Source organism: Prevotella heparinolytica (assembly GCF_004342845.1).
GTDB lineage: Bacteria > Bacteroidota > Bacteroidia > Bacteroidales > Bacteroidaceae > Bacteroides > Bacteroides heparinolyticus.
Window position 1 is genome coordinate 1 of sequence record NZ_SLXB01000014.1, and the last position, 57,671, is coordinate 57,671.

The window sequence follows — 57,671 nt, forward strand, 5'->3', positions numbered from 1 at the left end:
AAGCCAATAAAACAGGTAATTAAGAAAATGTATTAGCTTGATAATCAGGTATTATCGAAATACGAAAGACTTGTATAAGGTCAGGCCTCCGCAACCAAAAAGCCGTTCAAAAACTGAACGGCTTTTTCTTTTCCTGTCATCTACGTGGCTGTTTCGGGGCTGTATGAAAGTTTCGGGTTGAGTTTCGTTATTCCGTAGGCTTCGGTTTGTCTGTCAGTTCTATTTTGCCTCCAGACTCCAGTTTTACATTCAAAGCTGCTTCTTTGGCCAATGGTGTCCATAGCATTTGCCTGCACTCGTTTTTCTGCAATGTGCAGTATGCGCTACGGCTACCGCTCAGGTACTCCGTATCAATGTGGAAGGAATCCGTATTTACTGTCCAATTTCCGATGTAATCCAAGTTCAGATGCATTGTCTCTGCCGAGCCGCTTTTGAAATGCCAGTTGTTTCCGCTTTGGATATGTATGGAGCGGAAATGGCTGTTCTCTATCACGACCGGACCATAAATATGCCTGAAAGAAAGACTCAGACTGTCGCGCTCAAAGCCTCTGATCGTGCTCTTCTGGTCGTACATGTTAGATACGATGCTCTGTACGCCGGGGGGGACTGACAGGGTCATGCCGGTTTTGGAGTTCACGCTCAACCAAAATGTGCGAGCGAACTTTTTGTCTAATTTCTCCAATGGAAAGGCAAACGACACGGTCACTGTGTCTTCGGCGGATGTTATGGAAACAAAGGGCTCTAAGTCGGCGGCGAAAGAGATGCTGCCCGAAGCAGACGAGTCGGTAGGACATATCTCTAAAGGGATTTCTATGAAAGATGCCTCTTTGATTCTTTCTGCATCGCCGTTTCGGTTGCGGTCCGCACGCGGAGCAAGCAGTTTCAATACTTTGCATTCCGGAAGTGGAAAAGTTTTGGGTGCCTCGGTGAAATATAGTTCATAGTCGTCCCTGTTCAGTCCATGCTTTGACATGTAGAATATCGTGCCGCTCATCAGCAACAGTCCGCCGAGCAGCACTCCCAATATGATATAACTTGTTCGTTTCATTATCTGTCTTTATTTTTTCTGTTTCTTACCATATGCCCGATACATGGCCATGAGTTCTTCTTCGGTCACGCCGAGCATGTATATTTGCTTGAAGAAGTAATCGGCTTCTTCTGTCAGGAAGGATTCTTTCCGTAGGAAATGAATCAGTTCGCGCGCACCGACTGTCACGAAGTAACCGATGCCCCGCTTGATATGGATGATGCCTTGCGTCTGCAAGTAGTCGTACGAGCGCATCACGGTATTGGCGTTGACCTCCACCACAGCCGCATACTCACGCACCGAAGGAATGCGCTCTTCCTCCCGATACTGTCCGAGGAGTATCTCGTCGCAGAGGCGGTCTGCTATTTGCAGGTAGATGGCCTTACTTTCTTTGAAATTCATACTTTATCACCAACGGTTAATGATTTCTGACTCTTTGAAACGGAAATAGGCAAGCACCCAGTTGAATAGGGTGGCGAGCGAACATAAGATGCTTCCCCAGAAGGCGGCTTGCTCGTCCGTGAAAAACTTATTTTCCATATAATTATCGGGGAATAGCACTTTTACTAACCCTGCGCCAATCAACAAGTAGACTATGACGATGACAACTCCGGCGGCAAACGTCTTGAGGAAAGCATTCTTGGCCCAAATGGAGCTGCCCAGTACGAAGCAGGATTGCAAGAGGAAATAGAAACTTACGCCAAACATAAATTTGTCACAATTATTGAAAGCTGTCCAATGTTCTGCCGGGCCTACGAGATAGACGGAAAGCGGCACGGAGGCTATCCGGCTCGCTTCGGGGTATTTTACCGTAAAATACAGCACGCGGGTCCAGTCTGCCAGTTTGAAGGACACCAAGAAAACGATGAGGAAGCCGAACGTGAAAACCAGCCAGCGCGAGAGGAATTTCTCGAACATCGTGGCCGGTGTCAGCAGCATGGCTGTACGGCCGGTCTTTGTCTTCATTCGTTCCATGATGAACGATGCGCTCAGGCAGCCCATGAGGACAATGCACCAGATAAATGTTATCGCGTGAAAAGGCCATGCCGGGTCATTAGTCACTCCTTCCCAATTGCGATCGGTATATTCAATATATCCGTTCCATATAAAGATTATCGCAATCATGCCGTACATCAACACCATGCGCAGCACATTGGCTTTCCAGTTTTCCACCATATCCTTGCGGCACAGGTTCACAAAACGGGGCATACTAAAAAAGGTATCACGTATCATCATTCTTATTTGTTAGAGTGAAACATATTTGCTATTTTCCCGGGAGAGGAGAGCACCGCTCCAAACAACAGCTCGAGGTTTATCTCCGATTCCTCACCATCCGCATTGGGCAGCATCAGGTAATTGCCTTGCACGGAAGGCAGTGCATACAATGCTTTCTGCGCCAATTCCCGGTTGTCACTTTCCACAAAGAGAAGCTTGCGGCAAATGTCGGTCGTGGATGCGTCGAGCATCACATGCTTGTTGTCCATGATGAGCACGTGGTCCAGAATCTTGTCGATATCCCTCACTTGATGGGTAGAAACGACAATCGTCTTGTCGTCCGACATTCCGGAAGCAATGAACTTGCGAAACTGACTCTTGCCGGGGATATCAAGTCCATTGGTGGGTTCGTCCATCAGCAGCAACGAAGTGTTGGTGGCCAAGGCAAAGCTCATGAACACTTTTTTCTTCTGTCCCATAGAAAGAGCGCCCAGATTGATGTCCTGCTCCATCTCGAAAAAATGCAGATACCTCATCATGTCTTCTTTGCTGAAACGCGGATAGAACGGGCTGTTCAGCTCCACATAGCTGACAAGGGAGATAGCCGGAAGCTCAAACTCTTCGGGCACCAGAAACATGTCCTGCAACGTGATGGGCAACCGGCGGCGTACATCGACATCGTGATATATCACTTTCCCATGCTTGGGGGTGAGCAAACCGCTCATCAAATAAAGCAAAGTGGACTTGCCGGCTCCGTTCTTGCCCAGTAATCCATAAACCCTGCCTTTCTCCAATGAGAGGGAAAAATCGTCCAGCACATCTTTCTTGCCTCGACGATAACTGAATGAAATGTTTTCTACTTGTAGCATATACTTAAATGATTGTGGGTTTTTGTGTATTAGTAAAATAGTACACTGCAAAAGTATGTATTCTTTTGGGAATAGCAAATTATTAATCGGATTTTTTTTAATAATTCTTTCGGGCAACACGAAACGGAACGAAAAAAATAGATGAAAGGTGCATCATACGTTTTCAACCTTGAATTTGCGAAAGGTGGAAAATTGTTTACTTTTTATAAGAATGTACGTCTGCCGGCGCTTGCTGTATAGATGTTCTTTACGGGAAATATAGATGCAGTGCGCTCGGAATATAGATGCAGCATGGTGGAAATATATCTCCACCGAATCCTGCCTACAGGTATCTCTCGAAAGGGGAGGCTCCTTGAGATGTCTTTGTGTTAATTATTGACAAAGCAATGTCCTTATGGAACATCATGCCGAAAAACTAAGCGTCATAAATGTAACATTTAAGGCTTAAAATGTAACATTTGGTACACATAGCATAGCACAGCATAGCATAGTATAGCATACCCCCTCCTCAAGAGTTCCCCCGAAACCGGGGGCACCGAGGGCTCGGCCGTTCCGTCCGCGGAGGAGGAATATCGCCGGAAGATGAATGGCGGCTCATATCTTTTGAAAACATTGCATTTTCTTATCGTGGTTATTCCAAAGATTTTCCGTAAGTTTGCGGGTCTTAAATAAGAGTGGATGATGGTTAGATTGGCTTTGATATCTGTGCTTTGGGGATTCGTTTTGGCTGTTTCGGCTCAAAACGACCCGGTGCTCATGCGTATTGACGGAAAGGAGGTTTTTCGTTCTGAGTTCGAGCGTTTCTGTGATAAAAAAGGCATGAATGCAGGTGTAGGGCGAAAAGAACTGAATGAGTATGTCGATTCTTTTGTGAGCTTTAAGTTGAAAGTTGCTGCGGCCAAAGCTGCGGGATTGGATACGGCCACCGTTTTTCTGAAAGAACGAGAACGTTATCGTAACCGGTTGGTCAGGGCTTACCTGACGGATATGGAAACTGCCGGTAAGGAGGCACGTGACTTTTACGATAAGATGAAATCCGGGCATCGCGCAGGGCAAGTGCTGGTGAAGCATGTTTTTAAATACCTTCCTCAAAATATTTCCGGCCATGCGATGCGGGAGGTAGAACACAAAATGGATTCTGTCTTCAGGCAGTTGGAGAAAGCGAATGCGGCAACGGATTTCGATGTTTGTGTCAATCTTTTTTCTGATGACAAAAGCTCTTTCTGGGTTAGTCGGACGCAAATGCCGATAGAGTTTGAAGACGTTGTGTTTGGCTTGAAGGTAGGAGAGTTCTCCCGTCCGTTCTTCACTCCGCAGGGCATTCACATTGCGAAAGTTCTTGAACGAAAGGAGTTTGATGAAGTGAAGGATGAAGTCATCCATCGTCAGACCTTTCGGTATGGAGATAATAAGATTACCCGAACTTTTGTGGAGAAACTGAAGAAGGAGTATCGCTATACGCCCGACAAAGCTGGCATAGACGAACTTCTGTCGGCAGGCAGTACGCGTCGGACACTCTTTACGTTGGATGGAAAATCGTACACCGGAGAGGGCTTTTCCCGTTTCGCAGCTGCGCATCCGGCCGGGGTTCGCAAACAGTTAGAGGAGTTTGTCATGAAGACCGTGCTGGATTATGAGAACAGTCGTTTGGAGCGGAAACACCCGGAGTTCAGGATGCTGCTGCAAGAGCATTGCGACAGTGTATTGCTTGCCGAAATTATTCATCGTGAAATCGGAGAAGAGAAAGTGGGGAATGAAGCGGAATTAAAGGGATATTTTGAAACGCACCGTTCGGATTTTCATTGGGGGGAGGCACGTTATAAAGGGATGGTGTTGCATTGCGTCACCAAACGGGTGGCCAAGCAAGCGAGGAAGCTCCTGAAGAAACTGCCTGAAACCGAATGGAAAGATGCCATTCGGTTGACTTTTAATGCCGAAGGGAAGCAGCAGATACAGGCAGAGCAAGGAACATATGCTCCCGGCGATAATGGGTATGTGGATCAGTTGGTTTTTGGAAAGAGAGAAATGGCTCCGGTTTTGTCATACCCTTTTACAATAGTGCTCGGCAAGAAGCAAAAAGGACCGGATAGTTGGGAGGAAGTACATGAATCCGTAACCATGGCCTATCAAAATCATCTGGAAGCACTTTGGACCGCAAAGTTGCGTTCTGCTGCTAAGGTTGAATTTGAACAAGAGGTTTTAAAAACCGTTAATAATCACTGATGCAACCGATTAAAACATTATCTTCGTACTTTAAAATGAGTAAATATCAGTTGGCGATGCGAACAACCGGCTTTGGACTTTTGATTCTCTTCCTCTGCATGTCATGCAATGACCGGCACGATCATGAAGGGCGGACACCTTTGGTGGAGCTGGATGGTTATTTTCTCTATAAGGAAGATTTGCAATCGGTGCAGCCCGTAGGTTTGTCAAAAGACGACAGTTTGTTGTTTGCCGAACATTATGTACGTAATTGGGCGGAAGATGTGTTGCTGTATGATAAAGCAATGGATAATATTCCCAATAATGGTGAAATAGAGAAACTTGTGGAGAACTATCGTAAGGCTTTGATAGTACATACCTACCAGCAGGCTTTAATACATCAACAGCTCTCGGATGAGATTTCCGAGCAGGACTTGACAGACTATTACGAGAAGAATCAGGCTCTTTTTAAGGTGGAACGCCCGTTGATCAAAGGTTTGTTCATTAAAGTTCCTTTGTCGGCTCCGCAGTTGTCCAATGTCCGCCGCTGGTATAGGACGGAGGCGCGCGAAGCTGTGGAGAAGCTGGAAAAATATAGCTTGCAAAATGCCGTGAAGTATGAATACTTTTATGACAAATGGGTGCCGGCGTCGGATATTCTGGCGATGATGCCGTTGAAAGTAGCCAATCTGGAAGGCTATCTCGGCGAACATCGGCAAATTGAATTGAAAGATACGGCTTTTTATTATTTTCTTAATGTGAGCGATCTTCGCTCGGCAGGTGAGCAGGCACCCTATGAGTTTGCACATGCTCAGGTGAAAGACATGCTGCTGAATATGAAGCAAGTGGATTTTATGAAAAAGGTGAAAGACGACCTGTATCAGAGTGCAGTGAAAAAAGACAAGATTAAATATTATTTAGAATAAGATACCAAGAATGAAAAAGTGTATGAACTTTAAGTTTGTAGTTTTATTAGCCTTGACACTATGGTTCGGTCCTACCGTTTACGGGCAAGACAACGTGATTGATGAGGTGGTATGGGTTGTAGGCGACGAGGCCATCTTGAAGTCCGAAGTGGAGGAGGCGCGCATGAGTGCACTGTATGAAGGACGAAAATTCGATCGTGACCCTTACTGTGTGATACCCGAAGAGATAGCCGTGCAAAAGCTATACCTCCATCAGGCGGCACTTGATAGTATCGAGGTTTCCGAAAATGAAGTTGTGCAACGTGTGGACTATATGACGAATATGTACATCGCCAATATCGGCTCGCGCGAGAAAATGGAAGAATACTTCAATAAGACCTCCAGCCAGATTCGTGAAACATTGCGCGAGAATGCACGCGAAGGGTTGAAAGTACAGAAGATGCAGCAGAAATTAGTCGGAGAAGTAAAGGTGACTCCGGCCGAGGTACGCCGTTATTTTAAGGATTTGCCGCAGGACAGTATTCCTTATATCCCGACTCAGGTGGAAGTGCAGATTATTACCCAGCAGCCCAAAATTCCTTTGGAAGAGATTGAAGATGTAAAAAGACGTTTGCGGGAATACACCGAGCGCATCAATAAAGGCGAAAGCTTCTCCATGCTGGCCCGTCTCTATTCTGACGATCGCGCGTCGGCAATCAATGGCGGCGAAATGCCGTTTACCGGACGCGGATATTTAGACCCGGCTTTTGCCAATGTGGCTTTCAACCTGCAAGATCCGAACAAGGTTTCCAAAATAGTGGAGTCGGAATATGGTTTCCATATCATTCAGCTGATGGAAAAACGTGGCGACCGCATCAAAGTGCGTCATCTTCTTTTGAAACCTCATATTCCGGAAGCGGCTTTGACAGCCGGATGTGTACGTTTGGACTCCATTGCCGACGACATCCGTAATGGCAAGTTCTCGTTCGAGGAGGCTGCCGCCGTGCTTTCGCAGGACAAGGATACGCGTAATAACCACGGTCTGCTGCCCAATCCCAACTCGAATACATCCAAGTTTGAGATGCAGGAACTTCCTCCTGAAATAGCCAAAGTGGTAGACAAGATGAAGGTGGGTGAAATTTCCGAGGCATTCACCATGATTCCGCAAAAGACGGGAAAAGAAGAGTGCGTGATCGTGAAGTTGAAGAGCCGTACGGCAGGACATAAAGCAACGATTGCCGACGACTATCAGAACCTGAAGGAAATAGTACTTGAGAAACATCGCAGCCAAGTATTGGATAAGTGGATTCGCGAGAAGCAGAAGCATACTTATGTCCGCATTAAGGATAGTTGGAAGAATAACTGTACGTTCAAGTATCCGGGCTGGATTAAAAATTGACCCGTAGGGATTTACATAAATTTGTATGCAAAGAAAGTATATAAGAACTCATTTTCTGAACAAGCATAGATACCTTTTGATAGGTATTCTATGCTTGTTTGGCATCTGTCTGTTAAGCGCCCAAGATAAAAAGACGAAGACCGCTACTTCCAAGAATAAAGTGGTGGCAACAGACAAGCAACAAGCGCCGGCAGCCGGAAAGCAGAAAACCCGTGTGGATTTGCTCTATGCCGATGAAGCGCAAGCCGATAAACTTTCGCGTCCCGATGTGCAGATACTTGTCGGTTCGGTAAGGCTGAAGCACGACAGCATGTACATGTTCTGCGACAGTGCCTTGATCTTCGAGAAGATAAACTCGGTTGAGGCGTTTGGCAACGTTCGTATGGAACAGGGGGACACCTTATTTATTTACGGTGATTACCTTTACTACGACGGGATGTCGCAGTTGGCCATATTGCGCGAAAATGTGCGCATGATTAATCGTAAAACAGAGTTGACCACCGACAGCCTGAACTATGACCGTTTGTATAACTTAGGTTACTATTTTGAAGGCGGGACGCTGACCGATGAAGAAAATGTACTTACTTCCGAATGGGGAGAATATAGTCCGACTACTAAGTTGGCTGTTTTCAACCATGATGTGAAACTGGTCAATCCGAAATTCGTGCTGACATCAGACACACTGAAATATAGTACGGAAACTAAAGTAGCCACCATCTTGGGACCTTCCGATATTGTAAGTGAGCAGAACCATATCTATTCCGAGCGCGGTGTGTACAACACAATTACCGAACAGGCAGAGTTGCTCGACCGTTCCATTCTGACCAACGAAGGCAAGAAATTGACCGGTGACAGTCTTTTCTACGATCGCAAGCTGGGCTATGGCGAAGCTTTTGACAATGTGCAGATGAATGATACGGTGAACCGGAACATGCTTACCGGCGACTATTGTTTCTATAATGAACTTACCGGTAATGCCGTAGCCACCCAGCGTGCAATGGCTGTTGATTATTCGCAAGGCGACAGTCTGTTTATGCACGCCGACACTTTGCGGTTGATTACTTATCATCTGAATACCGACTCCATGTACCGGGAGATGCGTGCCTATCACAAGGTTCGGGCCTATCGCACGGATGTGCAAGCGGTGTGCGACTCTTTGGTCTACAACTCAAAAGACTCCTGCATGACAATGTATACCGACCCTATTCTGTGGCATGGAGAACAGCAGTTGCTGGGCGAAGAAATCAAAGTTTATATGAACGACAGCACCATCGACTGGGCGCATATCATTCGTCAGGCTCTAACGGTAGAAAAGATGGACAGTATCCATTATAATCAAGTGTCCGGCAAGGAAATGAAAGCCTTCTTCATTGACGGTGATATGCGTAGGGTCGAAGTCAACGGCAATGTGCTGGTGGTCTACTATCCGGTAGAAGAAAAAGACAGCTCGTTGATTATGATGAACTATTCCGAAGGAGGATTGTTGAAAATTTATCTGAAGGACAGGAAGATGGAACGCGGGGTCTTTGTAGGGAAAACCACCGGTACAGCCTATCCTCTGGATCAGATTCCCGCAGAAAAGAGCAAACTGCCTTCTTTTGTGTGGTTCGACTATATCCGCCCGAAAAACAAGGAGGATATCTTTGAGTGGAGAGGTAAGAAAGCGGGCGAAGCGTTGAAGAAAAGCGACCGGAAACCTGTGATTTCGCCAAGGAACATGCATATCAAACGAAATAAAAAGTAACGCTATGGGAATGTTTACGATGCGGAAGCCCCGTGGCTTCAATCATCCATATATCTATGTGGACGAGCGGAAAGAGAAGTTGGCGAAAATGGAAGAGAACGCCAAACGCGATTTGGGTATGCTGCCGGAGAAAGAGTTCTCTCCTGAAGATATCCGAGGTAAATTCATTGAGGGAACCACCCACTTGAAGCGTCGGAAAGAGAGCGGACGCAAACCGGTGCATTTGGGAATCATTCTGGTGGTCATTGCCCTGCTGATTTACCTGTGGTATGCCATCAGTAGCGGGATTATATAGAAGTTGTTGCCGAATGTCATTCGGCTTCTTCCTTTTCTTAACGTATACTTGCTAAATTGTAGTTATTTATGAGCGATATTATTCATTTGCTGCCCGATTCGGTTGCTAATCAGATAGCAGCCGGAGAGGTGATTCAGCGTCCGGCATCTGTGGTGAAAGAACTGGTGGAAAATGCGATTGATGCCGAAGCCCGTGAAATACATGTGTTGATTACTGATGCAGGCAAGACCTGTATTCAAGTGATCGATGACGGGAAGGGAATGTCCGAAACCGATGCTCGCCTCTCTTTTGAGCGGCATGCCACTTCAAAGATACGCGAGGCAGCCGATTTATTCGCTTTGCGCACCATGGGGTTTCGCGGCGAAGCGCTGGCTTCCATTGCCGCTGTGGCAGAGGTGGAGTTGAAAACACGACTGGAGAATGAAGAACTGGGAACACGCTTGTTGATTGCCGGCTCTAAGGTTGAGAGCCAGGAAACTGTATCTTGCCCTAAGGGAAGCAATTTCTCTATCAAAAATCTGTTCTTTAATGTTCCTGCCCGACGCAAATTCCTGAAAGCTAATTCCACAGAGTTGAGCAATATCCTTACGGAGTTTGAACGTATTGCATTGGTGCATCCCGAGGTGGCTTTCTATTTGTATAGCAACGATAGTGAGTTGTTCAATTTGCCGGTGGTGTCCCTACGGCAACGCATTCTGGCCATATTCGGCAAGAAGCTGAACCAGCAGTTGCTAACCATGGAGGTGGACACGACAATGATTAAGATTTCCGGTTTTGTTGCCAAGCCCGAGACGTCGCGTAAGAAAGGGGCACATCAATATTTCTTTGTGAACGGACGTTACATGCGGCACCCTTATTTCCACAAGGCAGTGATGGATGCTTACGAACAACTGATTCCGGCCGGTGAGCAAATCTCCTATTTTATTTATCTGGAGGTCGATCCGGCAAATATTGATGTGAACATCCATCCCACAAAGACAGAAATCAAGTTCGAGAACGAGCAAGCCATTTGGCAGATTCTGTCGGCGGCAGTCAAGGAAGCTTTGGGGAGATTCAGCGCTGTTCCTACCATTGATTTTGATACGGAAGACATGCCCGATATCCCGGCATTCGAGCAAACGCGGCCGATTGAGCCTCCGAAAGTGCACTATAATGCCGACTTCAATCCTTTTAAAACGTCCTCTTCTTCCTCTTCTTCTTATGGGGGAGGCGGAAACTATTCGCGGCCGAAAGTGGAGTGGGAGGGACTCTATTCCGGTCTGGAGAAAGGCAGTAGGATGAACAATTCGATGGGGGAACAATTTTTTGCCGAAGAGGGAGAAGGGAGAGGTTTCGTAGTCTCCGGAGAGGAACCGGACGTGTCATATCGTTCGGGCGCCACTCCTGTCGGTGCAACATCGGCTTCCTTCTGCGGAAGTGAAGTCTCCATAGAAAAAGGAGCTCAACATTTTCAGTTCAAGGGGCGTTTCATTCTGACTTCCGTAAAGTCCGGTTTGATGTTGATAGACCAACATCGTGCGCATGTTCGGGTACTGTTCGACCGTTATATGAGCCAGATCAATCAGAAACAAGGGGTGTCGCAAGGGGTACTTTTCCCGGAGATAATCCATTTGCCGGTTTCCGAAGCAGCTGTACTCGAAAGTATCATGGACGATTTGTCGGCGGTAGGTTTCGACTTGAGTCCGTTGGGTGGTGGCAGCTATGCCATCAATGGCATACCTTCGGGCATCGAAGGACTGAGCCCGGTGGAATTGATCGGGAATATGGTGCATACTGCCATGGAGAAAGGAAGCGATGTGAAAGAAGAGGTACAGACTATTCTTGCATCCACATTGGCTCGTGCCGCAGCCATTGTTTATGGTCAGGTATTGAGCAATGATGAGATGGCGAACCTCGTGGATAGCCTGTTTGCCTGTCCTGCTCCTAACTATACTCCTGACGGGCGGGTAGTGCTGGCAACCATCAAGGAGGAAGAAATAGAAAAGCTTTTCAATAAATGAAATAGTGGGTTGATTCCTTTTGCTTTGACGACCTCAAAACCAAAGTGACCTCAGAAGACCGGATGATTCGTGAGCCATATCCGGTTTCTTGAGGTCACTTTGGTTTTGAAATATTTCAGAATGGAGTTCGGCAAAGATTACTCTTCGCTGAACTTCTTCACTTGTTCGGCAATTAGTTCTGCGTCATCGAAATAGTTTATCTTCATGGCTTTGCGCACGTCGTCCAGAGTGGCGGCAGCCGTTTCCCTGGCTGTATCGCAACCTTTTTTCAGCATTTCGTAGATGGAAGGAATGTCTTTCTCGAACTCTTTGCGACGATTGCGAATCGGCTCTAACGTTTCCTGCATGATGGCATTGAGAAATTTCTTGACCTTCATGTCACCAAGACCGCCACGTTGGTAGTGGGCTTTCAATTCATCCAGATTGGGATATTCGGGTAGATAGAGACCGAAGTGTTCGGGGCGGCAGAAAGCATCGAGATAGGTGAATACCGTGTTGCCTTCAAGCTTTCCGGGGTCGGAAACGCGCAAGTGGTCGGGGTCGGTGTACATGCTTTTCACCTTCTTTTCCACGTCTTCGGCGGTGTCGGACAGGTAGATGCAGTTGCCGAGCGACTTGCTCATCTTGGCTTTGCCGTCGGTTCCCGGCAGGCGCAGGCAAGCTGCATTGTCGGGCAGGAGGATTTCAGGTTCAACGAGTGTTTCACCATATATATAATTGAAGCGTCGCACGATTTCGCGTGCCTGTTCCAGCATGGGTTCCTGATCTTCGCCTACGGGCACGGTGGTGGCGCGGAAGGCTGTAATGTCGGCCGCTTGGCTGATGGGGTAAGTGAAGAAACCTACGGGGATGCTTGTCTCAAAGTTGCGCATCTGTATCTCGGTCTTTACTGTCGGGTTGCGTTGCAGGCGGCTGACAGTGACCAGATTCATGTAGTAGAAAGAAAGTTCGCAAAGCTCCGGAATCTGAGACTGGATGAAAATGGTGCTTTTCGTTGGGTCCAGACCGCATGCCAGATAGTCGAGGGCTACTTCGATGACGTTCTGACGTACTTTTTCCGGATTCTCCATGTTGTCGGTCAGTGCTTGCGCATCGGCGATGAAGACGAACGTCTTGTCGTATAAACCGGAATTTTGCAATTCCACTCTTCTTCTCAATGAGCCTACATAGTGTCCTATGTGCAGCCGTCCCGTGGGGCGGTCGCCCGTAAGGATGATTTTTTCTTTTGACATATAATGTGTTTTTAGTTCCTATATAATGATGTAAGGGCATTGCTGTCCGTAATGCCTGCAAAGATACCGATAATTATCCAAAAATCAAGGGATAGCGATTTCTCTTATATGTAATCCTCTTGCCGGAATTGCCGTCCTGCTTAAAATATTAGACGGATTCATTTGTTCTTTTCGCAAATAAGTAGTTTCTTTGCACAAATTTTGAAACAACAATGCAGCCGCAGGAAATGAGAAACAAATACAATCCCTATTCGAGTGATTATCATTCGGTAGTCGTTGGTTTCTCTTTTTTCCACGATGATATTTTTTATTTTCTTGAAGAAATGCGTTCATCTTTTATAGTGGACGCATTTTTTTTTAGGCTGGTTTATGTTTTGCGCGGCTTTTATGCCAAGATGTGAGAAGGAAACCTAATTGACAACAATAAGAGAATATGGAAAAGAATTTAAAGAAAGTGCTCGTCTTGGGCTCTGGTGCACTCAAGATCGGTCAGGCCGGAGAATTTGATTATTCGGGGTCGCAGGCTTTGAAGGCATTGCGCGAAGAAGGTGTAGCTTCTGTTTTGGTGAATCCCAACATTGCCACCATTCAAACATCGGAAGGTATTGCGGACAAAGTGTATTTTTTGCCGGTAACTCCTTACTTCGTGGAGGAAATCATCAAGAAAGAACGTCCCGATGGCATTCTGCTGGCGTTTGGCGGGCAGACAGCCTTGAATTGCGGTACCGAATTGTATCTGAACGGTGTGCTTGAGAAATATGGTGTACGTGTGCTGGGCACTTCGGTAGAAGCCATCATGTACACTGAAGACCGCGACCTCTTTGTGAAGAAGCTCGACGAGATTCCGATGAAGACACCCCAAAGCCGTGCGGTAGAAAGTATGGCAGATGCGCTGAAGGCAGCCCGTGAAATCGGCTATCCGGTGATGGTGCGTTCGGCTTATGCTCTGGGCGGTTTGGGTAGCGGCATCTGTCCGGACGAGGAAGCTTTCGTGAAGCTGGCCGAAAGTTCTTTTACCTTCTCTAAGCAAATTCTGGTAGAAGAGTCGCTGAAAGGTTGGAAAGAAATAGAGTTCGAGGTTATCCGCGATGCGAACGACCACTGTTTCACGGTGGCAAGCATGGAGAATTTCGACCCGTTGGGCATTCATACGGGTGAGTCTATCGTGGTGGCTCCCACTTGTTCGCTGACCGATGAGCAGGTGAAGATGTTGCAGGAACTCTCCACGAAATGCATCCGTCATCTGGGCATCGTGGGCGAGTGCAACATTCAGTATGCGTTCAATGCCGAGACGAACGACTATCGCGTCATCGAGGTGAATGCCCGTCTGTCCCGTTCTTCGGCATTGGCATCGAAAGCCACCGGTTATCCGCTGGCGTTTGTGGCTGCCAAGATTGCGTTGGGCTACACGCTCGACCAAATCGGCGAGATGGGAACTCCCAATTCGGCTTATGCCGCTCCGCAGCTGGATTACTTGATTTGCAAGATTCCCCGTTGGGACTTGACCAAGTTCGTAGGTGTGAGCCGTGAAATCGGTTCAAGCATGAAGTCGGTGGGCGAAATCATGTCCATCGGACGCTCTTTCGAGGAAATCATACAGAAAGGCCTGCGCATGATCGGTCAGGGCATGCACGGCTTTGTGGGCAACGAAGGGCTGGAGTTCGGCGATTTGGACTATGAATTGTCGCATCCCACAGACCTGCGTATCTTTGCCATTGCCGCAGCTTTGGAGAAGGGCTATACCATCGACCGCATCTTCGAACTGACGAAAATCGACCCGTGGTTCCTTGGCAAGCTGAAGAACATTGTGGACTACAAGCAAAAGCTCTCCCTATATAATAAGGTGGAAGATGTTCCGGCCGACGTGCTGCGCGGTGCAAAGGTGCTGGGCTTCTCCGACTTCCAGATTGCGCGCTTTGTGCTCAATCCGCAGGGAAACATGGAGAAGGAGAACCTTGCCGTGCGTGCCCGCCGTAAGGAACTGGGCATCCTGCCTGCCGTGAAGCGCATCAATACGGTGGCTTCCGAACAGCCCGAACTGACGAACTACCTCTACATGACCTACGCCGTTGAGGGGTACGACGTGAATTATTATAAGAACGAGAAGTCGGTAGTGGTGCTTGGTTCCGGTGCATACCGCATCGGCTCGTCCGTAGAGTTCGACTGGTGCTCGGTGAATGCCGTGCAGACAGCCCGTAAACTGGGTTACAAGTCCATCATGATTAACTATAACCCCGAAACCGTTTCCACGGACTACGACATGTGCGACCGCTTGTACTTCGACGAGCTCTCCTTCGAGCGTGTGCTCGACGTAATCGACCTCGAGCAGCCGCGCGGAGTTATCGTGTCGGTGGGCGGACAGATTCCGAACAATCTGGCCATGAAACTCCATCGCCAGTCCGTTCCTATTTTGGGCACATCGCCGGTATCCATCGACCGTGCCGAAAACCGCAACAAGTTCTCGGCCATGCTCGACCAGTTGGGCATCGACCAACCCGCTTGGCAGGAACTCACCAGCTTGGAAGACGTGAAGGGATTTGTGGAGAAAGTGGGCTATCCGGTGCTGGTGCGTCCCTCGTACGTGCTTTCGGGTGCGGCAATGAATGTGTGCTACGATGAAGAAGAGTTGGAGAACTTCCTGAAGATGGCGGCCGAGGTGTCGAAGGAATATCCGGTTGTCGTATCGCAGTTCTTGCAGAATACCAAAGAGATAGAGTTCGACGCGGTGGCTCAGAACGGCGAAGTGGTGGAATATGCCATTTCCGAACACGTGGAGTTTGCCGGTGTGCATTCGGGCGACGCCACGCTGGTGTTCCCCGCACAGAAGATTTACTTTGCAACGGCACGCCGCATCAAGAAAATCAGCCGTCAGATTGCGAAGGAACTCAATATCTCCGGGCCTTTCAACATTCAGTTCCTTGCGCGCAACAACGAGGTGAAGGTGATTGAGTGCAACCTGCGTGCTTCGCGCAGTTTCCCGTTCGTGTCCAAAGTGCTGAAACGTAACTTCATCGAGACGGCCACCCGCATCATGCTGGATGCTCCTTACACCCGGCCGGACAAGTCGGCGTTCGACATCGACCGCATCGGCGTAAAGGCTTCGCAATTCTCCTTCTCGCGCCTGCACAAGGCCGACCCGGTGCTGGGCGTGGATATGTCGTCCACGGGCGAGGTGGGCTGCATCGGCGACGACTTTTCCGAAGCGTTGCTCAATGCGATGATAGCCACCGGATTCACCATTCCCCGGAAAAGCGTGATGTTCTCGTCCGGTGCCATGAAGTCGAAAGTGGATTTGCTGGACGCAAGCCGCATGCTCTGTGCCAAGGGATATAAGATTTATGCCACGGCAGGAACGGCCGCTTTCCTCAATGCACACGGTGTGACGACGGAAGCTGTTTACTGGCCCGATGAACGCCCCGAAGCCGAAAACAACGTGATGAAGATGATTGCCGACCATGCGTTCGACCTGATTGTCAATATCCCGAAGAACCATACGAAACGCGAATTGACAAATGGCTACAAGATTCGTCGCGGCGCCATCGACCATAACATCCCGTTGATTACGAATGCCCGTCTGGCAAGTGCTTTCATCGAAGCCTTCTGCGAGATGAAACTCGAAGATATTCAAATAAAGAGCTGGCAGGAATATCAATAAGCCGCGCTTCGCTAAAGATTGAAACCGCTTTTAAGGCGTGTTCCATTGTTCCTCTTGGGGAAACTGTGGAGCACGCCTTTGCTGTGTCTCCTTGTTTGTCGGCCGGTGGGAGAATGTAGTGCTTGATGTAAATATTTATCCAAACAAGAGGCGCGGTCCCTTCTCCCCCTTCAGGGGCGTGTTTCGGCAGGGGTTTCGTTCCTCGGTGTGGAAGGCTTCGTTCCTCACCGAGGAACACCCTCTTCCTCACCGAGGAACGAGGTCATGGTCGGCGAGGATAAAATCTCCCCCTGTGTAAGGGCGTATGTTTGTATGGAAAGGTTACCGTGGCGTTGGGAGAATGCCACTTTTGTGTCTCCGTATTGCCTGAGTTCGGCAATTTTTTCGTACGTTTGCAGGTGCAATCAACGCTGATACACTAACCTTTTTAAATAACAACTGACATGAAACCAACTTTATTCTTATTGGCCGCCGGTATGGGCAGCCGTTACGGTGGCTTGAAACAGCTGGACGGACTGGGTCCCAACGGTGAAACAATCATGGACTATTCCATTTACGACGCCATCAATGCCGGCTTCGGCAAACTCGTTTTCGTTATCCGCAAGGATTTCGAGCAGGATTTTCGCGACAAGATTATTTCCAAATACGAAGGACACATCCCGTGCGAACTGGTATTCCAGTCCATCGACGCCCTGCCCGAAGGGTTCACCTGCCCCGAAGGCCGCACCAAACCGTGGGGTACGAACCATGCCGTCATGATGGGAGCCGACGTGATAAAAGAACCTTTTGCCGTAATCAACTGCGATGACTTCTATGGCCGCGATTCCTTCCAAGTGATGGGCAAATTCCTTTCTGCCCTGCCCGAAGGTTCGAAGAATGTCTACTCCATGGTGGGTTTCCGCATCGGCAATACGCTGAGCGAAAGCGGTACAGTGTCTCGCGGGCTTTGCGGAACGGATGCCGGCAACCTGCTGACTTCCGTGGTAGAGCGTACCAAGATTCAGCGTATGGACGGCGAAGTGAAATACATCGACGACAACGGCGAGTGGGCTGTTACTCCTGAGACTACTCCGGTCAGCATGAACTTCTGGGGCTTTACTCCCGACTATTTTGCTTACAGCGCCGATTTCTTCAAGACCTTCCTCAGCGACCCGAAGAACATGGAGAACCTCAAGAGCGAGTTTTTCATCCCCTTGATGGTAGACAAGCTGATTCATGACGGTACGGCGACCTGCGAAGTGCTCGATACGACCAGCAAGTGGTTCGGCGTCACTTATCCGGAAGATCGCCAAAGCGTGGTGGACAAGATTCAGGCATTGGTGAATGCGGGCGAATATCCTGCCAAGCTGTTCTAAGTCCTCCGCCTCATTGAAAGACTTATCATAAAGGTATTCCGCAAATATCTTTACACTATCTGTAAGCACGGGTCTCACAGGTTTCACGGTCTCTTCATGGCCGTGCCCGTTCTGTGAAGTCCGTGCTTGCCGCATTGTCTTGTGGATGTTTCAAGCAGTTTTTAAGGCTATCGGGAGTTATGTGGTTGGAAATCGTTATCTTTGCCACTCCAAAACGATTATTTCATTGACATTATGATATCAGTAGAAGGATTGAAGGTGGAGTTTAACGCCACGCCTCTATTCGAAGACATCTCTTACGTTATCAATAAAAAAGACCGCATAGCCCTTGTGGGCAAGAACGGTGCGGGGAAGTCCACCATGCTCAAGATTCTGGCAGGCTTGCAGCAACCCACTGCGGGCACTGTGTCCGTTCCCCGCGAATGTACCGTCGGCTACCTGCCGCAGGTGATGGTGCTCAGCGATAAGCGCACCGTGATGCAGGAGGCCGAGCTTGCTTTCGAGCACATCTTCGAGATGCAGGCCGGCATGGAACGTATGAATCGGCAGCTTGCCGAGCGCACCGATTATGAAAGCGAGGACTACCGGAAACTGATTGACCGCTTCACGCACGAAAACGAGCGCTTCCTGATGATGGGCGGCACCAACTATCGTGCCGAAATAGAGCGCACCTTGCAGGGGCTTGGCTTCAGGCGTACGGATTTCGACCGCCCCACCGGCGAGTTCTCGGGCGGGTGGCGCATGCGCATCGAGCTTGCCAAGTTGCTGCTTCGCCGTCCCGACGTGTTGCTGCTCGACGAGCCTACCAACCACCTCGACATAGAGAGCATACAGTGGCTGGAGAATTTCCTCTCCACCCGTGCCAATGCGGTGGTGCTCGTCAGCCACGACCGCGCTTTCCTGAACAACGTAACCACCCGCACCATCGAGATTACTTGCGGACGCATTTACGACTATAAAGTGAAGTACGACGAGTTTGTGGCACTCCGTAAGGAACGCCGCGAACAGCAACTCCGCGCTTACGAGAATCAGCAGAAGCAGATACAGGACACGGAGGATTTCATCGAGCGTTTCCGCTACAAGGCCACCAAAGCCGTGCAGGTGCAGAGCCGCATCAAGCAACTGGAAAAGATAGAACGTATTGAGGTGGACGAAGAGGATAACTCGGCGCTTCGCTTGAAGTTTGTGTGCAGCAGCCGTAGCGGAAACTATCCGCTCATCTGCGAGGATGTGGCCAAGGCATACGGCGGGCATGTCATTTTTCATGACGTAAACCTGATCATCAACCGGGGAGAAAAAGTGGCTTTTGTGGGCAAGAACGGAGAAGGAAAATCCACGCTGGTAAAGTGTATCATGGACGAGATTACCGATTATACCGGGAAGCTGACGCTGGGTCACAACGTGCAAATCGGCTATTTCGCACAGAACCAAGCCCAATTGCTGGATGGCGAACGGACGGTGTTCGACACGATAGACCGTGTGGCCGTAGGAGATATCCGGCTGAAAATACGCGACATACTCGGTGCTTTCATGTTCGGCGGCGAGGCTTCGGACAAAAAAGTGAAAGTGCTTTCGGGCGGAGAGCGTACACGGCTTGCCATGATTAAACTGTTGCTCGAACCGGTGAACTTCCTGATTCTGGACGAACCGACCAACCACCTTGACATGCGTTCCAAGGATGTGCTGAAGGAGGCGATTCGTGATTTTGACGGCACGGTGATTATTGTCAGCCACGACCGTGATTTTCTGGACGGACTGGCGACTAAAGTATATGAGTTCGGTGGAGGATTGGTGAAAGAACACCTTTGCGGCATCTACGAGTTCTTGCAAAAGAAACAACTGGAAAACCTCAATGAGTTGCAACCGGTATCTGCTTCTTCGGCAGGAGAAGCGGGAAGCGCCGGTAAGGAAAGAAAGGCGGACGTAAAAGAAAACGAGACCGGCCGGTTCTCTGCGGCTAAACTCTCGTATGAGGAGCAGAAGGAACTCAACAAGAGATTGAAGAAGCTGGAACGCCGCGTGGCCGACTGTGAAGCGGAGATAGGAGAGATAGAATCGGCCATTGCCATCATAGAAGATAAGATGGCAACGCCGGAAGGCGCGTCGGACATGTCTCTATACGAACAGCATCAAAAACTGAAATCCCGGCTCGACAGCGTGATGGAAGAGTGGGATGCCGCCTCTTCCGAATGGGAGGAGGCGAAACGGCAATGACGTTTTTATAACCTAATTTTCATAGTATGAGGAAAAAACATTTACTACCCTTTGCGGCATTCTGCCTGATGGCGGCATCCTGCAACACAGGCAAGCAACAGACCGAGCTTACGGCCGGCATTCAGCTTGCCAATCTTGACACAATGGCTCTGCCCGGTACCGACTTTTATCAATACGCTTGCGGCGGCTGGGTAAAAAACAATCCGATTCCGGCGGAATACTCTCAGTATGGTTCTTTTACCATTCTTGCGGAAAACAACCGCAAGCAGATACAAGGGCTTATCGAGGAGTTGGCGTCCGTTTCGCACGAAGCGGGCAGTGTGGCTCAGAAAATCGGCGATTTGTATAAGATTGTGATGGACAGCGTGAAGCTGAATCAAGACGGTGCGGCTCCCATCAAGGCCGAACTCGACAGGCTGGGCTCCTTGAAAGACACCAAACAAGTGTATGCGCTTTTGGGCGAACTGCAACGAAAAGGCATCGTGGCCTACAATATCCTCTATGTGGGTGCCGACGAGATGAACAGCAGCATGAATGCAGCCCAGACCTATCAGGCCGGTTTGAGCATGGGCGAGCGCGAATACTATCTGGAGAATGACGCCGCCACTGTGCGGATTCGTGAAGCATTCCGCGCGCATGTGCAGAAGATGTTCCTGCTGGCAGGCTTTGACGAGGCGGTGGCCAAGCAGGGAATGGAAGTGGTGATGGAGGTGGAAACACACCTTGCCGAAGCCTACCGCTCGCGCACGGAGCTGCGCGATCCGCATGCCAATTACAACAAGATGTCCATGGAAGAGCTGAAGAAGAATTATCCTACTTTCGATTGGGACGCCTATTTGTCTGCCTTAGGACTGGAAAATATGAAAGAAATCATCATCGGCCAGCCTGCTTCGTTGAAGGCTGCTGCCGACATTTTGAATACGCTTCCTGTGGCACGGCAAGGCCTTTACTTGCAGTGGAAATTGATTGACGCTGCGGCAAGTCGTCTGAACGATGCCCTGGCCGAACAGAATTTCGATTTCTACGAGCGCACCATGAGCGGCACACAAGAGATGCAACCCCGTTGGAAGAGAGCGGTGAGCACCGTGAGTGCGGCTTTAGGCGAAGCCGTGGGGCAGATGTACGTTGAGAAGTACTTTCCGGCTGCTGCCAAAGAACGTATGGTGGCTTTGGTGAAAAACTTGCAGGAGAGCTTGGGCGAACGCATAAAGAACCTGCAATGGATGAGTGACTCCACGAAAGTTAAAGCGCTGGAGAAATTAGCCACTTTCCATGTGAAAATCGGGTATCCGGACAAATGGAAAGACTATTCCACTTTGGAAATCAAGAACGATTCTTATTGGGCAAACATGGAGCGTGCCAGCGAGTGGGAACACGCTGAAATGATAGCCAAAATGGGTAAACCGGTAGACAGGGATGAATGGGGCATGACACCGCAAACCGTCAATGCCTATTACAATCCCACCACGAACGAAATCTGTTTCCCGGCAGGTATCTTGCAATACCCCTTCTTCGACATGAATGCGGACGATGCCTTCAATTACGGTGCCATTGGTGTGGTGATAGGTCATGAGATGACTCACGGATTCGATGACCAAGGCCGCCAGTACGACAAGGACGGTAACTTGAAAGACTGGTGGACGGCTGAAGACTCCAAGCGTTTCGACGAGCGCACTCAAACGATGGTGAACTTCTTCGACAGTATCGAGGTGGCTCCGGGGGTACATGCCAACGGACGCATGACTTTGGGCGAGAACATTGCCGACCACGGCGGATTGCAGGTCTCTTATCAGGCATTCAAGAAAGCCACGGCTACCGCTCCGCATGCTGTGAAAGACGGCTTTACGCCCGAACAACGCTTCTTCCTCGCATACTCCGGTGTGTGGGCCAACAATATCCGCCCCGAAGAGGTGCTGAACCGTACTAAAAGTGATGTCCATTCGCTTGGCAAGTGGCGTGTGAACGGTGCGTTGCCGCATATCGGCGCATGGTACGAGGCATTCAATGTCACGGAGAAAGATCCGATGTTCCTACCGGTAGAAAAGCGCGTTTCTATCTGGTAAGGCAAAAAAGATGCTTATTGAGAAAGGCGGCAAACCGGTGACGGGTGTCGCCTTTTTTAATTATGCCTAATTTATTGTATATGAATGTATGTACGAATAAACAAAATTTGTAACTTTGCACATTCAGAATAGAATATACATACGCATACTTTTTAATACGCAAATCCATGTCTGAAACAAAAAGAATCAAAACAGCTTTGGTATCCGTTTACCATAAGGAAGGTTTGGACGAAATCATCACCAAACTACACGAAGAAGGGGTCGAATTTCTCTCGACCGGAGGCACCCGACAATTTATAGAATCCTTGGGCTATCCCTGTAAAGCTGTGGAGGACCTCACTTCTTATCCTTCCATCTTGGGCGGACGCGTAAAGACGTTGCATCCGAAGGTTTTCGGGGGTATCCTTTGCCGTCGCGGATTGGAGCAGGATATGCAGCAAATCGGTAAATATGATATTCCCGAAATAGACCTTGTCATCGTCGACCTTTATCCGTTCGAGGCTACTGTTGCCGGCGGTGCCGATGAACCGGCCATTATCGAGAAGATAGACATAGGCGGTATCTCTTTGATTCGTGCTGCAGCCAAGAATTATAGCGACGTGGTTATCGTTGCTTCGCAGGCTCAGTATCAGCCGTTCCGCGATATGTTGATGGAACACGGCGCCGTTACTTCGCTCGAAGAACGCCGTTGGTTTGCCAAAGAAGCCTTTGCCGTTTCTTCCCACTACGACTCGGCCATCTTCAACTACTTTGATGCCGAGGAAGGCTCGGCGTTCCGCCAATCGGCCAATAATCAGAAAATGTTGCGCTATGGAGAGAATCCGCATCAGAAAGGTTACTTCTACGGAAACCTCGACGCCATGTTCGACCAGATTCATGGAAAAGAAATCTCTTACAACAACTTGCTCGACATCAATGCCGCCGTCGAGCTGATCGACGAATTCGACGATGTCACTTTCGCTATTCTGAAACATAACAATGCCTGCGGTTTGGCTTCCCGTTCCACCGTTCTGGAAGCATGGAAGGATGCTCTTGCCGGTGATCCGGTATCGGCCTTCGGCGGTGTTCTCATCACTAATGCGGTGATTGACAAGGCTGCTGCCGAAGAAATCAATAAGATTTTCTTTGAAGTGATTATCGCTCCCGATTATGACGTGGATGCGTTGGAAATCCTCGGCCAGAAGAAGAACCGGATTATCCTTGTGCGTAAACAGACGGCTCTGCCCAAGAAGCAGTTCCGCTCTTTGTTGAACGGTGTGCTGGTGCAGGACCGTGATCTGAAGGTAGAAACGCATGACGATTTGAAGACGGTTACCGCAAAGACGCCCACCGCTCAAGAAACGGAAGATATGCTTTTTGCGAATAAGATTGTGAAAAACAGTAAGTCGAACGCTATTGTGTTGGCTAAAGGCAAGCAGTTGCTGGCAAGCGGTGTGGGGCAGACCAGCCGTGTGGATGCGTTGAAGCAGGCCATCGAGAAAGCCAAGACTTTCGGGTTCGACCTGCATGGTGCCGTCATGGCAAGCGATGCTTTCTTCCCCTTCCCCGACTGTGTGGAAATAGCGGGCAACGAAGGAGTGACGGCCGTTATTCAGCCGGGTGGAAGCATCAAGGACGAACTGTCGTTTGAATATTGCAATGAACATGGCATTGCAATGGTCATTACAGGCTTCCGTCATTTTAAACACTAATTGTAATAACCTATAATAAAGTATCGTTAGATGGGATTATTCTCTTTTACTCAAGAAATAGCGATGGACCTTGGCACAGCCAATACCATCATCACCACGAATGGTAAGATTGTGGTGGATGAACCTTCGGTAGTGGCATTGGACCGTCGAACCGATAAGATGATTGCCGTGGGCGACAAGGCAAAGATGATGCACGAAAAGACCCACGAAAACATACGCACCATCCGTCCGCTTCGCGACGGCGTGATTGCGGATTTCTATGCTTGCGAACAGATGATTCGCGGACTCATCAAGATGGTGAATAACCGCAACCGCTTGTTCTCTCCTTCACTGCGCATGGTCATCGGCGTTCCTTCGGGAAGTACCGAAGTGGAACTGCGTGCCGTGCGCGACTCTGCCGAGCATGCCGGCGGACGTGACGTTTACCTGATTTTCGAACCGATGGCTGCCGCTATCGGTATCGGTATCGACGTGGAGGCTCCCGAAGGAAACATGATTGTGGATATAGGCGGAGGTTCTACGGAAATCGCCGTAATCTCATTGGGAGGTATCGTGGCCAATAACTCCATCCGTATTGCCGGTGATGATCTTACCGCCGATATTCAGGAGTACATGAGCCGTCAGCACAACGTGAGGGTCAGCGAACGTATGGCCGAGCGTATCAAAATAAACGTGGGTGCCGCACTGACCGATTTGGGTGAGGATGCACCGGAAGATTATATCGTTCATGGGCCGAACCGTATCACGGCATTGCCGATGGAGGTGCCCGTGTGCTATCAGGAAGTGGCGCATTGTCTGGAGAAGTCCATCTCCAAAATTGAGACTGCCATTCTGAATGCATTGGAGAATACTCCTCCCGAACTCTATGCCGATATTGTACACAACGGCATTTATCTGGCCGGTGGAGGCGCTTTGCTTCGCGGATTGGACAAACGTCTGACGGATAAAATAAACATCCCGTTCCACATTGCCGAAGACCCTCTGCACGCAGTGGCCAAAGGTACGGGCATAGCGTTGAAGAATGTTGAGCGCTTCTCGTTCTTGATGAGATGACGGACAACCCCATTCAATAGCTTGTCGATATGCGGAATTTACTGAACTTTCTTATTAAATACAATTACTGGTTCTTCTTTCTGTTGTTAGAGGTGACCAGTTTTGTTTTATTGTTTCGCTTCAACCGCTACCAGCAGAGTGTGTATTTCACCTCTGCCAATAGTGTGGCGGGAAAGATTTATGAAGTATCGGGAGGCATCACTTCCTATTTTCATTTGAAGTCGGTCAATGAAGACCTGCTCGACCGCAACATGTGGTTAGAGCAGCGTGTCTCTTTTCTGGAGAATACGTTGAGAGAGAAAGGACTCGATTCCGTGAAACTTTATAGCATGGCTCGGCTGGCTCCTGCCGAATACCGTATTTTCAAGGCGAACATTATAAAGAACAGTCTGAATAAGGCCGATAACTACATTACCTTGAGCTGTGGAACGCTGGATGGCATCGCCCCTGAAATGGGAGTGGTGGATGCCAATGGGGTAGTGGGAATCGTTTATAAGACGTCTCCCCATTATTCGCTGGTGATTCCGTTGCTGAACAGCAAGTCCAGTATCAGCTGTAAGATTGTGGGCAGTGACTATTTCGGTTATCTGAAGTGGGAGGGAGGAGATTCCCGTTTCGCTTATCTGAAGGATTTGCCCCGTCATGCGGAGTTCAATCTGGGCGATACGGTAGTGACCAGCGGTTATTCGACCGTATTCCCCGAAGGTATTGTAGTGGGTACGGTGGATGACATGTCCGATTCGCACGATGGGCTTTCCTATTTGTTGAAGATAAAGCTGGCTACCGACTTCGGAAAAGTGAGCAATGTGCGTGTCATATCCCGTAGCGGGCAGGAAGAACAGAAGGCATTGGAAAAGGAGAAGGAGATGGAGTAATGGCGATCAGTTATTTACATAAGATAGGGTGGTTTATCGGTTTGGTGCTGTTGCAGGTGCTGATATTGAATAATGTGCATATCATGGGATATGCCACACCGTTTCTGTACATTTATTTAATACTGAAATTCGAGTCGGACGCTTCTCGCAATGAGTTGATGTTGTGGGCGTTCTTTCTGGGATTGACCGTGGATGTTTTTTCCGATACGCCGGGGATGAATGCGGCGGCTGCGGTGTTGCTGGCTTTCCTGCGACCTATGTTCCTTCGTTTGTTCATTCCTCGTGATACGTTGGACGGTATTGTGCCTACTGTGCGTGCAATGGGCTTTTCGCCTTTTTTGAAATATTTGGTTGTCGGTGTTTTTGTGCATCATGGAATGTTGCTTGTTGTGGAGTTCTTTTCTTTGGCTCATATAGGAGCGCTGTTTCTGAGGATTGCGACAAGCACGCTCCTTACGGTGGGATGCATTATGGCGGTGGAGGGGATTAGACGTTAGATGTGAGGTGTTGGACATTAGACGTCAAGGATTAGCATAGAAGATTTTGATGTTGTAGCATGTAGGACAGATGAAGGATTATGTATTGGAGAAGCGGAAGTATGTGATAGGGGCGGTGGCTGTAGTTATCGTCTTCATCTATGTGTTCCGCCTGTTCGATTTGCAAATCATGACGGATGCCTATAAGAAGAATGCGGACAGCAACGCTTTTCTGAATAAGATACAATATCCTTCCCGGGGGGCAATCTACGACCGCAACGGCAAGTTGCTGGTGTTCAACCAGCCTGCTTATGACATTACGTTTATTCCTCGTGAGGTGACCGGTCTGGACACGTTAGACCTTTGCCGGACATTGAACATCACGATGGAGCAGTTTGAAAAGCGTATGAAGGACGTCAGAAACCGTTGGATGAATCCCGGTTATTCCAAATATACGCATCAGGTGTTCATGACCCAGCTTTCTGCCGAAGAGAGCGGGGTGTTTCAGGAGAAACTGTTCAAGTTCCCCGGTTTTTATATCCAGAGGCGTACCATCAGGCAATATACCTACAATTCTGCCGGTCATGCGTTGGGCGACATCGGCGAGGTGTCGAAGCGAGACATCGAGAAGGACGATTACTATATCCGAGGGGACTATATAGGGAAGCAGGGCATCGAGAAATCTTACGAGAAATACCTGCGGGGCGAGAAAGGTGTGGAGATTCTGCTTCGCGATGCGCACGGGCGTATTCAAGGACATTATATGGACGGGAAACTGGATCGCCCGTCCGTGCCCGGAAAGAACCTGACATTGGGCATAGACATCGACTTGCAGATGCTGGGAGAACGTTTGTTGCAACATAAAATCGGGTCTATCGTAGCCATCGAGCCGTCCACCGGTGAAATCCTATGCATGGTGTCTTCTCCTTCTTTCGACCCCCATCTGATGATTGGACGCCAGCGGGGAAAGAACCACAGCCTGTTGCAAGCGGATAAGCGGAAGCCGTTGTTGAACCGTGCCATCATGGGAACTTATCCGCCGGGCTCCACCTTCAAGACGGCTCAGGCTCTGACTTTCCTGCAAGAGGAGATTATCCATGAAGATTATCCGGCCTATCCTTGTTCGCATGGTTTCAATTACGGCAACCTCCATGTGGGCTGTCATGCTCACGGCTCTCCCTTGCCTCTGATTCCGGCCATTGCCACTTCCTGCAATTCTTATTTCTGTTGGGGATTGTTCCGTATGTTCAGCGACAAGAAGTACGGTTCGCCGCAGAATGCTATCACGGTGTGGAAAGATCACATGGTGTCTCAGGGCTTCGGCTATCGGCTGGAGGTAGACCTTCCGGGCGAGCAGCGCGGGCTGATTCCGAACGCCAAGTTCTACGACAGGGCCTATCGGGGCTCATGGAACGGACTGACCGTTATCAGTATATCCATCGGACAGGGAGAGATTCTCACCACTCCGTTGCAGATAGCCAACCTTGCCGCAACCATCGCCAACCGTGGACACTTCATCACTCCGCATATCGTGAAGGAGATACAGGACAACGAGCTGGACAGCATTTATCGCTTTCCGCGTTATCCCACCATCGACCGCCGGCATTATGAAGAGGTGGTAAAGGGGATGCGTGCCGCCGTCACCGGAAGCACGGGAAGCGCCACATGCCGCATGGTGGGTTCCATTTTGCCGGGGGTGGAAGCCTGCGGCAAGACGGGTACGGCACAGAACCGGGGAAAAGACCATTCTGTCTTTATGGGTTTTGCTCCTATGGATAAGCCCAAGATAGCCATTGCCGTTTACGTGGAAAACGGAGGGTTCGGTGCTGTCTACGGTGTGCCCATCGGCGCCATGATGATGGACCAGTATCTGCACGGAAAGCTCTCGTCGGCAAACGAGGCGTTGGCCGAAGAATTCAGTAACAGGGTAATATTGTATGGTGACGAGGAGAGATAGTATATGGAAATCATTGGATTGGGTGACGATTACCGTCTACCTGATACTGATTGTGTTCGGCTGGTTCAGTGTGTGCGGGGCGAGTTATGACTATGGCGACCGCGACTTTCTGGATTTCTCCACCCGTGCCGGCAAGCAGTTTGTCTGGATTATCTGTTCGTTCGGTTTGGGATTTGTGCTGCTGATGCTGGACGATTCCCTCTATGACATGCTTTCCTACCTTATATATACAGGGCTGATATTGCTGTTGGTGGTCACGATATTCATTGCCCCCGACACGAAAGGCTCTCGTTCGTGGCTCATTTTGGGGCCTGTGAGCCTGCAACCGGCAGAATTTGCCAAGTTTGCCACGGCCTTGGCCCTTGCCAAATACATGAGTGCCTACTCCTTTACGATAAGAAACTGGAAGAATGCCTGTATGCTGGCTTTCCTCATCCTGCTGCCCATGTTGCTCATCATCATGCAGCGCGAGACGGGTTCGGCGTTGGTCTATTCCGCTTTCTTCCTCATGCTCTATCGGGAAGGAATGCCGGGCGGGGTGCTGTTCGTTGGGCTGTGTGCCGTTGTCTTCTTTGTGGTGGGCATCCGTTTCGATGCGGTGATGATGGCCGACACTCCCACCCCGGTAGGCGAGTTTGCGGTGTTGCTGATGGTGCTGCTGTCTGCTGCCGGCATGGTATGGGTGTACGAGAAGAGGTGGGAGCCTGTGCGTAATATGCTGGCAGGTTCATTGGGGGTGCTTTTCATTGCTTACCTGTTATCGGAGTATGTGATGCACTTCAACCTTGTGTGGGTGCAGTGGGGGCTTTGCGCTCTGGTCATCGGCTATCTCTTCTTCTTGTCGTTGGGGCAGCGGCGCCTGTCTTATTTTCTGATAGGCTTGTTTGCGCTTGGTTCCGTCAGTTTCCTTTATTCTTGCGATTACTTCTTTAATAATGTGCTGGAGTCCCATCAACAGATGCGTATCAAGGTGGTGCTCGGCATGGAAGAGGACTTGGCGGGTGCCGGCTATAACGTGAACCAGTCGAAGATAGCCATCGGTTCGGGCGGGCTGACCGGTAAGGGCTTTTTGAACGGGACGCAGACCAAGCTGAAGTACGTGCCCGAACAAGACACGGATTTCATCTTCTGCACGGTAGGCGAAGAAGAGGGCTTTATAGGTTCTACGGCCGTGTTGCTTTTGTTCCTCGTCCTGATATTGCGGCTGATTACGCTTGCCGAACGACAGTCGACGACGTTCGGGCGTGTGTATGGCTATTCGGTGCTTAGTATATTCCTGTTCCATCTGTTCATAAACATCGGCATGGTGCTGGGGCTTACTCCGGTCATCGGTATTCCGTTGCCTTTCTTCAGCTACGGCGGTTCTTCGCTTTGGGGATTCACCATCCTGTTGTTCATCTTCCTGCGCATCGATGCGGGGCGTAACCGCAGACTTTAGGCGGCTGCCCGGCAGTTGCATGGTTTCTTTCTTCTTCAAACCGCCTTCCCTCCTTCGCTCCGTTTCTCTATTTTGTTGTGTTCCTCCATCTCCTTTGTCGTTGTCGGTGAGGAGATGCCTGCAAACTTCTGCAAAGTTATTGCAGTGCTACTGCAAATATGCTTGCAGCGTCACTGCAATGTGGTTGCAGTGAGAGTGCAACAGGCTTGCAGCAGTACTGCAATGGTGTTGCAGTAACGCTGCAACGAGTTTGCAGTGGCACTGCGTTGAGCATGCAGTGGAGTAAAGACAAGGATAGTGAGACCTCTGTCGGGAATCCTGCGAGACAAAGACAACGTTGAAGAGAAAGTTGCGGGGCGTATGCGCTACTTCCACAGCCTGATGCCGACATCGTTGATTCCCGGCAGAATGGAGTCGGGCAGCGTATGGGATATCTTGAAAAGGTATGTGCCGGGCTTACCGATGCGGATATTGCCTGCGGGAAAGTCGGTCAGGTAGAGGCCTCCCCAACCGTTGCCTTGCCATGCTCCCGTCTTGTCGGCTAAAGTCAGTTGCAAGGTGTCTGCCGGAAGCGGGACGCTGTCGGGGGGAGTGCAGCAGACGGACAGGTTGAGGTTTTGGTAGGGATAGTTGTTGCGGTTCCGCACTTCTACGGAAAGCCGGTAGAGCGTGAGCGAGTCGTTAACCTCCGCCTTGAAGAATAGCGTGTCCGTGCGTTGCCAGCCCTTCGAGGGGAGGGGTTGGAAAGCATGATACACCGTTTGTCTGTCGCAAGCAGTCCACAGGCTTGCGACAAACAACAGTATGATACCTTTCAGGCGGAGATTCCTATGCTTGAGCGGGTTTGTCATTGGCGGCAGGTCTTTCTCCTTGAGGTTTGGGAGTGTTGTTGCGGAGCGGCCGGCGGTTGTTGTTCTGCTGCTGCGGACGTTCGCCTTGTCTCGCTTCTTTCTGTCCGGGCTGTTGCCCTCCTTGTTTCTGAGAAGTCTGTCCCTGCTTGGGTTGCTGTTTTTGTCCGGCTGCCGACTGCCCTTGTCTGGCTTGCTCCTTTGCCCCGTTGTTTCGCAAGGCGGCATCTTGCTGCTCTCCGTTCTGTGGACGACCGTTGCCGTTGTTGTTCTTCTTCTTTTTCTTGTTGCTGCCGTCGTTGTTCTCGCCTCCGTTTTTGTTCTTGCGGTTGCGGTCGAAGCGGGTGAGGCTTTCCTGCTCCAGCAAATCCACGGGTCTCTTGGCTTCGGGACGCTGGGAGTCTTCCGAGAGGCTGTCGGGCTTGATGCCCCGTTTGTTCAGGCCGATGATTTCAAAAGCGCGTCTGCCGCTGATGGTCACTAAGTTGGCAGGGATGTTCTTGTCGGTAGAGTAGGTAATCTGGTTGCTTAAGATATCCGCCTTGAAGAAGTAGAACACACCGTCTTTGGTTTCCAACTCAATCTCTCTGGAGGGCAGGCGCTTCTGTGCCTCGACGTAGCAATCCACTTCGTAGTTGAGGCAACATTTCAGCTTGGCACATTGTCCGGCAAGTTTTTGCGGGTTCAGCGAGATGTCCTGAAAGCGAGCGGCACTGGTAGACACCGAAACGAAAGAGGTCATCCACGTGGAGCAGCATAGCTCGCGGCCGCAGGGACCGATACCGCCGATGCGTCCGGCCTCTTGGCGGGCGCCGATTTGCTTCATCTCGATGCGCACGCGGAAAGCATCGGCAAGCACTTTGATGAGTTGCCGGAAGTCCACGCGCTCGTCGGCAATGTAGTAAAAGATGGCCTTGTTGCCGTCTCCCTGATACTCCACGTCTCCTATTTTCATGTTAAGCTGGAGGTTCAGGGCTATCTGTCGTGCCCTGATCATGGTGGCGTGCTCGCGCTCTTTCGCCTCGTTGTATTTCTCCATATCCACCGGTTTGGCTTTGCGGTAGATACGTTTAATGTCGGTTTCCGACTTGATGTTGGCCTTGCGCATTTGGAGCGGCACGAGGCGTCCCGTCAGAGTCACCACACCGATGTCGTGTCCGGGATTGGCCTCTACGGCAACGATGTCTCCTTTCTCCAGCTCTATCTTGTTGCTGTTGCGGAAATATCCCTTGCGGGTGTTCTTGAACTGAACTTCCACCAGATCGTTTTCTTCGGTGTTGCCGGGTATGTCGGCCAGCCAGTCGTAGGTGTTCAGTTGCTTATCCTGTTTGCCGCAACTCTTGCAGCACAGTTTTCCGCTTCCGTTATATAGTTTGTATTCCATCTCTTTATATATTATTTTTTGACTATTGGTTTATTTATTGTTTCAATGCTTTTTCGTCCGGTGCTTCCGCTTGTTGTTACTGCTTCAGCAATACAATCATCTTCAGCGAGAAATCGAAAAACACCATGCGTGCGTTTACGTTCTGCTCGATGTGTATCTGGGCTTCGCTCAGTTCGTCCATGATGCCCGTCACGTTTCGCTCGTTGACGAACGGGGCAAAACGGGTGGCGAAGTTCTGTTCGGGCACGGTCATGTAGTTCATCTCCTTCCGGTGCAGGTTGTAGATGAAGTTTTCCCGTATCATGCGCTGGCAATATTCCAAGAAGTTCTTTTGCCGTTCGCGCCCCATACCGGCCACTTGTTCGCTCCATTGCTTCATCTCCCTTATCTTGCGTTGGTAAGAGAGGCGCATCAGGCTGACGAAGAGGTTGAAAAACAACTCGTTCTCTTCGTTCAGGTGAATGGTTTCCAATGCTTTGATGAAGTTTCCGTTGGCCAGATGGGCAATGGCTTCGCTGTCTGCCTGTTGCACGCCGTACTTCTCTCGCAAAGCTTTCGCTATGTCCGTTTCCTCAATCAGAGGAATGTTGAAGCGCTGTGTGCGGCTGATGATGGTGGGCAGAATCATTTCGGGAGTCTCGGAAACCAGCAGGAATACGGTTTTTTCCGGTGGCTCCTCCAACAGTTTGAGCAACTTGTTGGCACAGACTTCATGCAGCTTTTCGGGTAGCCATACGATGGTTGTCTTATATCCTCCTTCGCTCGACTTCAGGCTGAGCTTGCGGATTATCTCGTCACTTTCTTTGGCGTAGATGATGGCCTGCCCGTTCTCCGCTTCCATCTCGTTCAGCCAATGGTTGAGGCCGAAATAAGGAGTGGTAAGCATCAAGTGCCGCCACTCGGCGATGTAGTCGTCGCACACCTCTTTTTTCCCTTTGGCGTTCTTCACGATGGGAAACATGAAATGAACGTCGGGGTGCACCAGTTTGTTCCACTTCACGCACGAGGGGCAAGTGCCGCAGGCATCCGTATCCGTGCGGTTGGGGCAGCAGATGTAGCGGGCGTAGGCCAGTGCCAACGGCAGTTTGCCGACTCCGGGAGGGCCGCAGAAAAGTTGCGCATGCGGGATGCGTCCTTCTTGTACCTCCTGTATCAGCCTTTGCTTGGCGGCTCCTTGTCCTATTACATCATTAAAACCGAACACGATATTTATATTGTTTGCTGTTTGATAATCTACGATTTACTGTTTGCGTGAGAAAGCCGGTTAATAAATCTGCCGGGCCACTTCCTTTATGCTGTCCGTGGCACCTACGGAATAGAAGTGCAGGCTCGGCACACCCTTTGCTATCAGCTCCTTGCATTGCTGCACGCACCATTCGATGCCTACCTGTTGCACCTCCTTGTCGCTTTTGCATTTCAGCACCTCTTTGGTCAACTCTTCGGGCAAGTCTACCTTAAAGGTTTTGGGTATCATGTTGATTTGCGACAGTTTCTTGAGGGGCTTGATGCCCGGAATGATGGGGATGGTGATGCCTTCGAGGCGGGCGCGTTCCACAAAGTCGAAGAACTTGCGGTTGTCATAGAAAAGCTGGGTGACGGCATATTCGGCTCCGGTTTCCATCTTCTTCTTCAGCCAGTAGATGTCCGTATGTATGTTGGGCGCCTCTTCGTGTTTCTCCGGATAGCAGGCCACACCGTAAGAGAACGGTGTCTTGGTGATTTTCATCTCGGAGCCGTCCACAAATATGCCCTTGTTGAAGTTGTTGATTTGCTCTTGCAGTTCGATGGCGTGGTGATATCCGTTGCCTTCGGGGGTAAACGCGGACTCGTGCTTGGCCTTGTCGCCACGCAGCACCAATAAATCCGTGATGCCCAGAAATTGCAGGTCGAGCAATACGTATTCCGTATCTTCGCGCGTGAATCCGCTGCAAAGGATATGCGGCACCATGGTGATGTTGTATCTGTTCTGGATAGCGGCGGCTACGGCAACCGTTCCCGGACGGCGGCGCAAGCGGTTGCGTTGGTACAATCCGTTGCCAAGGTCTTTGTACACATACTCGCTGCGATGGGTGGTGATATTGATGTATTTGGGGTCGAACTCCCGTAGCGTATCGATGGTTTCGTACAGCTTTTCGATTCCGGTTCCTTTCAACGGCGGCAATATCTCGAAAGAAAAAGCTGTCTTTTCATGACTGTTTATCAGGTCTATTACTCTCATTTCTTTTTCGTTGTTTTTTGTCCTTGTGGCAAAAACATTACACATTGGGACAAAAATACGAAAAAGAAATGAGATATGCTGAAACAGAAGCCTCTATTCTTTGATACAGCGTATGGAAAGGGCTTTATAGTACTCTTGCCCGGTGATGTGGGCAGGCTGCCTGATGAATTCATCGCTTTCACCCAAAAAATATACAGTGTTCTCCGAAAGGGTGTTTCGGGTCTTGTCCCAGCTCCAGAAAGCGGTCATCTTCTGTGCGCTGTAATGTGCTCCTTTATACCACATCCCCACCGGAAAAGCGTTGAACCGGGCACGGTTATTTGTCGGCAAGGGTTCTCCGGATATCATTGTTTGCCACTCTCCGGCTTTCAAAACAGAGGCGTCATTGCCGAGATACTCCTTTAGTGCTTCCCAGTCTTCGTCCGAAGGAATCTTCCATCCTTCAGGGGCTAATTCTCCTGCCAATATGGCTTCGCCGTTGTAAAAATAAATGGTAAGTCCGTCCGGTTTGTAATAGCCGGCTTTGTCTTTGCCTAATGCGGTCTGTTGGCTCAGGTTCGTCCCATTTCGGTAGCTTGTGGCACGTAGTTCTTTTCCCATCCAGTATTGTTTTCCTATCTTGGTGATGGGATACTGGTCTATGATTCCTTTTCTTATGTCCAGCAAGGTATGGCTGGCCACATTCACTTTGACGGCATTTTCCGGTTTCCTCAAAGACAACTTATGGGCGGCATCTATGTAAAGTTTATCGACGGAAGCAGTATCTCCTTGAGTGTAAGAGAAACCGTGGCCGTATGTGTTCCAACTTATTTTTCCTCCGCAGATGTTGTCGGTGCAATCCATGAGTTGCAATACAATGCCGTTACTTAAATCGGCCTTTTCGTTTTCTCCCATAGGATAGGCTGTGAGGGCTCTGGAGGTTAGCGTCCCCGATCTAAGATATTCTTGGCAAATTTCTGCCACAGGCATTCCTTCGTGATAGACCCTGTAAATATTGGATTGTGAAAAAGAGAGTGCCGAGAGATGTATGGCGGTATAGTCGGCCGTGTTGTCGGTCTCAATGGCTTCCACGTTCTCCCAAGCCTTGATTTGTCCGGCAAATCCATTCAGTATGTTGCTGGTGCTTTGTATGGCAGACACATTGATGGAACATTGCATGTTGCTCCCTATCTTCATGCTTGGTATGGCGCAACTGTATAACCGTCCGCTCCATTCAATGATGAAAAAATACTTCCCTTCCTCTATGGCCTGCGGTATGATGATGATTTCCTTTCCCACCAGTTTGTTGTCTTTCACGCTCCATACTCCGGAGGCTATGATGTCTTTCGTCCCTTCAAGATTGCTGAATGTTCCGTCCTCCAGATTATAGTCGGCGGATGTTTTGAACCCGGTGGCTATGATTCGCGGGTTGGCTTTCAACAAGTTATCGGCCTTATTGCCCGTGCCGGGAATGAGCGTGACGGTCAGCTTGGCGAGTTTATGTTGGAATTCAAGTGCCACTGTCTTGCTTTTACCGGTAATGTTCTTTGCCGTAGCCACTAAGAAATCGCTCTGCGAGCGGCTCTTCTCGTTACTCTGATCGGTCTGCACCGATACGGGAAGGGTGGAAGTGCCCTCCGGTACACCTTCAGATTGATAAGGATAATAACTGATGAAATTCAGTGGCACATCCCCTTCGGGATAAAATACGGTTTTCTTCGGAACGAGCGTAGAGCCTTCGGTATACTCCAAAGGCAGATTGTTGATGTATCGCTTCCCTTTGATGGAACTTGACGAGGTAGTGGCGATGAGTCCCATTTGGTCTCCTTTTTCAAAAAGGTTACCGGTTACTTTGGTGGTTGCTTTTTTTATCTTGACGGAAAAGGAGATGGGGATAGTTCCTTCTTCTAATTCCGTCTCTGCATCTTCGCCGATGCTGTTTACACATGCGGTATTGCAAAAAACAATACTGCAAAGCAAGACCGCATTAAGTAATCTTGTTAAAAAGCTTTGTCTTTTCATAATATAATCAGATATATTTTGGTAAACAGATGCAAATATAATCAAATGTGTTAAAAGAGAAAGCGTAAATCAATAAAATCTTTTATAATTTATTTATTACACTTTGTTTTTTATCTAACTTTACACGCTAAAATCATATATAATAACAAGTTAAATCATAGACATCGTTTCATGCCTTTAAATTTACCCGATAAGCTGCCCGCTATCGAGTTGCTCAAAGAAGAGAATATTTTTGTTATCGACAACTCTCGGGCAACCCAACAAGATATCCGGCCTTTGCGCATTGTCATCCTGAACTTGATGCCGTTGAAGATTACAACGGAGACCGATCTGGTACGTTTGCTATCCAACACCCCTCTTCAGGTGGAAATCTCGTTCATGAAGATCAAGAGCCATACCCCTAAGAATACCCCGATAGAACATATGAAGGCATTCTATACGGATTTCTACAAGATGCGTGGCGAGAAGTACGACGGTATGATTATTACCGGTGCCCCGGTGGAGCAGATGGATTTTGAGAAGGTGTCTTATTGGAATGAGATGACCGAAATATTCGATTGGGCGCGTACGCACGTAACATCCACCCTCTATATCTGTTGGGCGGCTCAAGCCGGACTTTACTATCACTACGGTATCCCCAAATATCCTTTGGAAAAGAAAATGTTCGGTATCTTCGAACATCGCACCTTACTTCCGTTGCATCCTATCTTCAGAGGATTTGACGATGTGTTCCACGTACCTCACAGCCGCCATACCGAAGTGCGCAGGGAAGACATCCTGAACGTGCCCGAACTCACTTTGCTTTCCGAATCGAAAGAGGCCGGCGTATATATGGCCGTGGGGCGCGGTGGACGTGAGTTCTTTATAACCGGTCATTCGGAATACTCCCCGTTGACGTTGGACACGGAATATCGTCGTGATTTGGCTAAGGGATTGCCCATCGAAGTTCCTTGCAACTATTATGTAGACAACGATCCCGACAAGGAAGTGCTGGTGCGTTGGCGTGCCCATGCCAATTTGCTGTTCTCCAACTGGCTGAACTACTTCGTATATCAGGAAACTCCATATAATATAGAAGAGATTGAATAATACCGGCAGTGCCGGAGGAGAATACCGGATTTCCTCCGCTCTTGTAGCTGAATAGTATGGTTAAACAGAGAAAAATAGAGTTGCTGGCTCCGGCAAAGAATCTGGAGTGTGGCATTGAGGCGGTCAACCACGGGGCGGATGCGGTGTATATCGGTGCGCCTAAGTTCGGTGCCCGTGCTGCGGCAGTCAATTCGTTGGAAGACATTGCGGCATTGGTGGCGTATGCCCATTTGTACAATGTTCGTATATACGTCACGGTCAATACCATTCTGAAAGAAGAAGAACTGGAGGAGACGGAAAAGATGATTTGGGCCTTATATCGTCTGGGGGTAGATGCCTTGATTGTGCAGGACATGGGTATCACCCGGTTGAATCTGCCTCCTTTGCCTCTTCATGCAAGCACGCAGATGGACAACCGCACTCCTGAGAAAGTACGCTTCCTGGCCGAAGCAGGTTTTCGTCAGGTGGTGTTGGCGCGCGAACTTTCTTTGCGCGAGATAGGGCAGATTCATGCTGCTTGTCCTACGGTGCCGCTCGAGGTGTTTGTGCATGGAGCATTGTGTGTGAGTTATAGCGGGCAATGCTATGTCAGTCAAGCCTGTTTCGGACGCAGCGCCAATCGCGGAGAGTGTGCACAGTTTTGTCGGTTGCCATTCAGCCTGCAAGATGCGGACGGGAAAACCATTGTGCGCGACAAGCACTTGCTCTCCTTGAAAGACCTGAACCAAAGCGAGGTGTTGGAGAGCCTGCTGGATGCCGGCGTCACTTCCCTGAAGATTGAAGGACGCTTGAAAGACGTCACTTATGTGAAGAATGTGACGGCTGCTTACCGCCAAAAACTGGATGCTGTCTTTGCACGCCGTCAAGAATATGTCCGTGCTTCTTCGGGTACGTGCCGTTTTGATTTTAAGCCCCAATTGGATAAGAGTTTCAGTCGCGGTTTTACCCATTATTTCCTGTACGAGCGCGAGCAAGGCATTGCTTCGTTCGATACTCCGAAGTCGTTGGGTGAAGAGATGGGAACCCTGAAGGAACTGCGTGGCAATTACCTCACGGTGGCCGGGGTAAAACCCTTCCATAATGGGGATGGAGTCTGCTTTTTGGACGAACAGGGGCGTTTGCAGGGCTTTCGCATCAACCGGGTGGATGGCAACAAGCTTTATCCGGCGGGAGAGATGCCCCGCATCAAACCGCGTACTCCTCTTTACCGCAATTTCGATCAGGAATTCGAGCGTCTGCTCACCCACAAGTCGTCCGAGCGCAAGATACGTGTCGGCTGGGAATTGGCCGATACGGCTTTTGGCTTCAGCCTGACCCTTGCCGACGAGGACGACAATCGGGTGACGCTCTCTTTCCCTTACTCGAAGGAAGAGGCGCGTACCCCGCAGGCAGATAATTTGCGCACCCAACTCGCCAAGTTGGGCAATACGCCGTTCGAGGTGGGTGGTGGCCTTTCCGATGACGCTTCGGGCATTGACCTGAACCTTTCACACAACTGGTTCTTGCCGGCTTCTGTGGTGGCTGACTGGCGGCGTCAGGCTGTGGACAAACTGGTGTCGGTGCGCCGCATCAACTACCGGCGCGAGACGGCCGTATGGAAGCCGACCAAGCATGCGTTCCCGACAACATCGCTGACCTATTTGGGCAATGTGATGAACAGTGCCGCCCGTAGCTTTTATCTGGCTCATGGTGTCTCTTCCGTGGCTCCCGCCTACGAAGCACAGGCCGTTCCGGATGCTGCGCTCATGTTCTGCAAGCATTGCCTGCGTTTCAGCATGGGGTGGTGTCCTACCCACCAGAAAGGACGCTCGCCTTATCGCGAACCCTATTATTTGGTGGGGACGGATGGCAAACGGTTCAAGTTGGCTTTCGATTGTAAGAACTGCCAAATGAAGGTCTATGCGGAGTAGGGAAGGGACATATCAGGAAGGGCGATGCCTCGACCGGGTGCACGGTGCGGAGAGAAGCTTGCGCAGGGCGATGGTTCGGGTGTTCTTGCTGTTCTTCTCTTTGATGGCGGCCTCTTGCCACTATTCCCGTCCGAATCTGGAGGATGAGAGCCTGAGCGCAGATACCCGCGACTCGCTGGCCTACCTCTTTGAGCGTCACTACACTTGGAATACAAATCTGGAAGTGCGGGCCGACTCCGTCAATCTGGCTTGCTTGCCGGTGAAGGATTGTTACAACATGCTGCATAAGGGCGATAGGGTGGTGGTGGCAGAGTTCGCTGTCCATCCGACGGATAGTGTGGATAGCATCTGGGTGAAGCTGGCTCACTCGCAGGAGATTCAGGGCTGGTTGCGAGAGTCGGAAATGATGCGTGCATTTGTTCCCACCGACAGCATTTCGCAGGCTATTTATCTTTTCAGTGATACCCATGCCTCTTATTTCATAGCTGTTTTTGCCCTGTTTGTGCTGGTCTGGCTTTTCCGTACTTTTCGGCGTAAGCAGCTCAAGCTGGTTTACTTCAATGATATAGACAGTGTCTATCCGTTGCTGCTTTGTTTATTGATGGCATTCAGTGCCACGGTCTATGAGTCCATGCAGGTCTTTGTGCCCGAAACATGGCAGCATTTCTATTTCAATCCCACCTTGTCTCCTTTCAAGGTGCCCTTCATCCTTTCTGTTTTTCTGATGAGCATTTGGCTGTTCATCGTGGTGCTACTGGCTGTTCTGGATGATTTGTTCCGCCAACTCTCTCCGTCGGTGGCCGTATTCTATCTGTTGGGATTGGCTTCGTGCTGCATCTTCTGTTATTTCTTCTTTATTCTGGCTACACATATTTATATAGGCTATCTGTTTCTGGCAGCTTTCGTGTGGGTGTTTTTCAAGAAACTGCGTTTGTCGTTGGCCGCTTCGCGCTACCGTTGCGGCAAGTGCGGACAGAAGATCCGGGAGAAAGGCATCTGTCCGCACTGTGGTGTTATGAATGAATAGGATTAGAAGCGGCATCGTAGTTCCACTCCTGCCTGGATGGGGCTTCCTTTTTGTTGCAGTCCGTTACCCATGCTTTCAAAGTAGAAGGCTGTATAGTCTCTGTTCAGGGCATTGCGCACCCAGAAGTCTATCTGTCCGTTGCCTTTCTGGAAACTGACGCGTCCGTTCAGTGTGCCGTAAAAGGCTTGGCTCGCTGTATTTGCTTCGTTCCAGTAGATGCGTCCTGCTCCGGTGTAGTTGGCGTTCAGCCGGATGCGGTCCAATAAGCATCCCGGATTGATGCGGAAGATATACTGTCCGCCTATGTTCATCGTATGCTTGGGTACGAACGGGGCATAATTGCCGTTATAGCTGATTGTCTGAAGGTTACTGTTCACGGTGGTATAGTCCTTGAATGTGGCATACGTATATCCATAGCCGGCGTTCAGTGTAAGCTCCGTGGTGACGGCAACGGCCAGTGACGCTTCCGCTCCGAGGCTGCGGCTCTTTCCGGCGTTCACTGTCTCACGTCCCAATCCGCTTTGGGCAAAGTGGGATATCTGTTGGTCTTTGGTGTCCATCAGGAAGAAAGAGGCGTCTGCCTGCAAGCGTCCGCCTGCAAGGTTCAGGTGCGTACCTATTTCATAGTTCCATGTCTGTTCGGGTTTATAGATCACGGCTGTCTGTACATCGGGCTTCCGGCCTCCGGCAGGCATGTTTTTGTTTACCGGTTCTTTGTAGTTATCGGGAACTCCGGGCAGGATGGCTTCTTTGGTCTGTTGCATCATGTCGCTTCTCAGGCTGCTTTGCAGCAAGTCCGAAAACATCTGTATGTTGTATCCGCCCGAACGATACCCCTTGCTCACGGTGGCATATACATTGCCTTTATTCTCTTTGAAGTCATATTGCAAGGCTATCTTCGGCAGCAGTTGCAAGTAATCTTTGTCGAGAGAACCTTTATAGCCTGACACGACGGTCATCGGTGTTTCGGGCATCATGGCAATCTCTCTGACTACGGTTTCGCCCCTCTTCATTTTTCCTTGGATGGCCACGGTGTAGTCCATCGAAGTGCCTGATTGGTAGGCCAGTTTCATCCGTTCATAATCCAAACGCAATCCGGCAGTGAGCGAAAGCCCGCTGATTCCGAACAAGTCTTTGAAAGTAGATTGATGGAAGATGGCTCCGTTCATCAAAGGAGTATCGAAATCGCCGTTGATGTGCATCAAGGGACTTGTTATGTTCAGAGAGGGCAAGATGCCCATGCTCATACCCTGTCCCATAGGCACGTCGATCGAAGGTATTACCGCTCCGAGCATTCTTTTTAACATCCTCATTCCGTCTTGGCCGAAGTTCACCGGTCCTGCCGTACGCAACCACTGGTAGAAGCCGAAGGCTCCCGTTGTCCATTGCCAACGGCGTCCGGGTTTCGATTTGAGAACAATCTCTTCGCTGAGGGCGTTCATCTTCTGTTTCTGTTCGATGTTGAAGATGGCCGAGGGCGTAAAGTCCTGATCCATGAACATGCGGTCTTTCAGAAACTGGTAGCCGGTGACGGCACTCAGGATGAAGTTACGGGCCTGGTATTCCAAGTTCAATCCTGCATTCAGCAGGTTGCGATAGTAGCTGCTCCGTTCGTTGTTGGCTATTTTCCCGATGTAGGGCTTCAGTACCTCACTTTGTTTTCCGGCGTTCAGGCTTCCCATGTAGTAATAAGGATATCCGTTCTGGTCGCTATATTCGTAGCTTACGTTCAGGTCAATCTTCCAGTTCTCGGAAGGGAGGCAGATGGCGCGCATGCGTCCGCCTGCCGCCTGTCCTCGGTCGGCTTTCTCGTTGCGTGCACTGTTGTGGAAGAACCCACCCTGATAGTCGTAGAACCCTCCGGCCGAGAAGGCGAACCGTTCAGAGATGCGGTGATAGTGGGTGATGGAAGTGTTGTAGGCATTGTGCGTGCTTGCTCCCATGCGGAAGTCCGTGCCCTGATAGGAGAAGGGCGATTTGGTGTGTACCTTGATGAGGCCACCCATGGCGTTGCGGCCGTAGAGTGTGCCTTGCGGTCCGCGCAGCACATCGATGCGTTCCACGTCTGCATAGCTGAAGTCGAATGCCGACTTGTCTATGTAGGGTATATTGTCCACATAGAGGCCTACCGATGGAGTATTGATGCGCGAGCCTATTCCGCGGATATAGACGGCAGAGGTCAGTCGCGAGCCGTAGTCGGGAATAAACATATTGGGTACAAGCCCTGTCAGGCTCTTGATGGACCTTACTTGTGCGTTTTGCATGTCCTGTTGCGAAAGCAGGGTCATGGAGGTAGGCTGCTCACGCAGTTTGCGGGTTTCCTTGGGTGCCGCAATCACCAGCACCTCTTCTACATCTACCACTTTCAGCGTATCCAGCTCGTCGGCCGATACGATGCCGGCGGTGAGCAGCGCAAGGAATGAAATAAATAATCTGTATCTGTTCATAAGTCATTATAATTTTGGTTGCAAAGTAACGGCTATTTGCCGGGATGTGCAATCCTCATTTATTAGGATAAGTTCGCTATTTTCAGAATCATGTTGACCGAGTGCCATTGCACTAAATCCTGTTCAATGACGGGCTTCTTTTCTTGTTTAAGGGTTACATCTTATTTTTGTATGCGCATTATCAATTCTATAAATCCATTACGCATATGTTCAGTATTCTATCTTATTTCAAAAGGCAGGATGGGCACCAAAGAGTAAGTCCCGTTAGCAAAAGAGACAAGGAAAAGAAAGTAAGTAAAGAAAGTAAAAGGGCAAAGCACCTCGCCCTTGCTTTCGGAGTTTGTCTATGCGGCGGCCCGTGGCGTAAGCCCCTTCACTGCCCAGAACTACCGCACGGCGGTGCGCTCGTTCATCCGCTTCAACGGCGGCAGGGACGTGCCGCTCTCCTCGCTGAATGCCGATGCCGTGCGCTGCTACGAACGCTGGCTTCACGGCCGGGGCGTGTGCCCCAATACCTCCTCCTGCTACATGAGCTCCCTGCGCGCCATCTACAACAAGGCGGCCGCAAAGCGCCTCGTGAAGGACAAGGCACCGTTCAAGGGCGTGTTTACGGGCAACGAGCGCACAGTCAAGTGAAGCATCGGGGCGGAGGAGATGCGCAGGCTGGTACTCTGCTTCCTCACCACTCCCTGCGGGGAAGAGGCCGGGCGTAGAGCTGCCGGTCATCTCCAAGGGGCTGGGGCACACCGACACCGAGACTACGCTCATATACATCGAAGGGATAAAGGGCGAACGGCTGGCGGAAGGCAACCGTGAACTGCTGGAAAGGATTTCCGGGTGTTTTTTTTCTCAAAGAAATTATCTTTCAGCCATATCCCTCCTCCGCGGACAGAACGGCCGCGCCTTCAGTGCCCCCGATTTCGGGGGAACTCTTGAGGAGGGGTTATGCTATTATATGCTATGCTATGTGTACCAAATGTTACATTTATGACGCTTGACTTTTCAGAATCATGTTTCATCAGAGCGTTATTTTGTAAAGAATTAATATCAATCGATTATCAAGTGACACCCCTTGCGAGAGATACCTGTAGGCGGGCCTCGGTGGGGATATATCTCCACCGTGCCGGATGTATATGCGGAGTGTGCTGCATCTATAGTTCCAGCATGGAGAATCTATATAGCGAGTTGGGGCAGGGAGAAGGAAACGATAAGGGGTAAATATTTTTCCTCCTGAAAAAAGTGTCTGCCACAGAACAAATTTCCGCTTGGACTTTGCGAGCATAGCGGTAAGCGTTTAAATGTTATGTATGTTCTGTTTAACAAATGTTCTTTAGCTCATCATTGACCGTTTCTATAATCGCCATATTGCTAATAATCAAAAAAGAGTTTGTAGAATTATATCGAACTCATTATTTTTGCAGTCATTTTAGATAATTATGAAATTATTCATCGTTTGCTTATTGGGCTTGTTTACGGTATATTGCCATGCCGCAGACACGCTCGACATCGACTATATAGATAAACTGTACGTCCGAGAGCCGCAACGTGCCTACCGTCTGTTGGAACCTGCACGAAAGCGGCTGGAACGGGAGGGCTGGAAACATAAAAGCCGCATGCGATATGAACGGGTGGCAGGGTTTGTCTGCCTGAACAACAATCTTTATGCCGATGCCCTGCGCCACGCCCTTGCCATGCAGCAACTCGGCAGCAAGGATCAAGGAAACATCTTGGATGGGCTGGACATTCAATGCCGGCTTGCAGACAAGCTCGGACAATACGAGCAGTTGGCGAGACTGGTAGACCAAATAAGGCAAGAAACGAAGAAGATAACCGACAGACACCCTCGCGAACGTGCAATCAAAGCCTACTATACCCTTCTATGTGAGTACTATAAGACAAGAGCGCTATCGAAGAGCGGACAAACGGACAAGGTCATGCAGTCATGGCATGAGGCACGGGCCATGCTGAACTTATTCGCCGACGACCCTAATGAGAATGTCCGTGGCAACTGCGCCATCATGCGGCACTCTTTCGATTTATTACTTGCCGACATCTACATTGACGGAGGCGAACCCAATAAGGCTGCCGCCTATATTCCCGATGCCGTTCAAGAGCTCAACAGGGAACAACAGGATGGCGGTGACGGGGCTACTGACCATGCAGGCTATGATATTCACCGCATGTACTTTAATCTCGCTCTCGGGCATGCCCTTGTCAAGTGCGGGCGAAAAGACGAAGCGTTGAAAGCTGCCGCCGGAGCCGACTCGCTGTTCCATAAATACCCTCCCATGGAAAATGCGCTCGGGTCACTTTTAAGTATCTATGTCGAGGCAAACAGCATCCCGGAAAATATCCTGTCCTTGGGTGAGGATTTCTACCGCAATAATCTCGCTACTCCATCCGTCGAACTGCTCTCTGTCTGCAACAGTCTGCTGCAAATCTACATCCGCCAAGGTGAGAAGGTAAAAGCCGAAGCTATGGCGGGCGAGGTGAAACGCATCAACGACTTCATCCACCGCGAAAACATGGAGTTCTACGATGTGCTGAGCGAGAACAGCTCCCTGCGCGTGTCGTATTACAAGCAACGCGTCTATAAAATGGTGGCCACAGGCGTGGCTACAGCTCTTGTCATTATCATCGTCACCATGATTTATTTCCACCTCCGGCGGCTTCACGACAACCAATACCTATATAAATATGTACGGTTGGCGGTACAACAAACCCCGGCCAAGCGAGCCGACAACCCTAAAACGGAAGAGAATCTGCAAGAACAAATAGAAACTTTACTTTCCGAGAACAACAACTTCTTGTCTCAGGACTTCAACACCGGCTGCCTTGAGACCCGATTGCAGATGAAACGGTATGCCATCGACCAACAACTGGCGGAGAACTGCCATACCTCGCTGAACGACATTGTAACCAACCTGCGGTTGCAACATGCCTGCAAGCTGTTGGAGCAGACCGACTATGTATTGGAGTACATCGCTACCCAGTCCGGTTTCGGCACCCTCCGTACTTTCTATCGCCAGTTTAAAAAGAAATACAATCTTACTCCGACTGAATACAGGCGATTGGGACAAAAGAAGAACCAATAACCTCACTTCTTCAATGACAGTTTGATTACGCCTCGGCCACGACATTACCACGGCCCGACCAAGGTATCGCCGGACAGCTGTACTGCCCACATACAGCCGCACTTCCTCAATATTCCACCTCTCCCCCTCCTTTTACACCTTTCTCAGGGGCTATGTCACCTTCTTTTCAATAATTTGTCACTATGTCACCCCCCCTTTTCCTACGGTTTCATCGAAATATTCATCTAATTTTGGCTTGTTAAACGAATTTTCAAGAACTTTTTTTGGAGGGATATAAACCGAACTTCAAAACAGAGTAAAAAAACAATGGAAAAATTAGAGAAGTTCCTAAAAAACGAATGAGATTACCAACTTTTAAAAGATTTATCTTATACCGAATTAACCCTTATTCACCGGCAATGAAAAGACCTATTATTCTTCTGCTTCTCCTGCTTCTTCTCGGCCATGTCCGGGGGCAGGAATCCGGAAACCGGCGGGGCCGCGACTCCGTCCGCATCCATTTCCGCCAAGGCGAGCCGTCTCTCGACCCCTCTTTCCACGGCAACGGCGACAAGCTCGACGCCTTCACCCTGCGCCTGGAGGCGTTGCTCTCGGACAGCACCTGCCGCGTGCGCGGCATACGCATGGTCTCGGGCGCTTCCCCCGAGGGAAGCACCGCCCTGAACAAGGCGCTGTCCGAACAGCGTGCCGTACACTTCTGGGACTATATCCGCGGCCGTTTCTCCGGCAGGGACATCCCCGTACTCTCACACGCCCCCGGCATCGATTGGGAACGGCTCATCCTGCTCACCGAGGCTGACGGCGGAGTGCCCCTGCGCTCCGAAGCCCTCGACATCCTGCGCCACACCTCCGAGTGGATTACCAGCGGCGGAGCGGTGCCCGACGAGCGCAAGCACCGCCTGGCCCTGCTTGGCGGGGGGCGTACGTGGCGCTACATGGAAGAGCACTTCTTTCCCGAACTGCGCACCTCCATGCTGGAGCTCTGGTACGAGTGCGTCTACCCCGAGGAGCGGACGGACACCGTGGTCGTGCAGCGGACGGACACGATGGAGGTGGCGCGTACCGACACCCTCGTGGTGCTGCGCACGGACACCATGACGCTTGCCGTTCCCGCGCCCCGGGCGCGCAAGCCTTTCCACATGGCCGTGAAGACCAACCTCTTGTATGCCGCCGTCGTCATTCCCAACATCGGGCTGGAGTTCCACCTCGGTGGCGGCTGGTCTGTGGCCGGTAACTGGATGTACACGTGGCTCAAGAACGACAGCCGCTACCGCTACCACCGGGTCTGCGGCGGCGACCTCGAGGTGCGCCACTGGCTGAGCCTCGGCCGCAAGCCGCTGACCGGGCACCACGTGGGGCTCTACGGCCAGCTGCTGACCTACGACCTCGAGTGGGGCGGCAAGGGCTACCTCGGCGACCGTTGGAGCTACGGCGGCGGCATCTCCTACGGCTACTCCGCCCCGATCGGGCGCAGGCTCAACCTCGACTTCACGCTGGGCATCGGCTACCTCGGGGGCGAGTATTACGAGTACGTCCCGCAGAACGGGCTCTACGTGTGGCGTACCACGAAGAACCGCCGCTGGTTCGGTCCCACGAAGGCCGAGGTCTCGCTGGTGTGGCTGCTGGGACACGGCAACTTCAACGTGAGGAAGGGAAAGCAGACAATGGATAACGCTAAATAAGGAGGACTATCATGGGAATGACAACGATAACTTCAAGCTCCGCAAGGAGAGAGACGACGAGAAGAAAGGCGGAGAGGGGCACGAACGCCCTGCACGCCTTGTGCGTGTCCGCGGCCGCCATCGGGCTGACCGCCTGCGTCACGCTCATAGCCACATTCATAGCCTGCACGTTCAGCTCGTGCGATCACAAGGACCTGTATTTCCCTTCCTCTCCCTTGGCGGAGGTGCGTGTGAAGTTCGACTGGAGCGCCGCCCCCGGCGCGCGGGCGGAAGGGATGAGCGCCTTCTTCTTCCCCGAGCAGGGTGGCGGGCCCATACGCTGCGACTTCTCCGACCCGGCCGGCGGCACGGCCAGGATACCGTGGGGGGACTACCGGGTGATATACCTGAACAACGACACCGAGACCATCCTGCTCCGTGGTACGGAAAGCTACGAGACCTTCGAGATATACACCCGCCCCACCTCTGTGGGCGAGACCATGAGCACCCGCAGCGAGCCGCGGGGCGCCAACCCCGGCGACGAGCCCGTGGTGCTGGCGCCCGAGGAGGTGTGGGGAGGCAGCTTCACGGGCGTGCGCCTCGCCGTCGGTGGGGAGCAGCCTTACACGCTGGTGCTGCCCGTGCATCCGAAGGTGTGCACCTGCAGCTTCGAGGTCAGGGCTGTGGAGAACCTCAAGTACGTCTCCTCTGTCGGGGCATCCTTCTCGGGCATGTCGGGCTCGCTTTTCATGGGCGACGGCTCGGCTTCCGGGCAGGGGAGCATGATCCCCTTCCCGGCCGACTCGGACGGTAAGTCCGTGATCACGGGCAGCACCTTCACCTTCGGCCTCTCGGCCGAGTCCGGGGCCACGCACGTGCTCACCCTCTACCTCATACTGGCCGACGGCAGCAAGTTCTACTACCGCTTCGACGTGACCCGCCAAGTGAACGAGGCTCCCGACAAGCGGCACGTGCGCATCGTGCTCGAGGGCCTCCCGCTGCCCAAGCCCATCGTCAACGGCGGAGGGTTCCATCCCTCGGTGGACGATTGGGAGACCGAGGAGATCCCACTCGGCGTTTGAGACGCCCCCGCATGATACATGCAAACGGATAATGCCATACGCATCCACCGTGATGCGGACCGTGATAATCACTTAATTAACTAACTGTAATTTAAAAAAGAAAAGACAATGAAGACAATGAGACATCTGTTTTACGCAGGCCTCGCGCTCGCCGCGCTGGCCTCCTGCTCGCAGGACGAAACCACGGACGTGAACAAGATCGGGTCGATCGGATTCCGCACCTCGCTGGGCAAGACAACCCGCGCCGTGACCACGCTCGCCGACATGGGCTCGTTCAACGTGACGGCATTCCCCACAGGTGGAGCCAACTATTTCACCAACCTGGCTGTCAGCAGTTCTGACCACGGTGCTAATTGGAACACCGCTTCCATCTACTACTGGCCCGCAGGGGCGCTGAACTTCACGGCCTATGCGCCCGCGGACATCAACACCTTGGTGACGATAAACCAGACCGAGCAGAAGATCGCCGGCTTCGAACCCGACGCCAAGGTAGCCGACCAGAAGGACGTGGTGGCCGCCTTCAACGCCGGCTCCAAAGCCACGGTTGTGGGGACGAGCACATTCGGCGCCGCCGGCGTGCCCATGAACTTCAAGCACATCCTCTCGCAAATCGAGGTGAGAGCCAAATGCTCCAACGCCAACCTGCGCGTGCAGGTGGTGGGCGTGAAACTGGGCAACGTCTACTCCAAGGGTGACTTCGCTTTCCCGCAGGAAAAGACCGAGACCACGTACAACGTGCCGCGCGCGAACTGGAGCAACCTCTCCACCGTCAAGGACTATGGCGTGGAAACGCCTACCCCGGAGACACCCTTGACGCTGGACAATACCGCCCGGAGCATCATGTTCGGCGCTAACAACTTCATGATGATACCGCAGGCCCTCACCGCCTACAGTGCGACATCGTCCGCGTCGGGCTCGTACATCGGCGTGCTCTGCCGCATGGACATGAACGACAATATGGGCAACTACACCCCGCTCTACCCTACCACCGCGACCACGGGCTACGCTTATAACGCAGTGCCCATCGCCACCGAATGGGTGCCGGGCAAGAAGTACATCTATGTGCTTGAGTTCGGAAGCGGAAGCGGCAGTGGCGGAGGTATACAGCCGCCCAACCAGGACAACCCGACACCGGGAGGCACCATCACGCCGACCACGCCGACGCCGCCCGCAGATCCGGAAACGCCTATCCTGGGACAGCCCATCAAGTTCACCGTCACCGTGGAGGGCTGGTCTGACCAGACGGAGAACTTGTAATACACACGCACGGTCATCACATCACGAAACCGGGCGGAAAGGGCGGGACCGGAACGAACTTCTATAACCCAACGCCTTTTGTAAGTGCCGGGGAGGGCCGACAGCCCTCCATCCCTTTCCGTCCACTTTATCAGGGATATTAGAGATTAGACGTTAGACGTTAGATATTAGAGATTAGAGGGCAGGCGTGACATCTGACGCCTAAAGTCTAACATTTATCATCTATCATCTAACGTCTAATCTCTAACATCTAACGTCTAACATCTAACGTCTAACATCTAACGTCTAACATCTAATAATGTCTAAAACTGAATAACAATGGGAAAGAAACATTTTATCGGTACGGCCGCCGCGGGTGTGGCGGTATTGTTGCTATCCTTCTCGGGTGCCTGCACGGACGGGCGGGATGAAGGTTTCCCTCCGGGAGAGAGAATCGGTTTCGCGGTCGACCTCTGGAAGGAAGGCAGTGCCGCGCAGGCCGCACTGACAAAGGGTGCGGGGACGGAGGCGGGCAGCCTGCCTGCCGACACCCTGCCCGCCGTGCAGGTAATCCCCCTGGAGGGTGAGGCTTCCGGAGACGGTAAACCGCTGTACCTGCATGCCGTGACTACGGACGGAATAGGAGATGACACGGCCGGGCAGGATATCGACGCCTACGCAACCACCAAAGCCGCACCCGTAATCACTGCCACGATGTACGACGAGATGGCGGTGACGGCGTTCGTCTACCCCGCATCGGACAGCTGGCCGTCGGCCTATACGGGAAGGAGGGCCACAAGCTACATGCGCACCGTGAAGGTGAAGAAGAGCGAGGGGTGGAATACCTCTTACTATTGGCCGGGAGCCGCACGCAAAATCAGTTTCTTTGCCTCGGCGCCCTACGGCAGCCCGGGGCTGAGGGCGTTAAACGACGGGTTTTTGGGCAACCCGCCTTACCTGTTCTACATTGTGCCGTCCGATGTGGCCGACCAGAAAGACCTCTTGGTGGCCGCCTCTACCGACAGGCCGGGGAACACGAACACGGACGAGGATCTGAAGATGAAGCATGCGCTGACGGCCGTGCGCTTCGTCACGGGCGACAACATGCTGCCGGGCACGGTGTCGAAGATTACGCTGAAGAATGTGTACGGCACGGGCAACCTGCGGATGACTGCTTTGCCGGCATGGCGCAACCAGGGCGGGGCGAGGAACTTCGAGCTGACGCTCTCGCCCGCCGCCACGGCGCCCGACCCGCCGGTGCCCGGCACGGAGCTGACGCCCGAAGCCGTCACCTTCATGATGCTGCCGCAGACCCTGCCAACAAATGCGCAGATAGAAATAGAGTACAGAGACAACCTGACCAACACGCCCCGCACCCTCACGGCGAACATTGCCGGAAGCACGTGGGCGATGGGAAAGACGGTGACCTACCGCATCAGCACGAGCAGCATTGGGATTACGCCTACATTGGAGGTGACACCGCCGGCTGACTATACCTACCAAGGTGGAAACGGCAGCTACACCGTGAAGAGCTATGCCTCCGTGTCGGGAGGAGGGAGCACGGCGAACGTGCCCATAGCCTGGGAAGCGGAGTTCTCCGAAGACGGGGTACATTGGAGCAGCACCAAGCCCGCATGGCTCACTGCCTTCACCGCAAGCGGGACAGGGAATAGCAGCGTATTAGAATTAGGTGAAGTTTACACCGCCACCGTGGCGGCGCAGACAAGCACCTCGGCCGACCCGCACACCGAAGCACTGAAGAAGGCCAAACCGGTAAATTACTACGACCTCTCCACGCACGACTATCAGGGCAAGACCGTGTCGAGGCGGACTGCCAACTGCTACATTGTGAACGCTCCGGGCGTATACCTCCTGCCGTTGGTGTATGGCAATGCCATAAAGAATGGAACAACCAATTCGTCCGCTTACACCTCTGCGGCAAGCGGAAGCAATGTGCTGACACCGTTTATCAACCACCTGGGAAATGCCATTACCAATCCTTATATACGCAGCAATGCGGGCTGCACTCCCGATAACTGCACGCTCGTCTGGCAGGACGAGCCGGACCTTGTTACGGACGTGGGGATATCTTTCGACAAGCGCAACCTCTGGTTTGCCGTGAGGCAGGCCACCATCCGGCAGGGCAACGCCGTGGTGGCGGTGCGCGACGCCTCGAACACCATACTTTGGAGCTGGCACATCTGGGTGACGGACTACAAGCCCGGAATAACCACACCCGACAAGGAAATCACCAACCACCAGGACAAAAAGTATAAGCTTATGGCCTTCAACCTCGGTTGGTGCGACGGAAAGGAGGAGACCTACGCCGAACGCACCGTGCAAGTACGCTTCAAGCAAAAGCCTACTGCTGGTTACACGCCGGCGGCGACAAAGACGTTTACAGTGAAGCAGAAAGCGCATACCATTACGGAATTTGGGAACAACACTTATTACCAGTGGGGTCGTAAAGACCCGTTCGTGGGGGCATTGGAGAATCCAAACAGCGTCTATCACAGCATCAATAAGACTTGGTACGATGCCGATGGGAGCGTCATGACCAACCAGACTCCTGCAACAAGCAGATTCTCTACCGGTAATGCCTGCATCACTTCTGGTATTCAATCTCCCCAAACATTCAATACCCGATATGAGATGGATTATAAATATTATAACCTGTGGGACGCGAATAACAACACAGATTCTGCCAACGACACCCCTGTTGTAAAGACCATCTACGACCCTTGCCCCGCAGGATACAGTCTCCCGCCAAGCAATGTCTACACCGGCTTCACTACAACAGGAAACAATACAAGCACTGCCAGCCAATTCAATGTGCAACAACCTTGGAATAAAGGTTGGAACTTCTATTGCAACTCAATCAATACCGAGACCGTATTGTTCCCTGCGTCGGGCTATCGGACCAGCAGTTCCGCAGTGCCCTACCACATGGGGTACTTCGCCTGCTATTGGACGGCGGGGCCGAGCAGCACGAACAACGGGTGGAGCCTGTACTTCCACTCGGGCTACGTGAACCCGCTGGACAGCAACTATCGGAGATTCGGCTTCGGGGTGAGGGCGGCCCAAGAAAAATAAAGGGAGCGAAGCGACCGCGTGTAGCGTAATCGCGCCCGGTTGCTTTTAAGCAGCCTCGCGTATGGCCGGCGCAACGCCTCTATAGAGGCAGTTCTTTTGTCTGAAATCTAACGTCTAACGTCTAACATCTAATAATGTCTAAAACTGAATAACAATGGGAAAGAAACATTTTATCGGTACGGCCGCCGCGGGTGTGGCGGTATTGTTGCTATCCTTCTCGGGTGCCTGCACGGACGAGCGGGATGAAGGTTTCCCTCTGGGAGAGAGAATCGGTTTCGCGGTAGACCTCTGGAAGGAAGGTGGTGCCGCGCAGGCCGCACTGACAAAGGGTGCGGGGACGGAGGCGGGCAGCCTGCCTGCCGACACCCTGCCCGCCGTGCAGGTAATCCCCCTGGAGGGTGAGGCTTCCGGAGACGGTAAACCGCTGTACCTGCATGCCGTGACTACGGACGGAATAGGAGATGACACGGCCGGGCAGGATATCGACGCCTACGCAACCACCAAAGCCGCACCCGTGGACAACACGACGATGTACGACGAGATGGCGGTGACGGCGTTCGTCTACCCCGCATCGGACAGCTGGCCATCGGCCTATACGGGAGGGAGCACCGAGTCGTACATGCGCACCGTCCGGGTGAAGAAGAGCGAGTCGTGGAGCACTTCCTATTATTGGCCGGGAGCCGCACGCAGAATCAGCTTCTTTGCCTCGGCGCCCTACGGCAGCCCGGGGCTGACGGCGTTCAACGACGGGACTTCGGGTAACCCTCCCTACCTGTCGTACACTGTGCCGGCCGATGTGGCCGACCAGAAAGACCTCTTGGTGGCTGCCTCTACCGACAGGCCGGGGAACACGAACACGGACGAGCGGCTGGCGATGAAGCATGCGCTGACGGGGGTGCGCTTCGTCACGGGCGACGACATGCTGGCGGGCACGGTGTCGAGGATTACCCTGAAAGGCGTGTACAGCACGGGCAGGCTTCCCCTGCAGGCATCGGCCGCATGGTATGACTTGGGAGGGACGACGAGCTTCGCACAGACGTTCTCGCCCGAGGCCGTGGCGCCCGACCCGCAGGATCCCGGCACGGAGCTGACACCCGAAGCCGCCACCTTCATGATGCTGCCCCAGACCCTGCCAACAAATGCGCAGATAGAAATAGAGTACAGGGACAACCTGACGAACGCCACACGCACCCTCACGGCGAACATTGCCGGAACGTGGGCGATGGGGAAGACGGTGACCTACCGCATCAGCACGAACAGCATTGTGGTGACGCCCACGCTGGAGGTGACACCGCCGGCTGACTACACCTACCAAGGAGGAAACGGCAGCTATACCGTGAAGAGCTATGCCTTCGTGTCGGGAGGAGGGAGCACGGCGAACGTGCCCATAGCCTGGGAAGCGGAGTTCTCCGAGGACGGGGTACATTGGAGCAGCACCAAGCCCGCATGGCTGACGACCTTCACCGCAAGCGGCGCGGGCGGCACCTCGCCCTCTACATATACCGCCACCGTGGCGGCACAGGTGAACAGCACCCCCGACCCGCACACCGAAGCACTGAAGAAGGCCAAACCGGTAAATTACTACGACCTCTCCAGGCACGACTATCAGGGCAAGACCGTGCCGAGGCGGACTGCCAACTGCTACATTGTGAACGCTCCGGGCGTATACCTCCTGCCGTTGGTGTATGGCAATGCCATAAAGAATGGAACAACCAATTCGTCCGCTTACACATCTACGGAAAGCGGAAGCAATGTGCTGACACCTTTTATCAACCACCGAGGAGCAGGTATTACCTCCCCGTATATTTACAACAATGCAGGCTGCACTCCCGATAACTGCACGCTTGTCTGGCAGGACGAGCCGAACCTTGTTACGGACGTGGGGCTATCTTGGGACAAGCACAACCTCTGGTTTGCCGTGAGGCAGCCCACCATCCGGCAGGGCAACGCCGTGGTGGCGGTGCGCGACGCCTCGAACACCATACTTTGGAGCTGGCACATCTGGGTGACGGACTACAAGCCCGGAATAACCACACCCGACAAGGAAATCACCAACCACCAGGACAAAAAGTATAAGCTTATGGCCTTCAACCTCGGTTGGTGCGACGGAAAGGAGGAGACCTACGCCGAACGCACCGTGCAGGTGCGCTTCAAGCAGAAGCCTACTGCAGGTTACACGCCGACGGCAACAAAGACATTTACCGTGAAGCAGAAAGCGCATACCATTACAGAATCTGAGAACAATACCTATTATCAGTGGGGTCGTAAAGACCCGTTCGTGGGAGTGCTTGTGGGGAATATCAATAAGACTTGGTACGATGCCGAGGGGAACGTCATGACCAACCGGATTCCTACAACAAGCAACTTCTCATACAATAATGCCTGTATCACCTCAGGCATCACCCAGCCTAATACATTCTGTACGAATGATAACATGGATGATAAATATTATAACCTGTGGGACGCGAATAACAGGGCTGATTTTCCCAACGATAACTCTGTTGTAAAGACCATCTACGACCCTTGCCCCGCAGGATACAGTCTCCCGCCAAACAATGTCTACTCCGGCTTCACTACAACGGGAGGCAATACGAGCAACTCATCTCAGTTCAATGTGCAAGGCCCTTGGAACAAAGGTTGGAACTTCTATTGCGGACTGAACCACACCGGAGACACAGTGTTTTTCCCTGCGTCGGGCTATCGGGGCCGCAGTTCCGCAGTGCCCTGCGACATGGGGAACATCGCCTACTATTGGACGGCGGGGCCGTACGACACGTACAACGGGTGGTACCTGATCTTCTACGCGGGCTTCGTGTACCCGCTGTACTACAACTATCGGAGCCACGGCTTCGAGGTGAGGGCGTCGCAAGAATAAAGGGAGCGAAGCGACCGCGTGTAGCGTAATCGCGCCCGGTTGCTTTTAAGCAGCCTCGCGTATGGCCGGCGCAACGCCTCTATAATGACTGCGGTCGCCTCTCTATAGAGGCGTGCATATCGTCTCTATAGAGGCATTGGCAACGTCTCTATAGAGACAAAACCGCCACCTCTATAGAGGCGTGGCACACACCGATAAATACTGTATGTAAAAACAAACAACCCGCTTATTATAAGCGATATACAAATATCTTTTTTATTAACCATTTTAAAACAACAGGAGAATAAGCTATGAGTGTGAACTACAAACTCGTACAAAGGAAGAACCCTTTGAAAAAAGATGAACCCGCCAAATGGTATGCCACGCCCAACAGTGCAAAACCTTTGTCGCCCAAAGCCCTGACCCGTGCCGCCACGGCAAACACCACCACGGCACCCATCGAACTGGAATCGGCCATGGAGCTGCTGGCGGCCTTCATCCCGCAGCAGCTTCAGCAGGGCCACACGGTGAACGTGCCCGGCCTGGGCTCGTTCCGCCTCACCTTCAAGAGCGATGGTGTGGAAGACATCGACAAGTTCAACGCCGGGCAGATGATAAAGTCGCCCCGCATCGTCTTCACCCCCGCCAAGGAGCTGCGGGAAAAGACCCTGCAAGGCCTCAGCTTCGAGAACAGCGGCGTGCTGGAAAACAAAATCAACTATGCTTCGTTGGCGGACTACCGCAAGGCGAAAGGGTTGCCTGCGCCGGGCGGCAGTGCTTCGGGCGGTTCCGGCTCGGGCGGCGGCACGGGCGGTCAGAACGAGAATCCGCTTGGTTAGACGTCTAACGTCTAACCTCTTACGTCTAACGTCTAATATAATGGCTCTTACCGAAGAAACAAGAAAATAAAAGCGGCTGAAGACTGCAAGAAATGCCTTATCCACATTGACATGACGGGGGCATCGCCCACAGCCTACGACCGCTCTGCCGTGCTGCTGCATGCACTCTACCCACAACTATCGTTGCAACACGCACTCTGCGAAGACGGGGAAACACACCCCGTAGTGACCGACATCCCACAGAAAATAATCCTTGAAGTGTGCCGCAGGTATCGGATAGTGGAAGCAACAGCAAAAATCATTGTAAATCTCGGTAGTATATGATCATGATTCTGTCAGATCCTGTCAGCCTCGATATATCCGTGCATCACCGCGTAGATGGTGAGCCTTGAAACCGATTTTATGCCCAGCTTTTCGGTGATGTTCTTGCGGTGGGAGATGGCGGTGGTCAGGCTGATGTTCAGCTTGTCGGCAATCTCCTTGTTGATGAGGCCTTTGGCCACCAGCACCAGCACCTCTATCTCGCGGGCGGACAGGTCGTGCTCATCGGCGGCAGCGTTGGGGGCGGCAGCTGCGTGTCCGGGCGATGAGGGTTTTCTGCGATCCCCATGTTGATGTCCGTATTGGCGCAACTGGAGGATGCTCTTCACGAGGTTCTTTTCGTCCTGATAGATGTTGAGCGTGGGCATGTCCGGCAGTTGGGGGACGGCCTCTCCATTCACCAACACGATGGTGCGGGGCTTGCGCTCCAAGAAGAAAGCCGTGTGCTCGAAATAGATTTGCGAAGAGATGAAATAGTGTACGTACATGTCGGGGGTGTCGTCCATCAATTCGCCGAAAGAGCGGAACGAACGGATGACGGCCGTCGGGATGATCTCCTCCAGAAGATTCCGCAATCCCAAGGAAGAGAGGCTGTTGGGGTCGATGATCGCTATTTCGGGTGTCATGACTTTAGCGGTTAGTTGTTTAACGTTTAGTGCTTAGTGCTTGGGACGACTGATCAGAGGCTTGCCGGGAGGACATCATGGCCTTCACTGCTTCGGCACACCGCTCGCCGTCGATGCCCGCCGAAACGATGCCTCCGGCATATCCCGCACCCTCTCCGCAGGGGAACAGCCCTTTGATGCGTACATGCTGCAACGTCTCTTTGTCTCTGATGATGCGCACCGGTGCCGATGTGCGGGTCTCCACCCCTATCATCACCGCCTCGTTCGTCAGGAAG

General features: G+C 51.4%; 42 protein-coding genes (1 of these 42 running past the window's edge). 28 read left to right on the top strand and 14 right to left on the bottom strand.

Features of this window, described 5'->3' with window-relative positions; translation table 11 throughout:
- Positions 1-187 precede the first annotated feature (187 nt).
- Genes EV202_RS08090 through EV202_RS08105 form a run of 4 tightly spaced genes read right to left on the bottom strand, consistent with a single transcriptional unit; the run spans position 188 to position 3,111 of the window.
- The gene (locus tag EV202_RS08090) at positions 188-1,048 is read right to left on the bottom strand and encodes a hypothetical protein (RefSeq protein WP_131926606.1); all 861 of its coding nucleotides are present in this window, start codon (positions 1,046-1,048) and stop codon (positions 188-190) included.
- A gap of 9 nt (positions 1,049-1,057) precedes the next feature.
- Entirely contained in the window at positions 1,058-1,429 is a 372-nt protein-coding gene (locus tag EV202_RS08095) for a GntR family transcriptional regulator (protein ID WP_131926608.1), read from the bottom strand.
- A gap of 6 nt (positions 1,430-1,435) precedes the next feature.
- Positions 1,436-2,260, bottom strand: coding sequence for a hypothetical protein (locus EV202_RS08100; RefSeq protein ID WP_131926691.1), 825 nt, complete (start codon positions 2,258-2,260; stop codon positions 1,436-1,438).
- A 5-nt stretch (positions 2,261-2,265) separates the two neighbouring features.
- Complete coding sequence (locus EV202_RS08105; protein WP_131926610.1) at positions 2,266-3,111, bottom strand: ABC transporter ATP-binding protein; 846 nt, start codon at positions 3,109-3,111, stop codon at positions 2,266-2,268.
- A gap of 681 nt (positions 3,112-3,792) precedes the next feature.
- Here EV202_RS08105 and EV202_RS08110 point away from each other — a divergent pair.
- The 6 genes from EV202_RS08110 to mutL all read left to right on the top strand — a co-directional run bounded on the left by EV202_RS08110 (position 3,793) and on the right by mutL (position 11,656).
- Complete coding sequence (locus EV202_RS08110) at positions 3,793-5,334, top strand: peptidylprolyl isomerase (RefSeq protein ID WP_131926693.1); 1,542 nt, start codon at positions 3,793-3,795, stop codon at positions 5,332-5,334.
- Between the two features lie 56 nt (positions 5,335-5,390).
- Positions 5,391-6,239, top strand: coding sequence for a peptidylprolyl isomerase (locus tag EV202_RS08115; RefSeq protein ID WP_106069297.1), 849 nt, complete (start codon positions 5,391-5,393; stop codon positions 6,237-6,239).
- Positions 6,240-6,249: 10 nt separating this feature from the next.
- Complete coding sequence (locus EV202_RS08120) at positions 6,250-7,617, top strand: peptidylprolyl isomerase (RefSeq protein WP_106069296.1); 1,368 nt, start codon at positions 6,250-6,252, stop codon at positions 7,615-7,617.
- A 25-nt stretch (positions 7,618-7,642) separates the two neighbouring features.
- Entirely contained in the window at positions 7,643-9,361 is a 1,719-nt protein-coding gene (locus tag EV202_RS08125; protein ID WP_131926612.1) for an OstA-like protein, read from the top strand.
- Positions 9,362-9,365: 4 nt separating this feature from the next.
- Entirely contained in the window at positions 9,366-9,656 is a 291-nt protein-coding gene (locus EV202_RS08130; RefSeq protein WP_106069294.1) for a hypothetical protein, read from the top strand.
- Between the two features lie 68 nt (positions 9,657-9,724).
- On the top strand, positions 9,725-11,656 hold the full coding sequence (mutL, locus tag EV202_RS08135; protein ID WP_131926614.1) for a DNA mismatch repair endonuclease MutL: 1,932 nt from the start codon (positions 9,725-9,727) through the stop codon (positions 11,654-11,656).
- Between the two features lie 137 nt (positions 11,657-11,793).
- On the opposite strand, the gene trpS is transcribed toward mutL, so the two are convergent.
- Positions 11,794-12,888, bottom strand: coding sequence for a tryptophan--tRNA ligase (gene trpS / locus EV202_RS08140; protein ID WP_131926616.1), 1,095 nt, complete (start codon positions 12,886-12,888; stop codon positions 11,794-11,796).
- A gap of 433 nt (positions 12,889-13,321) precedes the next feature.
- On the opposite strand from trpS, the gene carB reads away from it, so the two are divergent.
- The 10 genes from carB (at position 13,322) to rodA (ending at position 29,665) form a co-directional block, all read left to right on the top strand.
- Positions 13,322-16,543, top strand: a complete 3,222-nt coding sequence (gene carB / locus EV202_RS08150; RefSeq protein ID WP_131926618.1) for a carbamoyl-phosphate synthase (glutamine-hydrolyzing) large subunit — start codon at positions 13,322-13,324, stop codon at positions 16,541-16,543.
- 443 nt (positions 16,544-16,986) lie between these two features.
- Positions 16,987-17,898 carry a glycosyltransferase family protein gene (locus EV202_RS08155; protein ID WP_106069289.1) on the top strand — a complete coding sequence of 304 codons (912 nt, stop codon included), beginning with the start codon at positions 16,987-16,989 and terminating at the stop codon, positions 17,896-17,898.
- 234 nt (positions 17,899-18,132) lie between these two features.
- On the top strand, positions 18,133-20,112 hold the full coding sequence (gene abc-f / locus EV202_RS08160; protein ID WP_131926620.1) for a ribosomal protection-like ABC-F family protein: 1,980 nt from the start codon (positions 18,133-18,135) through the stop codon (positions 20,110-20,112).
- Between the two features lie 26 nt (positions 20,113-20,138).
- The gene (locus tag EV202_RS08165; protein ID WP_131926622.1) at positions 20,139-22,175 is read left to right on the top strand and encodes a M13 family metallopeptidase; all 2,037 of its coding nucleotides are present in this window, start codon (positions 20,139-20,141) and stop codon (positions 22,173-22,175) included.
- Between the two features lie 167 nt (positions 22,176-22,342).
- Positions 22,343-23,866: a bifunctional phosphoribosylaminoimidazolecarboxamide formyltransferase/IMP cyclohydrolase gene (gene purH, locus EV202_RS08175; protein ID WP_131926624.1), complete on the top strand. Its 1,524-nt coding sequence runs from the start codon at positions 22,343-22,345 to the stop codon at positions 23,864-23,866.
- A gap of 30 nt (positions 23,867-23,896) precedes the next feature.
- Positions 23,897-24,919, top strand: coding sequence for a rod shape-determining protein (locus tag EV202_RS08180; RefSeq protein WP_106041018.1), 1,023 nt, complete (start codon positions 23,897-23,899; stop codon positions 24,917-24,919).
- A 29-nt stretch (positions 24,920-24,948) separates the two neighbouring features.
- A complete protein-coding gene (mreC, locus tag EV202_RS08185; RefSeq protein WP_131926626.1) occupies positions 24,949-25,794 on the top strand; it encodes a rod shape-determining protein MreC in 846 nt (281 codons plus the stop codon).
- The gene (gene mreD, locus EV202_RS08190; RefSeq protein ID WP_131926628.1) at positions 25,794-26,291 is read left to right on the top strand and encodes a rod shape-determining protein MreD; all 498 of its coding nucleotides are present in this window, start codon (positions 25,794-25,796) and stop codon (positions 26,289-26,291) included. The genes mreC and mreD overlap by 1 nt, the downstream gene beginning before the upstream one ends.
- Positions 26,292-26,361: 70 nt before the next feature.
- Positions 26,362-28,227 carry a penicillin-binding protein 2 gene (gene mrdA, locus EV202_RS08195; protein WP_131926630.1) on the top strand — a complete coding sequence of 622 codons (1,866 nt, stop codon included), beginning with the start codon at positions 26,362-26,364 and terminating at the stop codon, positions 28,225-28,227.
- Complete coding sequence (gene rodA / locus EV202_RS08200) at positions 28,208-29,665, top strand: rod shape-determining protein RodA (RefSeq protein WP_131926632.1); 1,458 nt, start codon at positions 28,208-28,210, stop codon at positions 29,663-29,665. Before mrdA ends, rodA begins: the two co-directional genes overlap by 20 nt.
- 365 nt (positions 29,666-30,030) lie before the next feature.
- Here the strand turns inward: rodA and EV202_RS08205 are convergent, their stop codons facing one another.
- The 5 genes from EV202_RS08205 to EV202_RS08225 form a co-directional block, all read right to left on the bottom strand.
- Complete coding sequence (locus EV202_RS08205; protein WP_125238868.1) at positions 30,031-30,516, bottom strand: gliding motility lipoprotein GldH; 486 nt, start codon at positions 30,514-30,516, stop codon at positions 30,031-30,033.
- Positions 30,494-31,897, bottom strand: coding sequence for a PSP1 domain-containing protein (locus EV202_RS08210; RefSeq protein ID WP_131926634.1), 1,404 nt, complete (start codon positions 31,895-31,897; stop codon positions 30,494-30,496). The genes EV202_RS08205 and EV202_RS08210 overlap by 23 nt, the downstream gene beginning before the upstream one ends.
- A gap of 76 nt (positions 31,898-31,973) precedes the next feature.
- Positions 31,974-33,101, bottom strand: coding sequence for a DNA polymerase III subunit (locus tag EV202_RS08215; RefSeq protein ID WP_131926636.1), 1,128 nt, complete (start codon positions 33,099-33,101; stop codon positions 31,974-31,976).
- A gap of 60 nt (positions 33,102-33,161) precedes the next feature.
- A complete protein-coding gene (gene metF / locus EV202_RS08220; RefSeq protein WP_106070506.1) occupies positions 33,162-34,115 on the bottom strand; it encodes a methylenetetrahydrofolate reductase [NAD(P)H] in 954 nt (317 codons plus the stop codon).
- Between the two features lie 93 nt (positions 34,116-34,208).
- The gene (locus EV202_RS08225) at positions 34,209-36,116 is read right to left on the bottom strand and encodes a fimbrillin family protein (protein WP_131926638.1); all 1,908 of its coding nucleotides are present in this window, start codon (positions 36,114-36,116) and stop codon (positions 34,209-34,211) included.
- Between the two features lie 171 nt (positions 36,117-36,287).
- On the opposite strand from EV202_RS08225, the gene metA reads away from it, so the two are divergent.
- The 3 genes from metA to EV202_RS08240 are packed head-to-tail and all read left to right on the top strand — an operon-like array spanning position 36,288 to position 40,142.
- The gene (gene metA / locus EV202_RS08230; RefSeq protein WP_106069275.1) at positions 36,288-37,205 is read left to right on the top strand and encodes a homoserine O-acetyltransferase MetA; all 918 of its coding nucleotides are present in this window, start codon (positions 36,288-36,290) and stop codon (positions 37,203-37,205) included.
- Positions 37,206-37,261: 56 nt separating this feature from the next.
- Positions 37,262-39,115: a peptidase U32 family protein gene (locus EV202_RS08235; protein ID WP_131926640.1), complete on the top strand. Its 1,854-nt coding sequence runs from the start codon at positions 37,262-37,264 to the stop codon at positions 39,113-39,115.
- On the top strand, positions 39,105-40,142 hold the full coding sequence (locus EV202_RS08240) for a hypothetical protein (protein WP_394336134.1): 1,038 nt from the start codon (positions 39,105-39,107) through the stop codon (positions 40,140-40,142). The genes EV202_RS08235 and EV202_RS08240 overlap by 11 nt, the downstream gene beginning before the upstream one ends.
- Positions 40,143-40,144: 2 nt before the next feature.
- Here EV202_RS08240 and EV202_RS08245 read toward each other — a convergent pair whose 3' ends face one another.
- Positions 40,145-42,589: a TonB-dependent receptor gene (locus tag EV202_RS08245; protein WP_131926642.1), complete on the bottom strand. Its 2,445-nt coding sequence runs from the start codon at positions 42,587-42,589 to the stop codon at positions 40,145-40,147.
- 327 nt (positions 42,590-42,916) lie between these two features.
- Here EV202_RS08245 and EV202_RS08250 point away from each other — a divergent pair, with 327 nt between their 5' ends.
- Positions 42,917-43,225: a phage integrase SAM-like domain-containing protein gene (locus tag EV202_RS08250; protein ID WP_131926644.1), complete on the top strand. Its 309-nt coding sequence runs from the start codon at positions 42,917-42,919 to the stop codon at positions 43,223-43,225.
- A 43-nt stretch (positions 43,226-43,268) separates the two neighbouring features.
- Here EV202_RS08250 and EV202_RS15045 read toward each other — a convergent pair whose 3' ends face one another.
- Positions 43,269-43,442: a hypothetical protein gene (locus EV202_RS15045; RefSeq protein WP_165899411.1), complete on the bottom strand. Its 174-nt coding sequence runs from the start codon at positions 43,440-43,442 to the stop codon at positions 43,269-43,271.
- A gap of 583 nt (positions 43,443-44,025) precedes the next feature.
- On the opposite strand from EV202_RS15045, the gene EV202_RS08255 reads away from it, so the two are divergent.
- The 8 genes from EV202_RS08255 to EV202_RS08290 all read left to right on the top strand — a co-directional run bounded on the left by EV202_RS08255 (position 44,026) and on the right by EV202_RS08290 (position 56,773).
- Complete coding sequence (locus tag EV202_RS08255; RefSeq protein WP_131926646.1) at positions 44,026-45,684, top strand: helix-turn-helix transcriptional regulator; 1,659 nt, start codon at positions 44,026-44,028, stop codon at positions 45,682-45,684.
- A 398-nt stretch (positions 45,685-46,082) separates the two neighbouring features.
- Positions 46,083-47,366 (top strand): DUF3575 domain-containing protein, encoded by a 1,284-nt coding sequence (locus tag EV202_RS08260; protein WP_131926648.1) that lies wholly within the window; start codon positions 46,083-46,085, stop codon positions 47,364-47,366.
- Between the two features lie 11 nt (positions 47,367-47,377).
- A complete protein-coding gene (locus EV202_RS08265; RefSeq protein WP_131926650.1) occupies positions 47,378-48,427 on the top strand; it encodes a DUF5119 domain-containing protein in 1,050 nt (349 codons plus the stop codon).
- Between the two features lie 108 nt (positions 48,428-48,535).
- Complete coding sequence (locus EV202_RS08270; protein WP_234878264.1) at positions 48,536-49,684, top strand: fimbrillin family protein; 1,149 nt, start codon at positions 48,536-48,538, stop codon at positions 49,682-49,684.
- A gap of 318 nt (positions 49,685-50,002) precedes the next feature.
- The gene (locus tag EV202_RS08275; RefSeq protein ID WP_131926652.1) at positions 50,003-52,756 is read left to right on the top strand and encodes a fimbrillin family protein; all 2,754 of its coding nucleotides are present in this window, start codon (positions 50,003-50,005) and stop codon (positions 52,754-52,756) included.
- Positions 52,757-52,910: 154 nt separating this feature from the next.
- On the top strand, positions 52,911-55,631 hold the full coding sequence (locus EV202_RS08280; RefSeq protein WP_131926654.1) for a fimbrillin family protein: 2,721 nt from the start codon (positions 52,911-52,913) through the stop codon (positions 55,629-55,631).
- Between the two features lie 296 nt (positions 55,632-55,927).
- Complete coding sequence (locus tag EV202_RS08285) at positions 55,928-56,449, top strand: HU family DNA-binding protein (RefSeq protein ID WP_234878265.1); 522 nt, start codon at positions 55,928-55,930, stop codon at positions 56,447-56,449.
- 111 nt (positions 56,450-56,560) lie between these two features.
- A complete protein-coding gene (locus tag EV202_RS08290; RefSeq protein ID WP_131926658.1) occupies positions 56,561-56,773 on the top strand; it encodes a hypothetical protein in 213 nt (70 codons plus the stop codon).
- Positions 56,774-56,784: 11 nt separating this feature from the next.
- Here EV202_RS08290 and EV202_RS08295 read toward each other — a convergent pair whose 3' ends face one another.
- Positions 56,785-57,396, bottom strand: coding sequence for a response regulator transcription factor (locus tag EV202_RS08295; protein ID WP_131926660.1), 612 nt, complete (start codon positions 57,394-57,396; stop codon positions 56,785-56,787).
- A 19-nt stretch (positions 57,397-57,415) separates the two neighbouring features.
- Positions 57,416-57,671: the 3' portion of an NAD(P)/FAD-dependent oxidoreductase gene (locus tag EV202_RS08300; protein ID WP_131926662.1), read on the bottom strand. The gene runs 1,394 nt beyond the window's last position; the window shows 256 of its 1,650 coding nt (coding positions 1,395-1,650); its start codon lies beyond the right edge, outside the window; it ends in the stop codon at positions 57,416-57,418.

Coding starts and splice junctions, on each gene's coding strand:
- EV202_RS08090 (WP_131926606.1), bottom strand. CDS start 1,048: ATGAAACGAACAAGTTATATCATATTGGGAGTGCTGCTCGGCGGACTG.
- EV202_RS08095 (WP_131926608.1), bottom strand. CDS start 1,429: ATGAATTTCAAAGAAAGTAAGGCCATCTACCTGCAAATAGCAGACCGC.
- EV202_RS08100 (WP_131926691.1), bottom strand. CDS start 2,260: ATGATACGTGATACCTTTTTTAGTATGCCCCGTTTTGTGAACCTGTGC.
- EV202_RS08105 (WP_131926610.1), bottom strand. CDS start 3,111: ATGCTACAAGTAGAAAACATTTCATTCAGTTATCGTCGAGGCAAGAAA.
- EV202_RS08110 (WP_131926693.1), top strand. CDS start 3,793: ATGGTTAGATTGGCTTTGATATCTGTGCTTTGGGGATTCGTTTTGGCT.
- EV202_RS08115 (WP_106069297.1), top strand. CDS start 5,391: ATGCGAACAACCGGCTTTGGACTTTTGATTCTCTTCCTCTGCATGTCA.
- EV202_RS08120 (WP_106069296.1), top strand. CDS start 6,250: ATGAAAAAGTGTATGAACTTTAAGTTTGTAGTTTTATTAGCCTTGACA.
- EV202_RS08125 (WP_131926612.1), top strand. CDS start 7,643: ATGCAAAGAAAGTATATAAGAACTCATTTTCTGAACAAGCATAGATAC.
- EV202_RS08130 (WP_106069294.1), top strand. CDS start 9,366: ATGGGAATGTTTACGATGCGGAAGCCCCGTGGCTTCAATCATCCATAT.
- mutL (WP_131926614.1), top strand. CDS start 9,725: ATGAGCGATATTATTCATTTGCTGCCCGATTCGGTTGCTAATCAGATA.
- trpS (WP_131926616.1), bottom strand. CDS start 12,888: ATGTCAAAAGAAAAAATCATCCTTACGGGCGACCGCCCCACGGGACGG.
- carB (WP_131926618.1), top strand. CDS start 13,322: ATGGAAAAGAATTTAAAGAAAGTGCTCGTCTTGGGCTCTGGTGCACTC.
- EV202_RS08155 (WP_106069289.1), top strand. CDS start 16,987: ATGAAACCAACTTTATTCTTATTGGCCGCCGGTATGGGCAGCCGTTAC.
- abc-f (WP_131926620.1), top strand. CDS start 18,133: ATGATATCAGTAGAAGGATTGAAGGTGGAGTTTAACGCCACGCCTCTA.
- EV202_RS08165 (WP_131926622.1), top strand. CDS start 20,139: ATGAGGAAAAAACATTTACTACCCTTTGCGGCATTCTGCCTGATGGCG.
- purH (WP_131926624.1), top strand. CDS start 22,343: ATGTCTGAAACAAAAAGAATCAAAACAGCTTTGGTATCCGTTTACCAT.
- EV202_RS08180 (WP_106041018.1), top strand. CDS start 23,897: ATGGGATTATTCTCTTTTACTCAAGAAATAGCGATGGACCTTGGCACA.
- mreC (WP_131926626.1), top strand. CDS start 24,949: ATGCGGAATTTACTGAACTTTCTTATTAAATACAATTACTGGTTCTTC.
- mreD (WP_131926628.1), top strand. CDS start 25,794: ATGGCGATCAGTTATTTACATAAGATAGGGTGGTTTATCGGTTTGGTG.
- mrdA (WP_131926630.1), top strand. CDS start 26,362: ATGAAGGATTATGTATTGGAGAAGCGGAAGTATGTGATAGGGGCGGTG.
- rodA (WP_131926632.1), top strand. CDS start 28,208: ATGGTGACGAGGAGAGATAGTATATGGAAATCATTGGATTGGGTGACG.
- EV202_RS08205 (WP_125238868.1), bottom strand. CDS start 30,516: ATGACAAACCCGCTCAAGCATAGGAATCTCCGCCTGAAAGGTATCATA.
- EV202_RS08210 (WP_131926634.1), bottom strand. CDS start 31,897: ATGGAATACAAACTATATAACGGAAGCGGAAAACTGTGCTGCAAGAGT.
- metF (WP_106070506.1), bottom strand. CDS start 34,115: ATGAGAGTAATAGACCTGATAAACAGTCATGAAAAGACAGCTTTTTCT.
- EV202_RS08225 (WP_131926638.1), bottom strand. CDS start 36,116: ATGAAAAGACAAAGCTTTTTAACAAGATTACTTAATGCGGTCTTGCTT.
- metA (WP_106069275.1), top strand. CDS start 36,288: ATGCCTTTAAATTTACCCGATAAGCTGCCCGCTATCGAGTTGCTCAAA.
- EV202_RS08235 (WP_131926640.1), top strand. CDS start 37,262: ATGGTTAAACAGAGAAAAATAGAGTTGCTGGCTCCGGCAAAGAATCTG.
- EV202_RS08240 (WP_394336134.1), top strand. CDS start 39,105: ATGCGGAGTAGGGAAGGGACATATCAGGAAGGGCGATGCCTCGACCGG.
- EV202_RS08245 (WP_131926642.1), bottom strand. CDS start 42,589: ATGAACAGATACAGATTATTTATTTCATTCCTTGCGCTGCTCACCGCC.
- EV202_RS08255 (WP_131926646.1), top strand. CDS start 44,026: ATGAAATTATTCATCGTTTGCTTATTGGGCTTGTTTACGGTATATTGC.
- EV202_RS08260 (WP_131926648.1), top strand. CDS start 46,083: ATGAAAAGACCTATTATTCTTCTGCTTCTCCTGCTTCTTCTCGGCCAT.
- EV202_RS08265 (WP_131926650.1), top strand. CDS start 47,378: ATGGGAATGACAACGATAACTTCAAGCTCCGCAAGGAGAGAGACGACG.
- EV202_RS08270 (WP_234878264.1), top strand. CDS start 48,536: ATGAAGACAATGAGACATCTGTTTTACGCAGGCCTCGCGCTCGCCGCG.
- EV202_RS08275 (WP_131926652.1), top strand. CDS start 50,003: ATGGGAAAGAAACATTTTATCGGTACGGCCGCCGCGGGTGTGGCGGTA.
- EV202_RS08280 (WP_131926654.1), top strand. CDS start 52,911: ATGGGAAAGAAACATTTTATCGGTACGGCCGCCGCGGGTGTGGCGGTA.
- EV202_RS08290 (WP_131926658.1), top strand. CDS start 56,561: ATGACGGGGGCATCGCCCACAGCCTACGACCGCTCTGCCGTGCTGCTG.
- EV202_RS08295 (WP_131926660.1), bottom strand. CDS start 57,396: ATGACACCCGAAATAGCGATCATCGACCCCAACAGCCTCTCTTCCTTG.